61 protein-coding genes (1 of these 61 only partly in view) are annotated in these 55,545 nt (G+C 64.9%); 20 read left to right on the top strand and 41 right to left on the bottom strand.

What is annotated here, in order from left to right; genetic code table 11:
- The 7 genes from bamA to ISP20_RS00275 all read left to right on the top strand — a co-directional run.
- Positions 1-1,996, top strand: partial view of an outer membrane protein assembly factor BamA gene (gene bamA / locus ISP20_RS00305; protein WP_204634075.1) — the 3' portion only. It extends 473 nt beyond the left edge of the window; only the last 1,996 of its 2,469 coding nucleotides appear in the window; its start codon lies beyond the left edge, outside the window; the stop codon is at positions 1,994-1,996.
- Between the two features lie 185 nt (positions 1,997-2,181).
- Entirely contained in the window at positions 2,182-3,210 is a 1,029-nt protein-coding gene (gene lpxD, locus ISP20_RS00300) for a UDP-3-O-(3-hydroxymyristoyl)glucosamine N-acyltransferase (RefSeq protein ID WP_204634074.1), read from the top strand.
- A complete protein-coding gene (fabZ, locus tag ISP20_RS00295) occupies positions 3,203-3,676 on the top strand; it encodes a 3-hydroxyacyl-ACP dehydratase FabZ (protein WP_046972869.1) in 474 nt (157 codons plus the stop codon). Before lpxD ends, fabZ begins: the two co-directional genes overlap by 8 nt.
- On the top strand, positions 3,673-4,446 hold the full coding sequence (lpxA, locus tag ISP20_RS00290; RefSeq protein ID WP_204634073.1) for an acyl-ACP--UDP-N-acetylglucosamine O-acyltransferase: 774 nt from the start codon (positions 3,673-3,675) through the stop codon (positions 4,444-4,446). Before fabZ ends, lpxA begins: the two co-directional genes overlap by 4 nt.
- 61 nt (positions 4,447-4,507) lie before the next feature.
- Positions 4,508-5,719 (top strand): lipid-A-disaccharide synthase, encoded by a 1,212-nt coding sequence (lpxB, locus tag ISP20_RS00285; RefSeq protein ID WP_204634072.1) that lies wholly within the window; start codon positions 4,508-4,510, stop codon positions 5,717-5,719.
- Positions 5,712-6,350 (top strand): ribonuclease HII, encoded by a 639-nt coding sequence (locus ISP20_RS00280; protein WP_204634071.1) that lies wholly within the window; start codon positions 5,712-5,714, stop codon positions 6,348-6,350. The genes lpxB and ISP20_RS00280 overlap by 8 nt, the downstream gene beginning before the upstream one ends.
- A 335-nt stretch (positions 6,351-6,685) precedes the next feature.
- Positions 6,686-6,883 (top strand): hypothetical protein, encoded by a 198-nt coding sequence (locus ISP20_RS00275; RefSeq protein ID WP_204634070.1) that lies wholly within the window; start codon positions 6,686-6,688, stop codon positions 6,881-6,883.
- A 50-nt stretch (positions 6,884-6,933) separates the two neighbouring features.
- Here ISP20_RS00275 and ISP20_RS00270 read toward each other — a convergent pair whose 3' ends face one another.
- Entirely contained in the window at positions 6,934-8,373 is a 1,440-nt protein-coding gene (locus ISP20_RS00270; RefSeq protein ID WP_204634069.1) for an amino acid permease, read from the bottom strand.
- Positions 8,374-8,534: 161 nt separating this feature from the next.
- On the opposite strand from ISP20_RS00270, the gene ISP20_RS00265 reads away from it, so the two are divergent.
- From ISP20_RS00265 to ISP20_RS00230, 8 genes are all read left to right on the top strand, one after another.
- Positions 8,535-9,086 carry a TlpA disulfide reductase family protein gene (locus ISP20_RS00265; RefSeq protein ID WP_204634068.1) on the top strand — a complete coding sequence of 184 codons (552 nt, stop codon included), beginning with the start codon at positions 8,535-8,537 and terminating at the stop codon, positions 9,084-9,086.
- A 92-nt stretch (positions 9,087-9,178) separates the two neighbouring features.
- Positions 9,179-12,739, top strand: a complete 3,561-nt coding sequence (gene dnaE / locus ISP20_RS00260; RefSeq protein WP_204634067.1) for a DNA polymerase III subunit alpha — start codon at positions 9,179-9,181, stop codon at positions 12,737-12,739.
- Positions 12,740-12,851: 112 nt separating this feature from the next.
- Positions 12,852-13,808, top strand: coding sequence for an acetyl-CoA carboxylase carboxyltransferase subunit alpha (locus ISP20_RS00255; RefSeq protein ID WP_204634066.1), 957 nt, complete (start codon positions 12,852-12,854; stop codon positions 13,806-13,808).
- Between the two features lie 135 nt (positions 13,809-13,943).
- On the top strand, positions 13,944-14,699 hold the full coding sequence (locus ISP20_RS00250) for an NYN domain-containing protein (protein ID WP_204634065.1): 756 nt from the start codon (positions 13,944-13,946) through the stop codon (positions 14,697-14,699).
- Positions 14,692-15,981 (top strand): tRNA lysidine(34) synthetase TilS, encoded by a 1,290-nt coding sequence (gene tilS / locus ISP20_RS00245; protein WP_338030946.1) that lies wholly within the window; start codon positions 14,692-14,694, stop codon positions 15,979-15,981. Before ISP20_RS00250 ends, tilS begins: the two co-directional genes overlap by 8 nt.
- 49 nt (positions 15,982-16,030) lie before the next feature.
- Complete coding sequence (locus ISP20_RS00240; protein ID WP_204634064.1) at positions 16,031-16,282, top strand: exodeoxyribonuclease VII small subunit; 252 nt, start codon at positions 16,031-16,033, stop codon at positions 16,280-16,282.
- The gene (locus ISP20_RS00235; RefSeq protein ID WP_204634063.1) at positions 16,266-17,165 is read left to right on the top strand and encodes a polyprenyl synthetase family protein; all 900 of its coding nucleotides are present in this window, start codon (positions 16,266-16,268) and stop codon (positions 17,163-17,165) included. Before ISP20_RS00240 ends, ISP20_RS00235 begins: the two co-directional genes overlap by 17 nt.
- 75 nt (positions 17,166-17,240) lie before the next feature.
- The gene (locus ISP20_RS00230; protein ID WP_204634062.1) at positions 17,241-17,993 is read left to right on the top strand and encodes a hypothetical protein; all 753 of its coding nucleotides are present in this window, start codon (positions 17,241-17,243) and stop codon (positions 17,991-17,993) included.
- A gap of 41 nt (positions 17,994-18,034) precedes the next feature.
- On the opposite strand, the gene ISP20_RS00225 is transcribed toward ISP20_RS00230, so the two are convergent.
- Positions 18,035-18,475 (bottom strand): DUF4870 domain-containing protein, encoded by a 441-nt coding sequence (locus tag ISP20_RS00225; protein ID WP_204634061.1) that lies wholly within the window; start codon positions 18,473-18,475, stop codon positions 18,035-18,037.
- 98 nt (positions 18,476-18,573) lie between these two features.
- Positions 18,574-19,929: a metalloprotease PmbA gene (gene pmbA / locus ISP20_RS00220; RefSeq protein WP_204634060.1), complete on the bottom strand. Its 1,356-nt coding sequence runs from the start codon at positions 19,927-19,929 to the stop codon at positions 18,574-18,576.
- A 111-nt stretch (positions 19,930-20,040) separates the two neighbouring features.
- Here pmbA and ISP20_RS00215 point away from each other — a divergent pair, with 111 nt between their 5' ends.
- Both ISP20_RS00215 and yjgA read left to right on the top strand, forming a co-directional pair.
- Positions 20,041-20,286 (top strand): DUF1653 domain-containing protein, encoded by a 246-nt coding sequence (locus ISP20_RS00215; protein WP_204634059.1) that lies wholly within the window; start codon positions 20,041-20,043, stop codon positions 20,284-20,286.
- Positions 20,287-20,314: 28 nt separating this feature from the next.
- The gene (gene yjgA / locus ISP20_RS00210) at positions 20,315-20,896 is read left to right on the top strand and encodes a ribosome biogenesis factor YjgA (RefSeq protein ID WP_338030945.1); all 582 of its coding nucleotides are present in this window, start codon (positions 20,315-20,317) and stop codon (positions 20,894-20,896) included.
- Between the two features lie 287 nt (positions 20,897-21,183).
- Here yjgA and ISP20_RS00205 read toward each other — a convergent pair whose 3' ends face one another.
- Together ISP20_RS00205 and tldD are read right to left on the bottom strand one after the other, a co-directional pair.
- Positions 21,184-22,602, bottom strand: coding sequence for a YeiH family protein (locus tag ISP20_RS00205; protein WP_204634057.1), 1,419 nt, complete (start codon positions 22,600-22,602; stop codon positions 21,184-21,186).
- A gap of 160 nt (positions 22,603-22,762) precedes the next feature.
- Positions 22,763-24,202, bottom strand: coding sequence for a metalloprotease TldD (tldD, locus tag ISP20_RS00200; RefSeq protein ID WP_204634056.1), 1,440 nt, complete (start codon positions 24,200-24,202; stop codon positions 22,763-22,765).
- Between the two features lie 143 nt (positions 24,203-24,345).
- Here tldD and ISP20_RS00195 point away from each other — a divergent pair, with 143 nt between their 5' ends.
- Complete coding sequence (locus ISP20_RS00195; protein ID WP_204634055.1) at positions 24,346-25,551, top strand: sterol desaturase family protein; 1,206 nt, start codon at positions 24,346-24,348, stop codon at positions 25,549-25,551.
- Positions 25,552-25,662: 111 nt separating this feature from the next.
- Here ISP20_RS00195 and ISP20_RS00190 read toward each other — a convergent pair whose 3' ends face one another.
- Together ISP20_RS00190 and rng are read right to left on the bottom strand one after the other, a co-directional pair.
- The gene (locus ISP20_RS00190) at positions 25,663-29,568 is read right to left on the bottom strand and encodes a YhdP family protein (RefSeq protein WP_204634054.1); all 3,906 of its coding nucleotides are present in this window, start codon (positions 29,566-29,568) and stop codon (positions 25,663-25,665) included.
- Positions 29,569-29,604: 36 nt separating this feature from the next.
- Positions 29,605-31,101 carry a ribonuclease G gene (rng, locus tag ISP20_RS00185; RefSeq protein WP_204634053.1) on the bottom strand — a complete coding sequence of 499 codons (1,497 nt, stop codon included), beginning with the start codon at positions 31,099-31,101 and terminating at the stop codon, positions 29,605-29,607.
- A gap of 158 nt (positions 31,102-31,259) precedes the next feature.
- Between rng and ISP20_RS00180 the strand changes: the two genes are divergently transcribed.
- Positions 31,260-31,757 (top strand): mismatch-specific DNA-glycosylase, encoded by a 498-nt coding sequence (locus ISP20_RS00180; protein ID WP_239535125.1) that lies wholly within the window; start codon positions 31,260-31,262, stop codon positions 31,755-31,757.
- On the opposite strand, the gene ISP20_RS00175 is transcribed toward ISP20_RS00180, so the two are convergent.
- Complete coding sequence (locus tag ISP20_RS00175; protein ID WP_204634051.1) at positions 31,754-32,647, bottom strand: LysR family transcriptional regulator; 894 nt, start codon at positions 32,645-32,647, stop codon at positions 31,754-31,756. The genes ISP20_RS00180 and ISP20_RS00175 overlap by 4 nt on opposite strands.
- A gap of 91 nt (positions 32,648-32,738) precedes the next feature.
- On the opposite strand from ISP20_RS00175, the gene ISP20_RS00170 reads away from it, so the two are divergent.
- Positions 32,739-33,719: an NAD-dependent epimerase/dehydratase family protein gene (locus ISP20_RS00170; RefSeq protein ID WP_204634050.1), complete on the top strand. Its 981-nt coding sequence runs from the start codon at positions 32,739-32,741 to the stop codon at positions 33,717-33,719.
- A 15-nt stretch (positions 33,720-33,734) separates the two neighbouring features.
- Here the strand turns inward: ISP20_RS00170 and ISP20_RS00165 are convergent, their stop codons facing one another.
- The 33 genes from ISP20_RS00165 to ISP20_RS00005 all read right to left on the bottom strand — a co-directional run.
- Complete coding sequence (locus tag ISP20_RS00165) at positions 33,735-35,018, bottom strand: c-type cytochrome (protein ID WP_204634049.1); 1,284 nt, start codon at positions 35,016-35,018, stop codon at positions 33,735-33,737.
- Positions 35,015-35,773 (bottom strand): c-type cytochrome, encoded by a 759-nt coding sequence (locus ISP20_RS00160; protein ID WP_204634048.1) that lies wholly within the window; start codon positions 35,771-35,773, stop codon positions 35,015-35,017. The genes ISP20_RS00165 and ISP20_RS00160 overlap by 4 nt, the downstream gene beginning before the upstream one ends.
- Positions 35,774-36,080: 307 nt before the next feature.
- Complete coding sequence (locus ISP20_RS00155) at positions 36,081-37,715, bottom strand: MASE1 domain-containing protein (RefSeq protein ID WP_204634047.1); 1,635 nt, start codon at positions 37,713-37,715, stop codon at positions 36,081-36,083.
- 251 nt (positions 37,716-37,966) lie between these two features.
- Complete coding sequence (locus ISP20_RS00150) at positions 37,967-39,352, bottom strand: class II 3-deoxy-7-phosphoheptulonate synthase (protein ID WP_239535121.1); 1,386 nt, start codon at positions 39,350-39,352, stop codon at positions 37,967-37,969.
- Positions 39,353-39,367: 15 nt separating this feature from the next.
- Entirely contained in the window at positions 39,368-39,865 is a 498-nt protein-coding gene (locus ISP20_RS00145) for a disulfide bond formation protein B (RefSeq protein WP_204634046.1), read from the bottom strand.
- A 177-nt stretch (positions 39,866-40,042) separates the two neighbouring features.
- Positions 40,043-40,423: a 50S ribosomal protein L17 gene (gene rplQ / locus ISP20_RS00140; RefSeq protein ID WP_121881660.1), complete on the bottom strand. Its 381-nt coding sequence runs from the start codon at positions 40,421-40,423 to the stop codon at positions 40,043-40,045.
- Between the two features lie 302 nt (positions 40,424-40,725).
- Entirely contained in the window at positions 40,726-41,724 is a 999-nt protein-coding gene (locus ISP20_RS00135; RefSeq protein ID WP_026033857.1) for a DNA-directed RNA polymerase subunit alpha, read from the bottom strand.
- A gap of 16 nt (positions 41,725-41,740) precedes the next feature.
- Positions 41,741-42,367: a 30S ribosomal protein S4 gene (rpsD, locus tag ISP20_RS00130; RefSeq protein ID WP_046972894.1), complete on the bottom strand. Its 627-nt coding sequence runs from the start codon at positions 42,365-42,367 to the stop codon at positions 41,741-41,743.
- 11 nt (positions 42,368-42,378) lie between these two features.
- Positions 42,379-42,765, bottom strand: coding sequence for a 30S ribosomal protein S11 (gene rpsK, locus ISP20_RS00125; RefSeq protein ID WP_007513384.1), 387 nt, complete (start codon positions 42,763-42,765; stop codon positions 42,379-42,381).
- A gap of 12 nt (positions 42,766-42,777) precedes the next feature.
- Complete coding sequence (rpsM, locus tag ISP20_RS00120) at positions 42,778-43,134, bottom strand: 30S ribosomal protein S13 (protein ID WP_046972895.1); 357 nt, start codon at positions 43,132-43,134, stop codon at positions 42,778-42,780.
- A gap of 137 nt (positions 43,135-43,271) precedes the next feature.
- Positions 43,272-44,597: a preprotein translocase subunit SecY gene (gene secY, locus ISP20_RS00115; RefSeq protein ID WP_204634045.1), complete on the bottom strand. Its 1,326-nt coding sequence runs from the start codon at positions 44,595-44,597 to the stop codon at positions 43,272-43,274.
- 4 nt (positions 44,598-44,601) lie between these two features.
- Positions 44,602-45,039, bottom strand: coding sequence for a 50S ribosomal protein L15 (gene rplO, locus ISP20_RS00110; RefSeq protein WP_204634583.1), 438 nt, complete (start codon positions 45,037-45,039; stop codon positions 44,602-44,604).
- Positions 45,039-45,236 carry a 50S ribosomal protein L30 gene (gene rpmD / locus ISP20_RS00105; RefSeq protein ID WP_114239844.1) on the bottom strand — a complete coding sequence of 66 codons (198 nt, stop codon included), beginning with the start codon at positions 45,234-45,236 and terminating at the stop codon, positions 45,039-45,041. Before rpmD ends, rplO begins: the two co-directional genes overlap by 1 nt.
- Positions 45,229-45,738 (bottom strand): 30S ribosomal protein S5, encoded by a 510-nt coding sequence (gene rpsE, locus ISP20_RS00100; RefSeq protein ID WP_046972899.1) that lies wholly within the window; start codon positions 45,736-45,738, stop codon positions 45,229-45,231. The genes rpmD and rpsE overlap by 8 nt, the downstream gene beginning before the upstream one ends.
- Positions 45,739-45,855: 117 nt before the next feature.
- Positions 45,856-46,215, bottom strand: a complete 360-nt coding sequence (gene rplR, locus ISP20_RS00095; protein ID WP_204634044.1) for a 50S ribosomal protein L18 — start codon at positions 46,213-46,215, stop codon at positions 45,856-45,858.
- A 106-nt stretch (positions 46,216-46,321) separates the two neighbouring features.
- Positions 46,322-46,849, bottom strand: a complete 528-nt coding sequence (gene rplF, locus ISP20_RS00090; RefSeq protein ID WP_204634043.1) for a 50S ribosomal protein L6 — start codon at positions 46,847-46,849, stop codon at positions 46,322-46,324.
- Positions 46,850-46,859: 10 nt separating this feature from the next.
- The gene (rpsH, locus tag ISP20_RS00085) at positions 46,860-47,255 is read right to left on the bottom strand and encodes a 30S ribosomal protein S8 (protein ID WP_204634042.1); all 396 of its coding nucleotides are present in this window, start codon (positions 47,253-47,255) and stop codon (positions 46,860-46,862) included.
- A 220-nt stretch (positions 47,256-47,475) separates the two neighbouring features.
- Positions 47,476-47,781, bottom strand: a complete 306-nt coding sequence (gene rpsN, locus ISP20_RS00080; protein WP_204634041.1) for a 30S ribosomal protein S14 — start codon at positions 47,779-47,781, stop codon at positions 47,476-47,478.
- Between the two features lie 22 nt (positions 47,782-47,803).
- Positions 47,804-48,346 carry a 50S ribosomal protein L5 gene (rplE, locus tag ISP20_RS00075; RefSeq protein ID WP_204634040.1) on the bottom strand — a complete coding sequence of 181 codons (543 nt, stop codon included), beginning with the start codon at positions 48,344-48,346 and terminating at the stop codon, positions 47,804-47,806.
- Between the two features lie 10 nt (positions 48,347-48,356).
- Positions 48,357-48,671, bottom strand: a complete 315-nt coding sequence (gene rplX / locus ISP20_RS00070) for a 50S ribosomal protein L24 (protein ID WP_204634039.1) — start codon at positions 48,669-48,671, stop codon at positions 48,357-48,359.
- Positions 48,672-48,685: 14 nt separating this feature from the next.
- On the bottom strand, positions 48,686-49,054 hold the full coding sequence (rplN, locus tag ISP20_RS00065) for a 50S ribosomal protein L14 (RefSeq protein WP_038620422.1): 369 nt from the start codon (positions 49,052-49,054) through the stop codon (positions 48,686-48,688).
- Positions 49,055-49,068: 14 nt separating this feature from the next.
- On the bottom strand, positions 49,069-49,329 hold the full coding sequence (gene rpsQ / locus ISP20_RS00060; protein ID WP_038620426.1) for a 30S ribosomal protein S17: 261 nt from the start codon (positions 49,327-49,329) through the stop codon (positions 49,069-49,071).
- 12 nt (positions 49,330-49,341) lie between these two features.
- Complete coding sequence (rpmC, locus tag ISP20_RS00055; protein WP_046972906.1) at positions 49,342-49,527, bottom strand: 50S ribosomal protein L29; 186 nt, start codon at positions 49,525-49,527, stop codon at positions 49,342-49,344.
- Between the two features lies 1 nt (position 49,528).
- On the bottom strand, positions 49,529-49,942 hold the full coding sequence (gene rplP, locus ISP20_RS00050; protein ID WP_019464892.1) for a 50S ribosomal protein L16: 414 nt from the start codon (positions 49,940-49,942) through the stop codon (positions 49,529-49,531).
- Between the two features lie 11 nt (positions 49,943-49,953).
- Positions 49,954-50,703, bottom strand: coding sequence for a 30S ribosomal protein S3 (rpsC, locus tag ISP20_RS00045; protein ID WP_121881668.1), 750 nt, complete (start codon positions 50,701-50,703; stop codon positions 49,954-49,956).
- Positions 50,704-50,717: 14 nt separating this feature from the next.
- Complete coding sequence (gene rplV, locus ISP20_RS00040) at positions 50,718-51,053, bottom strand: 50S ribosomal protein L22 (protein ID WP_204634038.1); 336 nt, start codon at positions 51,051-51,053, stop codon at positions 50,718-50,720.
- Complete coding sequence (gene rpsS, locus ISP20_RS00035; RefSeq protein ID WP_046972909.1) at positions 51,053-51,325, bottom strand: 30S ribosomal protein S19; 273 nt, start codon at positions 51,323-51,325, stop codon at positions 51,053-51,055. Before rpsS ends, rplV begins: the two co-directional genes overlap by 1 nt.
- Positions 51,326-51,337: 12 nt before the next feature.
- Positions 51,338-52,159 carry a 50S ribosomal protein L2 gene (gene rplB, locus ISP20_RS00030; RefSeq protein ID WP_046972910.1) on the bottom strand — a complete coding sequence of 274 codons (822 nt, stop codon included), beginning with the start codon at positions 52,157-52,159 and terminating at the stop codon, positions 51,338-51,340.
- 18 nt (positions 52,160-52,177) lie between these two features.
- A complete protein-coding gene (gene rplW / locus ISP20_RS00025; protein WP_046972911.1) occupies positions 52,178-52,471 on the bottom strand; it encodes a 50S ribosomal protein L23 in 294 nt (97 codons plus the stop codon).
- Positions 52,468-53,070, bottom strand: a complete 603-nt coding sequence (gene rplD, locus ISP20_RS00020; protein ID WP_204634037.1) for a 50S ribosomal protein L4 — start codon at positions 53,068-53,070, stop codon at positions 52,468-52,470. The genes rplW and rplD overlap by 4 nt, the downstream gene beginning before the upstream one ends.
- 11 nt (positions 53,071-53,081) lie before the next feature.
- Positions 53,082-53,723, bottom strand: coding sequence for a 50S ribosomal protein L3 (gene rplC / locus ISP20_RS00015; RefSeq protein WP_046972913.1), 642 nt, complete (start codon positions 53,721-53,723; stop codon positions 53,082-53,084).
- Positions 53,724-53,743: 20 nt separating this feature from the next.
- Positions 53,744-54,055 carry a 30S ribosomal protein S10 gene (gene rpsJ / locus ISP20_RS00010; RefSeq protein WP_017461875.1) on the bottom strand — a complete coding sequence of 104 codons (312 nt, stop codon included), beginning with the start codon at positions 54,053-54,055 and terminating at the stop codon, positions 53,744-53,746.
- A 684-nt stretch (positions 54,056-54,739) separates the two neighbouring features.
- On the bottom strand, positions 54,740-55,545 hold an 806-nt coding region (locus tag ISP20_RS00005; protein ID WP_204634036.1), incomplete at its 5' end, for an elongation factor Tu.

Below are 55,545 nucleotides of genomic sequence, written 5' to 3'. Positions count from 1 at the left end.
CCGCAACCGCGTGGCCATCGACATCGAAATTCGCGAAGGCAAGGTCGCGAAGATCAAGGAAATCAACATCGTCGGCAACAAGGCGTTCACCGACAAGGAAATCCGCAAGGGTTTCGAGTCCGACACGTCCAACCTGCTGTCGTGGTATTCGAAGGACGACCAGTACTCGCGTGAAAAGCTCTCGGGCGACCTGGAGAAGCTGCAGTCCTACTACATGGACCGCGGCTACGCCGACTTCGGCGTCGACTCCACGCAGGTGGCCATCGCGCCGGACAAGCGCTCGATGTACATCGCCGCCAGCGTCAAGGAAGGCGACATCTACACCATTTCCGACGTGCACCTGCTCGGCGAGCTGATCCTCCCCGAGGATGCGCTGCATCAGCTGGTCTACGTGCACAAGGGCGACACCTTCAATCGCAAGGCGATCGAAGCGAGCACCAACGCGATCAAGAGCATCCTGGCCAGCATCGGTTACGCGTTCGCCAAGGTGACGCCGGTGCCGAAGCTGGACAAGGACAAGCGCACCGTCGACCTCACCCTGTACATCGAGCCGGGCAAGCGCGTGTACGTGCGCCGCGTGATCTTCCAGGGCAACACCCGCACGGAAGACGACGTGATGCGCCGCGAAATGCGCCAGCTGGAAGGCAGCTGGTTCTCGCAGCCGGCGATCGACCGTTCGAAGATCCGACTGCAGCGCCTGGGCTATTTCAAGACCGTCAACATCGACAAGGCATTGGTGCCGGGCACCGAAGACCAGGTCGACCTGACCGTGAAGGTGGAAGAACAGTCCGCCGGCAGCCTGATGTTCGGCGTGGGCTATTCGCAGTACTCGGGCATCATCCTGTCCGCGTCGGTGTCGCAGAACAACTTCATGGGCACCGGTGACAGCTTCACCGTGGGCGCATCGCGCAGCGATTACTCCACCAGCATCAACGCCAGCTACTTCAACCCGTACCTCACCGACAGCGGCGTGGGTATCGGTTACAACGCCGGTTACACCAAGAGCAACTACGGCGACACCAACAGCGACTTCGTGAACTACGAAAGTTCGATGAAGTCGTTCTCCAGCTTCCTGAGCTTCCCGATTTCCGAAACGGACAACATCCGCGCCGGCCTGGGCCTCAGCAGCAACAAGATCAACCTCAGCTACCAGTACCTGACCGTCGACGAAAACGGCAACACCGTGACGCAGACGGCGAACTACTCGCCGCAGGTGCTGATCGACTACCAGAACGCGCTGGGTCACCAGACCATCCACACCTGGGATGCCACGCTGGGCTGGAACCACGACACCCGCAACGGTTACTGGGCACCCACCCGCGGCGGCCTGATCTCGCTCTCGACCGACATCGCCCTGCCCGGCTCCACCGTGCAGTACGTGAAGATCATGGGCGAGGCGAACCACTACTGGCCGATCGGCAAGGGCTTCGTGTTGTACATGGACGGCCAGGTCGGCTACGGCAAGACCTACGGCCAGACCTTCGACTACGACGGCGGCACCACCTACACGGCCGGCGAGAAGATCACCTTCCCGTTCTGGGAAAACTTCTACTCCGGCGGTGTGCGCGACGTTCGCGGCTTCCAGGACAACACGCTCGGTCCCCGCGTCTGCGTGGGCACCGTGGCCGATGCCAGCGGCAAGCAGGTGCCGATCACGCCGTCGCCGAACGGTACCTGTAACGGCAGCGTGTACAGCTACGCGCAGCCGTTGGGTGGTGCGTTCAAGGTGCTGGGCACGGCCGAGCTGTACCTGCCGCTGCCGTTCCTCAAGGACATCAACACGGCCCGCGTGTCGTGGTTCGTGGACGTCGGCAACGCCTACCAGGACTACCAGAGCTTCACCGCCAAGACGCTGCGCGTCTCCACCGGTATCTCGCTGCACTGGCAGGCGCCGATCGGCCCGCTGATCATCAACTTCGCGGTGCCGCTGCGCACCCAGGCGGATGACGGTCACTACGAAGAGCGCATCCAGTTCACCTTCGGCAGCCAGTTCTGATCGGCTGACCGACGCAAGGCTGAAACCACAGAAGGCGCGGCCATGCCGCGCCTTTTTTTGTGAACCGCCTCTCGGGCGGCCACGCTTCGGGCCATCGCCGGCACGATCTCCAACCCATCTCTCGTCGAGATTTTTTGATGCCCCTGGCGGGGCGCCCTACAATGCGTCGATTGCAGGGAGCCGACATGAGCCTATTTCAGATCACCGTTTCCGAGCTGGCCGAGCGTTTTGGCCTGGTGTGCCACGGCGACGGCTCGCACGTCGTCGATGGCGTCGGCACTCTTGCCGGTGCAGGCCCCAGCCAGCTCAGCTTCCTTTCCAACAGCAAATACGCCTCGCAACTGGCCTCGACCCGCGCCGGCGTGGTGGTGATGCGCGAGGAGAACGTGGCCGAAAGCCCGGTGCTCGCCCTGGTCGCCCGCGATCCCTACGTGGCCTACGCCAAGATCGCCGCCCTGTTCGAACGCCTGCCCGCCTCGCCGCAGGGCATCCATCCCACCGCCGTGGTGGCGCCGACGGCCCGCGTCGCACCCACCGCCAGCATCGGCCCCGGGTGCGTGATCGAGGACGGCGCGGTGGTGGAAGACGGCGCCATCCTCGGCCCGCATTGCATCGTCGGTCCCGAGTGCACGGTGGGCGCGCAATGCCGGCTGGTGGCGCGGGTGACGCTGGTGATCCGCGTCACGCTGGGCCAGCGGGTATTGGTGCACCCGGGCGCGGTGATCGGCTCGGACGGCTTCGGCCTCGCCTTCGATCGCGACCACTGGATCAAGCTGCCCCAGCTGGGCGGCGTGCGCATCGGCGACGACTGCGAGATCGGCGCCAACACCACCATCGACCGCGGTGCGCTGGACGACACCGTGCTCGAGGAAGACGTGCGGCTGGACAACCAGATCCAGATCGCCCACAACGTTTACATCGGCGCCCATACCGCCCTGGCCGGCTGCGCCGCGGTGGCCGGCAGCGCCAAGATCGGCCGCTATTGCATGATTGGCGGCAATGCCGGCGTGCTGGGCCATCTGGAACTGGCCGACCGGGTTACCATTACCGCCAAGAGCCTGGTCACGCACTCCATACGCGAACCGGGGGAATACTCGTCGGGCGTGCCGCTGCAGGAAAATCGCCTGTGGCGACGCAACGCAGCTCGTTTCAAACATCTTGATGAATACGTGCGCCGGCTCTCGGCGCTGGAGAAGGACAGCAACAATGAGTGACCTGACCGTGCCTTTCCACCTGCCCGTGAACGTGGAGCAGATCCAGCAGCTGCTGCCGCACCGCTACCCGTTCCTGCTGGTCGACCGGGTGATCGAGCTGGTGCCGGACAAGAGCGCCGTGGCGATCAAGAACGTGACGATCAACGAGCCGTTCTTCCAGGGCCATTTCCCGGGTCATCCGGTGATGCCGGGCGTGCTGATCGTGGAAGCCATGGCCCAGGCCGCCGGCCTGCTCACGCAGATCTCCAGCCGCCTCAAGGGCACCACGGGCAGTCCGCTGTTCTATCTGGCCAAGGTGGACAACGCGCGCTTCAACGCGCCGGTGGTGCCGGGCGACCAGCTGCGTCTCGAAGTGGAACTGAAGCGTCTGCTGCGCAGCATGGGCCTGTTCGAGGCACGCACCATCGTCAACGGCAAGGAAGTGGCCAGCTGCGAACTGATGTGCGCCGCGAGGTCCGACAAATGATCCATGCCACCGCGCAGATCGATCCTTCCGCCGTCATCGCCAATGACGTGAGCATCGGCGCGTACAGCGTGATCGGCGCTGACGTGCATATTGGCGAAGGCACGGTGGTCGGTCCGCACGTGGTGATCGAAGGTCCCACGCGCATCGGCCGCGAGAACCAGATCAGTCAGTTCGCCTCGCTGGGTGGCGCGCCGCAGGACAAGAAGTTCAAGGGCGAGCCCACCGAGCTGATCATCGGCGACCGCAACCTGATCCGCGAGTTCGTCACCATCAACCGCGGCACCAGCGATGGCGGCGGCGCCACGCGCATCGGCAACGACAACTGGATCCTCGCCTACGTGCACATCGCGCACGATTGCCAGATCGGCAACAACACGGTGTTCTCCAACTACTCCGCGCTGGCCGGCCACGTGGAAGTGGGCGACTGGGTGGTGATGGCGGGTTTCTCCGGCGCGCACCAGTTCTGCAAGATCGGCGCGCATGCCTTCATCGGCATGGGCTGCCTGCTGGGTTCGGATGTGCCGCCGTTCGTGATGATGGCCAACGAGCAGCGCGGCCGTCCGCGCGGCATCAACAGCGAAGGGCTCAAGCGCCGCGGTTTCGATACCACGCGCATTTCGGCGATCAAGCGCGCCTACCGCACGCTTTACATGGCCGGCCTGACCCTGGCCGATGCCCGCGAACAGCTGAGCGCGCAGGCCGGCGACAGCGAAGACGTGCGCGCCATGCTGGAATTTCTGGACCGCAGCGAGCGCTCGCTGGCACGCTGATATGAGCTTTGCTCATATCAGCAAAATAGGCACGGGCCCTGGCTCTTGAGGCAGTCGCGACATGCTTGAAAACCAAGTAACCAGGCGCGCCCCCACCATCGCCATCATCGCCGGCGAAGATTCCGGCGACCAGTTGGGGGCCGACCTGGTTGCCGCGCTCCGCCGCCGTTACCCGGAGGCGTGCTTCGTCGGTATCGGCGGTGCACGCATGCAAGCCGCCGGTTTCGACTCCTGGTACGACATCAGGGAGTTGTCGCTGTTCGGCTTCGCCGAAGTCGTCTCGCATTTGCCCCGCCTGCTTAAGCTGCGCAAGGAACTGGTGGCGCGGCTCATCGCCGCGCGGCCCGATGTGGTGGTCGGCATCGATGCGCCGGACTTCAACCTCGGCGTCGAAAAACGCCTGCGCGAAGCCGGCCTGCGCACCGTGCACTACGTCAGCCCGTCGGTCTGGGCATGGCGCGAGAAGCGCACCGAGAAGATCGGACGCAGCGCGAACCGCGTGCTGTGCCTGTTCCCGATGGAACCGGCGATCTACGCACGTCACGGCGTCGATGCGCGCTTCGTCGGTCATCCGCTGGCCGACCGCTTTGCGCTGGTCTCCGACCGCATCGGCGCCCGCGATTTCCTCGGCATTCCGCTCAGCGTTCCCGTGCTCGCGGTGCTGCCCGGCAGCCGCGGTTCCGAGATCAAGCAGCTCGGCAGCGCTTTCATCGAAGCCGCGCGCAAGGTCGCCGCGCAGATGCCGGGGCTGCGCATCATCGTGCCGGCCGCGAACGAGCGCGTGCACGCCAGCCTGAAGCAGATCATCGGCAACGCCCAGGATGAAAGTGCGCCGCAGCTTCTCGACGGCCATGCGCATGAAGCGATGCTGGCCGCCGATGTGGTGATGCTCGCCTCGGGGACGGCCACGCTGGAAGCCATGCTGGCCAAGCGTCCGATGGTGGTGGGTTACCGGGTCTCGCCGGTGAGCTACCGCATCGCGCGCGCGCTGAACATGCTCAAGACGGACGTCTATTCGCTGCCCAACATCCTGGCTCGCGCCAACGGCATGGGCGACGACGTGGTGCTGGTACCCGAGCTGATGCAGGACGATTTCACCGCCGACAAATTGGCCGAAGCCACGCTCGCGCTGTTCCAGGACAGCGAGCGCCGCGGCGCCATCGTGGCTGCATTCGAGCAATTGCATCTGGCGCTGCGCGGCGACCTGCAAGGCCATGCGGGCGACCTTGCCGCCGATGCGGTTGCCGAACTGATCGAGGCACGCCATGGCTGAGGCGAACGCCAGGGCGCGTCGCGAGGCGCCAGCGCCCGATGCCGTGGTGCGCTTCATCGCCGGCGTCGACGAAGCAGGACGCGGACCGCTGGCCGGTCCGGTGGCGGTCGCCGCGGTGATCCTGGATGCGTCCAAGCCGCGCATCCGCGGCCTCGACGATTCCAAGAAGCTCACGCACGCCAAGCGCGAAGCGCTCTACGAGAAAATCGTGGACCGCGCCCTCGCCTACAGCATCGTGATGGTGATGTCCGACGAGATCGACCGCATCAACATCTTCCAGGCCACCATGACCGGTATGAGCCGCGCGCTGGCGGGACTCAATCCGTGTGCGCACGAAGCCTTGATCGACGGCAACGCACTGCCGCGCGACCTGCCCTGTGCCGGACGCGCCATCATCGGCGGCGATGCGCTGGAGCCGGCCATCAGCGCGGCATCGATCCTGGCCAAGGTCACACGCGACCGCTGGATGGTGGAACTCGATCGCGAGCATCCGGGCTACGGCTTTGCCGAACACAAAGGCTACGGCACGCCGGCTCATCTGGCTGCGCTGCAGCGGCTGGGCCCCTGCCCGCATCATCGACGCAGCTTTGCGCCGGTGAAGATCCTGGTCGATCAGGGCGTGTTGTTCTGAAGCTCACCGGCGCTGAGCCGCAACGCCGAATGCAACACCGGGGCCAATCCATCCGCCCCGGCGCATGCCCAATGACCCACGTCATCGGCGCGCAACAGCGCTAAGCTACGCTTGAAATCAAGCAGCGGCAGGCCGCCTGCCATCCCGTGTCGAGGCAACCTTTTTCGCTGCAGCTGCATCCGAAGGATTAAGGAAGCGAAGCCACCGACGCTCGCCTCACCCACGCCAACACGGCGGTGTGCTTCCATCAGGCAGGGACGCTGGCCCCACGCGATCTCCCCAGCCGCGTGGTCATCGAGGACTCCAAGCGCGCGTTCGACCGCAGGAGTTGCGTCATGAGCACTCACCGCCCCAACGAAGCCGACCTCAGTCCCAACATCTCGCCCCTGTCGCAACTCACTCCCGATGAGATGGAGGCGATCGCCGAGGCCGAATACCAGCACGTCGATTACGACCTGCAACCGCTACGGGTGCAGGGACTGGAGCACTACCTCGACCGTTACGACATGAGCGAACGATTCCACATCTGGTGAAGCCGATGGCTGGCGACGATGGAGCGCCATCGTCGCCGCACGCCGTGCGATCAGCCGCGCTGCCGCAGCACGCTGTGGCGGTAGCCGTAGCCGATGTAGATCAGCATGCCTATCGCGGTCCAGCCCGCGAGCAGCATCCAGTTGCCGGCATTCATCTGCGCCAGCAGGAACAGGCAGACGATCACGCCGAGCGAGCACACCACCGGTGCGGCCGGCACGCGGAAACCGCGCGGCAGCTCGGGCCGCGTGCGACGCAGCACCAGCACGCCGATGCACACCGTGGCGAAGGCCAGCAGCGTGCCCATGGAAAGCAGGTCGCCCAGCAGGCTCAGCGGGAACACCGCGGCCAGCAGGCCACCGATGACGCCAACCAGCACCGTCGTGCGGTGAGGCGTCTTGAAGCGCTCATGCACCGCGCCGAACGTGCGCGGCAGCAGGCCATCGCCGGCCATGGTGTAGAGGATGCGCGCCAGGCCCAGGTGCATGACCAGGATCACCGAGGTAAGGCCTGCCACCGCGCCCACCTGGGTCAACAGCTTCAGCCACGCGAGCTGCGGATGCGCCGCCAGCGCGGTGGCCACCGGCTCGGCCGTAGCCAGCTGCGGATACGGCACCAGGCCCGTCAGCACCGCCGCCACGATGATGTAGAGCACCGTGCACACAGCGAGCGAAATCAGGATGCCGGCCGGCACGTTCTGCTGCGGATTGCGCGTTTCCTGCGCCGCCGTGGCCACCGCGTCGAAACCGATATAGGCATAGAACACGCTGGTCGCCGCACGGAACACGCCGGACCAGCCGTAATGCGTACCGCCCTGGTTCTCCGGCACATACGGATGCCACAGCGAAGTGTCGATGTACTGCAGGCCGACCACCACGAACAGGATCACCACCAGCACCTTCAGCACCACCACCGCGCTGGCAAACAGCGTCGACTGTCGCGTACCCGAGTACAGCAGCGCGGTGATCGCGGCGACCACCAGCAGCGCCGGCAGATTGATCAACGCACCGGTCATCACGAAATGCCCGTCGACGAAGGCCAGCGGCGCATTCGCCAGCGCGGCCGGCACGTCAATGCCCATGCTGTGCAGCAGGCCCACGCCGTAGCCCGACCAGCCCACCGCCACCGACGACACCGCCAGCAAGTATTCGGCCACCACGTTCCAGCCGATGAACCAGGCCAGCAGCTCGCCGAGGGTCGCGTACGCATAGACATACGCGCTGCCCGACACCGGCAGCATGGCCGCGAACTCCGCGTAACTCAGCGCCGCCAACGCGGCGGCCAGGCCGGCCAGCACGAAGGAGATGGTCAGCGCCGGGCCGGCGTGCTCGGCCGCCGCCTGGCCGGTGATCACGAAAATGCCGGCGCCGATCACCGCACCCACGCCCAGCACGATCAGTTCCTTCAGCCCCAGCGTGCGGCGCATGTTGTCGCTGGCCGAGAGCGAGGCTTCGACGGGCTTGATGGTGAACAGTGAACGGAGCAATGACATCGGCGCTTCCCCGGCAACCGCCAGGCCGCCGTACAGATGGATAAAACACCGGACCATGCCAGTCCCCGGCCTTCCCCGCAACCGCCACAAGTCCGGCTCGTCCAGGGCCGCAGGCCGGCCCGATGGCTCCGCTATGCTTCGCCAGCCCAAGGGGAGAAACCATGAGACGCTCGATTCGAATGGCGCTGGCCGTGCTGGCGCTAGGCCTGGCCGGTCTGTGCCAGGCCCGCCCCGGACCGGGCGATGTGCCGCCCGACTACCTCGGGCACGCCAGGGATGGTCATGAAGTACGGGTCTCCGACCTGCACGGCAAGGTGGTGATCGTGAGCTTCTGGGCCTCCTGGTGCGGCTATTGCCGCAAAGAACTCCCGGTGCTGGCCGCGCTGCAGAAGCTCAAGGGCACTGCCGACCTGCAGGTGATCGGCGTCAATCACGACGACGACTACGACAAGTACAAGGATCTCAGCCGCCGCTGGAAGAACCTCGAGGTCATCCTCACCTACGACGCCGCCGACAACCGCATCGGCAAGCCGTACAAGATCGACGGGCTGCCCTTCATGGTGATGATCGGGCGCGACGGGCGCATCGCCCATGTCCATACCGGCTATGGCGAAGACTCGCTGGACACGATCATGACGGAAGTGGACGACCTGCTGGCCCAACCCGCGCCCGCATCGACCGACACCGCCAACGCGAGCCCGGCGTCCTCCTGATACGGCGCGGAACCGCCGCGCCGGCGGCAATGTCAATTCTTGCCCGTCCCGTGCGGCGCCGTTAGGCTGGACATCCATCTCGCGCGTGCGCCATGTCCGTCCGCTTCGCTCACCTCCACCTTCACAGCGAATACTCGCTGGTCGACTCGACCATCCGCATCAAGGGGATGGTCGAAGCCTGCGTGCGCCTGGGTATTCCCGCGGTCGCACTGACCGACGACAGCAACATGTTCGGGCTGGTGAAGTTCTACAAGGCCTGCAGCGCCGCCGGCATCAAGCCGATCGGCGGCTGCGACGTGTGGGTGAGCGCGCCCGACGATCCGCGCCCCTGGCGTCTCACCCTCATCTGCCAGGATCGCGAGGGTTATCTCAACCTGTCGCGCCTGGTGTCGCGCGCCTGGCGCGACGGCCAGCAAAGCGGCCGCGCGCTGGTCGATGCCAACTGGCTCACGCCGGACGCCACCCGCGGCCTGATCGCCCTGCTCGGGCGCGAAAGCGAAGCCGGGCGCATCGCGGTCAACCAGGGCGTGGACAACGCGGCGGCACGGCTGCGTCCGTTCGCCACGCAGATGGCCGACCGGCTCTATCTCGAACTGACCCGCACCGGCCGCGACGGCGAGGAAAACTGGAACGTGGCGGCGCTGGCGCTGGCCTCGCAGCTCGACCTGCCGGTGATCGCCAGCAACGACGTGCGCTTCCTCAAGGCGGACAACTTCGAATCGCACGAAGCGCGCGTGTGCATCAACCAGGGCCGCGTGCTCGCCGATCCCAAGCGTCCGCGCGACTACAGCGACCAGCAGTACCTCAAATCGCCCGAGGAAATGGAGGCGTTGTTCGCCGACCTTCCCGAAGCGCTGGAAAACACCGTCGAGTTGGCCAAGCGCTGCACGCTGGAGCTGGAATTCGGCACCTATTACCTGCCCGACTTCCCGGTACCGGAAGGCCACGACCTGGCCAGCTACATCCGCGCGATCTCGCGCGAGGGCCTGAGGGAGCGGCTCGAATTCGCCGGCGTTGCGCCGGGTCGCACGCGCGAGGAATACGAAGCGCGACTGGAACGCGAGCTGGACGTCATCATCAAGATGGGCTTCCCCGGCTACTTCCTGATCGTGGCGGATTTCATCAACTGGGGTAAGCAGAACGGCATTCCCGTCGGACCGGGCCGCGGTTCGGGCGCGGGTTCGCTGGTGGCGTGGGTGCTGAAGATCACCGACCTGGACCCGATCCAGTTCGACCTGCTGTTCGAGCGATTCCTCAATCCCGAACGCGTGTCGATGCCCGACTTCGACATCGACTTCTGCATGGATCGCCGCGATGAGGTGATCGACTACGTGGCGCGCAAATACGGCCGCGACCACGTCAGCCAGATCATCACCTACGGTTCGATGGCGGCGAAGGCCGTGCTGCGCGACTCCGGCCGCGTGCTCGGCATGGGCTACAACGCCGTCGACCGCATCGCCAAGCTGATTCCCGCTCGCCCGCTCGACCTCACCCTGCAGTGCGTGCTGGGTCGCTCGGAAAAGGCCAAGAAAGAACCCGATCGCATCGTCAAGGAATTCTGCGAGCTCTACGAGCAGGACGAAGAAGCGCGCACGCTGATCGACCTGGCGCTGAGCCTGGAAAGCCTCACCCGCAACGTCGGCAAGCATGCGGGTGGCGTGGTGATCGGTCCCAAGCCGCTGACCGAGTTCGCACCGCTGTACTGCGAACCGGGCGGCGCGGGCGTGGTCACGCAATACGACAAGGACGACGTGGAAGCCGTCGGCCTGGTGAAGTTCGACTTCCTTGGCCTGCGCACGCTCACCATCATCGACTGGGCGGTGAAGGCGATCAATCTGCGCCGGGAGAAAACCGGCGAAGAACTGCTGGATATTTCCGCGCTGCCGCTGGACGACGCCTACACCTACAACGAGGTGTTCAAGAAGGCGCAGACGGTAGCGATCTTCCAGTTCGAATCGGCCGGCATGCAGCGCATGCTCAAGGATGCGAAGGCCGACCGCTTCGAAGACCTCATCGCCCTGGGCGCCTTGTACCGCCCGGGCCCGATGGACCTGATCCCCAGCTTCGTGGCGCGCAAGCACGGCCGCGAAGAGGTGATCTATCCCGATCCGCGCGTCGAGCCTGTCCTGAAAGAGACCTACGGCATCATGGTCTACCAGGAGCAGGTGATGCAGATGGCGCAGATCGTGGGCGGTTACACGCTCGGCGGCGCCGACTTGCTGCGCCGCGCGATGGGCAAGAAGAAAGTCGAGGAAATGGCGAAGGAACGCGCCAAGTTCCGCGAGGGCGCGGCGAAGGACGGCGTCAGCGGCAACAAGGCCGACGAAATCTTCGACGTGATGGAGAAGTTCGCCGGCTACGGCTTCAACAAGTCGCATGCCGCCGCGTACGCGTTGGTGTCGTATCAGACCGCGTGGCTGAAGGCGCACTACCCCGCCGAATTCATGGCCGCGACGATTTCGTCGGACATGGACAACACCGACAAGGCCGTCACCTTCATCGACGAGTCGAAGGCGATCGGCCTGAAGGTATTGCCGCCGGACGTCAATGCGTCCGAGTTCATGTTCGTGGCGGTGGAACCGAAGGTGATCCGCTACGGCCTGGGCGCGATCAAAGGCGCCGGCCAGGGTGCGTGCGAAGCGATTGCCGACGAACGCAAGCGCAACGGCCCGTACAAGGACCTGCCCGATTTCTGCCGCCGGGTGGATTCGACCAAGCTCAATCGGCGCGTGCTGGAGGCCTTGATCCTCTCCGGTTCGCTGGATGCGCTGGCCGAGAATCGCGCCAGCCTGATGGCGCAGTTGCCGAACGCGATGAAAGTCGCCGAGCAGCATCTGCGCGACCGCCAGAGCGGCCAGAACGACATGTTCGGCGCCATGATGGGCAGCGTGGCTCCGGTTGTGCAGGTGGATCTGCCCACGGTGCCCGAATGGCCGCTGGAGCAGTTGCTGCAGGGCGAGCGCGACACGCTCGGCCACTATCTTTCCGGCCATCCCACCGATCCGTGGAAGGACGAACTCGCGCAGCTTTCCACCTGCCCGCTGGGCGAGATCGCCGACCGTTACCAGCCCCCAAAGCCGCGCAAGAACGACGACGGCGACAACAACCGTTTCCGCCGCGGCCCGGATACGCCGTGGACGGTGGCCGGCATGGTCACGGCCATCCGCAAGCGCGGCGATAGCGACGCGTTCGTGCGGCTGGAAGACGGCACCGGCATCATCGAAGTGAGTTTCTTCGGCGAGCTTTACCAGCAGGTCGCACCGCTGCTCACGCGCGACGAACTGCTGGTGGTGGAAGGCGGGCTGCGCATCGACGATTTCTCCGGCGGCGGCTTTGCGGTTCGCGCCCGCAGCGCCTACACCCTGGGCGACGCCTGCCGCCGATATGCTCGCTTGTTGCGTTTAAAACTGAACGGGGTGAACCCGGCTTTCATCGAGGATCTTCGCCGCACGCTGGCCGGCTACCGCGGCGGACGCGCCAGCGTGATCCTGCACGGCTATCACAACGCCACCGCCCAGGCCGACCTGGAGCTGGGCGAGGAATGGCGGGTGGACGCCATCCCCGAGCTGCTGCGGGCGATCCGCGCGGTGCCGGGAGTCGAGGCGGCAAAGCTGCGCATCGTGAAGACGGATGACCGGCCACGGGGCGACTGAGCCCCGGCCAATACAGCCACCTTCACCCTCTCCTCACCCCCATACGCCCCCGTTCCCGCGAAATTCCGCGGCCCGGTATACTTGCGCGCTTCCGTGTCATGAACTGCACCGAATGAATCCTAACTTCCTCGATTTCGAACAACCCATCGCCGAGCTGGACGCGAAGATTGAAGAGCTTCGCCATGCCAGTCACGGGCAGGCGTTCAATATCGACGAAGAAGTCGCACGCCTGCGCGAGAAGCTGAAGCTCAAGACCAACGAGATCTTCCGCAACCTCACGCCCTGGCAGGTGACCCAGCTGTCGCGCCATCCGGGCCGCCCGTACACGCTCGATTACATCAGCGTGATGTGCGACGAATTCCATGAGCTGGCCGGCGACCGTGCCTATTCCGACGACGCGGCCATCGTGGGCGGCCTGGGCCGCATCAATGGCCGCTCGGTGATGATCATCGGCCACCAGAAGGCACGCGATACCAAGGGCAAGGTGCGCCGCAACTTCGGCATGCCGCGTCCCGAGGGTTACCGCAAGGCGCTGCGCCTGATGAAGATGGCCGAGCGTTTCGGCCTGCCCCTGATCACCCTGATCGATACCCCGGGAGCCTATCCCGGCGTCGGCGCCGAAGAGCGTGGCCAGTCCGAGGCGATCGCCCGCAACCTGCTGGAAATGGCCGATCTGAAAACGCCGATCATCTGCACGGTGATCGGTGAAGGCGGTTCGGGCGGTGCACTCGCCATCGGCGTGGGCGACCGCACCATCATGCTGCAGTACTCCGTGTATTCGGTGATTTCGCCCGAAGGCTGCGCCTCCATCCTGTGGAAGAGTGCCGAGAAGGCGCGCGATGCTGCCGAGGCACTGGGTCTCACCGCGCCGCGCCTGCTCGAACTGGGCCTGGTCGACAAGGTCGTGCGTGAGCCGCTGGGCGGCGCGCATCGCAATCCGCACTCGATGGCCGTGCGCCTGAAGGCCGTGCTGCTCAACCAGCTCGACGAGCTGGAAGCGCTGCCGATCAAGGACCTGATGGACCTGCGCTACAAGCGCCTGCGCGGCTACGGCGCGTACACGGAATAAAACCGCCGCACCTCCTGTGGGAGCGCACCCTGTGCGCGACGGGGGCCTGCGGAACCGGCGCGCACAGGGTGCGCTCCCACAAAGGTGCGACCGGCGCGCTACCATCCGAGGCAACGCCGTCGGGAAATCGCGTCCATGGCCAACGAACTCGCCAACAAGCTTGCCGTCCTGATCGATGCCGACAACGCGCAGCCGACCATCGCCGAACCGTTGCTGGCCGAGGTGGCGAAATACGGCACCGCGCACGTCAAGCGCGCCTACGGCGATTGGACGTCCAATCACCTGAAGGGCTGGAAGGAACAACTGCTCACCCAGTCGATCCAGCCGATCCAGCAATTCGGCTACACCAGCGGCAAGAACGCCACCGACTCGGCGATGATCATCGATGCGATGGACTTGTTGTACTCGGGGCGTTTCGACGGTTTCTGCATCGTCTCCAGCGACAGCGACTTCACCCGGCTGGCGGCACGCATCCGCGAGTCCGGCCTGATCGTCTACGGCTTTGGCGAACGCAAGACGCCCGACCCGTTCGTGGCGGCCTGCGACAAGTTCATCTACACCGACATCCTGGTCGGCAAGCCGGATGAAGAACAGCCGCTCAAGCCGCGCACGGCGGCGCAGCTCAAGCAGGATTCCAGTCTGGTGAACCTGCTGCGCAACGCGCTGGAAGCCGCCTCCGACGACGACGGCTGGGCCGCGCTCGGCGGCGTAGGCTCCATCATCACCAAGCAACGTCCGAACTTCGACGCACGCAGCTACGGCTACAACAAGCTCAGCGAATTGATTGCCGCCACCACGCTGTTCGAACTGGACCGGCGCAGTCCCGGCGAAGGGCGTCCCAAGGTGATCTACGTGCGCACCAAGGGCAAAAAGCCGGCCACTCGTGAATAAGCTGATCGACACGCTTCGACTCGCTTTGCAGCAACAGCCGCAAGGTCACTTGTGCGTGGCCTACAGCGGCGGACCCGACTCCACCGCCTTGCTGCATGCGCTGTCGCAGATGCCGGAAGCACAGGCGCGCGAATTGCGTGCACTGCACATCGATCACGGCCTGCACGATTTGAGCGACGCGTGGGCGATCCACTGCAAGCAGCTGGCGCAGGAATGGGGCGTGTGGTGCCTGGTGCTGCGCGTCGAGGTGGATCACGCGCGTGGCTACGGACTGGAAGCGGCGGCACGCGACGCGCGCTATCGCGCCTTTGCCGCCTCGCTGCGCAAAGGCGAACGGTTGCTGCTCGCACATCACCGCGACGACCAGGCCGAAACGGTCTTGCTGAAGTTGCTGCGCGGCGCCGGACCGGAAGGTCTCGGCGGCATGCGTGTCACGCGTCGACTCGGCGAAGGCTTGCTGTGGCGTCCGCTGCTCGACACGCCGCGCGAACTGTTGCGCCAGTACGTCGAAGAACACGAACTGCCGTGCATCGACGACCCGTCGAATCAGGATGCCCGCCTCGCGCGGAATTTCCTTCGTCACGAGATCCTGCCGCGCCTCACCCAACATTGGCCGCAGGCGGTGGATTCCATCGTGCACAGCGCCAGCCTCAACCGTTCCGCCACCGAAGCGCTGGAGCGGCAATGGCGCAGTGCGCAGGCGCAGTTGCTGGACACGGCCACCGGCAGCCTGGACGCCAGCGGCTGGCTCGCGCTTTCGCCGGCGCTGCGCCATCCCCTGCTCGACGACTGGCTGCATGCGCGCGGACTCAGCGCACCCACCACCGCGCAGCGCGAGCAGATCGAACGCCAGTGCAGCGCGCGCGACGGGCAGCTGCCGTGCATCCGCTGGGCCGGCGCCGAAGTGCATGTGTGGAAGGGACGCCTGTGGGCGCTGCCGCCGCAGCCGTCGATCGATCCGCACTGGCACAGCGCCTGGCAGGGCGAACCGCTGGCCCTGCCGGACGGCGGCAGCCTGCGGCTGGACCCGCCAGGACAACTCGCCGAACCGCTCGCCATCCGACTGCGCCAGGGCGGCGAGCAGTTGCGCCCCGCGGGCGACGCCCATACCCGCGAACTGCGCGACCTGTTCCAGCAGAGCGCCATGCCACCCTGGCGCCGGGCGGCCTGCCCCCTGCTCTACGCGGGCGATGAGCTGATCGGCGTGGGCGACCGCTGGCTGACTGCACGTGGCGTAGCCTTGTTCGGGGAGATGCGTCCCCTATGGCAACCGGCCTATTGAGCCTGGTTTCGATTGATTCCGTACGTCCCCTGCGCTAGCTTTGCGGGCCATGGCCAAGTCTGCATCCGTACCCGTCCCTCCTGCCGCCGATTTCGAACACTCGCTGGACGAACTCGAGCAGTTGGTTGCGCGTATGGAAGGCGGCGAATTGAGCCTGGACGAATCCCTGTCCTCCTTCGAACGCGGCATCGGCCTCTACCGCCATTGCCAGCAGGCATTGGAGAATGCCGAGCTACGCGTACGAATGCTGCTCGATCCCGATGCCCCAGACACAGCCGAACCTTTTGAACCGGAGCTCTGAGCTCGGTGCGCAGCTCAAAACGCTGATCGCCCGCGCCGAAGAGACGCTCGTCCGTTCGCTTCCCCCCGAAGACACCGCACCGGTCGAACTGCACCGGGCCATGCGTTATGCCGTGCTCGGCGGCGGCAAGCGCTTGCGCCCCCTGCTGGTCTACGCGGCCGGCCACGCCTTCGGCGAAACCGGATCGCGCCTGGATGCCCCGGCCGTGGCGGTGGAGCTGATCCACGCCTACTCGCTGGTGCACGACGATCTTCCGGCGATGGACGACGATGCCATGCGCCGCGGCCGTCCCACCTGCCACATCGTGTTCGGCGAAGCCATGGCGATCCTGGCCGGCGATGCGCTGCAGGCGCTGGCCTTCGAACTGCTCGCCCACGACGTGGACCTCGGCGTATCGCCCGCCCGCTGCGTGGAAATGCTGCGCGTGCTGGGTCGTGCCTGCGGCGCCGACGGCATGGCCGGCGGGCAGGCACTGGATCTGGCCGCCGTGGGCCGCAAACTCTCGCTCAACGAACTCGAATTCATGCACGCCTGCAAGACGGGCGCCCTGATCCGTGCCGCCGTGCACCTGGGCGGCCTTGCTGCCGGCGCGTCCGAAGACGATCTGGCCGCGCTCGGCCGTTACGGCCACGCGGTGGGCCTGGCCTTCCAGGTACGCGACGACATCCTCGACGTGGAAGGCGAATCGGTCGTGCTCGGCAAGACCGCGGGCAAGGACGCGGCCGCCGACAAGCCGACCTTCCCCTCGATCATCGGCATGGACGCATCGCGCGAACATCTCGCCCGCCTCACCCAGGACGCGCTCGATGCGATCGCGCCCTTCGGCGAACGTGCCAGCCTGCTGGAAGAACTCGCCCGCTACGCCGCCGCGCGCCTGCGCTGACCGCCGCCGCGCGCGAGTCAACAGGCGTCACGATGGAACGTTCCAGCGTGATAGATCCCCGACCATGGCGATGCGATGTCCCTTTCCCGCTTTTTCCGCGTCTCCTGGCTCGGTGCCGCTGTCGTGTTCACCGCCAGCGCGGCATTCGCCGCCCAGACCACCGACTTCTCCGGTGCCTGGCGTCTCGACGACCGCCATAGCGACAACGCCGACGGCCTGACCAACGCCATGCGCGTGGAAGCGCGCAAGGAATTGGCCGCGCGGCAGCAGCAGTCGGCCCCCGCCTCCTCATCGTCGAGCGCCACCCCAGCCGGCGCGGGGCACGGCGGCGGCCATCGCGGTGGCGGCGGAGGCGGTGGCATGGGCGGTGGTGGCATGGGTGGCGGTGGCCACGGCGGCGGCATGGGCGGCGGCGGTCATGGCGGCCATCGTGGTGGCGGCAGCGGCGACGCCAAACCCACGGATGCCGGCGACAAGGACCCCATCGCCACGGCCACCTACCCGATGCCACCGATGCTGGCGAACGATTCGGTCCTGCTGGTGCAGCAGGACGCCAAGACCTTCCAGGTGCACCTGGGCAATGGCGACCAGCTCACCGGCAAACTGGATGGCGTGGCCCGGCAGTCGCTCAATGGCAATGCCATGGTGCGCGGGCAGATCATGGGCGGCCAGCTGGTCGTGAATATCCGCTACGCGGACGGCACGCAGCTCGACCAGACCTGGGCAATGTCGGCCGATGGCCAGCAGATGGTGGTGTCGGGCGCGTGGAAGGTACCCACGCTCGAGCAGCCGGTGGGCTTCACGCGCACTTACGTCGGGCTGCACTGAATCGAAAAGGCGGCCCGCAGGCCGCCTTTTCTTGTACCGGCCTAGCCGATCAGGCGCAGCGTGAACGGGTAGCGATAGCGCACGCCTTCATTCGCGCGAATCGCCGCGATGATGGTGAACACCAGCCAGGCCACGCCGACCACGATGCCGACGGGGATGGCGATCACCACGCCAAGGCCGAGCGTGATCAGGGTGAGCACGAACAGCGCGAAGAAGATGATGGCCACGGTGATGTTGAAGTTCAGCGCCTCTTTCCCCTGGTCGTTGACGAAGGGCATGCTGTCCTTCTTAACCAGCCAGATGATCAGCGGCCCGAGGAAACAGCCCCAGCCGAACCAGTGACCGGTCAGGATAAGCCCGGCCAGGGCGGAAAGATGGGCGAACATCGCCCATTGGCGCTCCTGGGCGCCAGGGGGATCGGACGGCGGCGCGGCGGAACCGTTCGACGGCGGCGGTACGACGGACTCGGGCGGAACGCTCATGCGTACATCTCCTAGGTCGTAAAGGCCTGATTGTTCTGTCAGCAAGAACTGACGGCCTCATCCTAGCAAGTGTCCGCCCGGTTTACTGGTGCAGGTAGTCACTCACCTGCGATGGTCATCTGCTCCAGCAGGATCGACCCCGTCAGCAGGTGCGAGCGATGGTCGACATCCGCACCGACCGCGACGATGTTGGCGTACATGTCGCGCAGGTTGGCCGCGATGGTGATCTCTTCCACCGGGTAGAGGATCTCGCCGTTTTCGACCCAGAAGCCGGCCGCGCCACGCGAATAATCGCCCGTCACGGTGGACACGCCCTGGCCCATCACCTCGGTCACCACCAGGCCGGTGCCCATGCGCTTGAGCATGGCCGCGAAATCGTCCTGGCCGGGTTCCACGATCATGTTGTGGATGCCGCCCGCGTTGCCGGTGGATGCCAGCCCCAGCTTGCGCGCCGAGTAGCTGCCCAGCACATAACGCGCCAGCACACCGTTTTCGATCAGCGCGCTGTCGCGGGTGGCCACGCCTTCCGCGTCGAATGCACCCGAACCCTGCCCGCGCATCAGGAACGGACGCTCCACGATGTTCATCCAGGAGGGCATCACCTGCTTGCCGGCGTGGTCGAGCAGGAAGCTGGCCCGGCGATAGAGCGCGCCTCCGCTCACCGCGCCGATCAGATGACCGATCAGGCCGCGTGCCACTTCCGGCGTGAACAGCACCGGGCACTGTCGGGTGGAAAGCTGGCGCGCGCCCATGCGTGCCAGCGTGCGTTGCGCGGCCTTGTCGCCGAGCGCCCGTGCGTCCATGAAATCATTGGCGGAGCGCACGCTGTCGTACCAGTAGTCGCGCTGCATGCCGTCGTCGTCGCCGGCGATCAGCGCCACCGACAGCGAATGGCGGGTGCCGCGCTCGCGCCCCAGGAAGCCATGCGAATTGGCATAAACGGCCAGGCTTTCGCCCATCTGCACGCTGGCGCCGTCGGAATTGGTGATGCCGGCATGCGCGCGGCCGGCGTCTTCGATCTGCTTGCCCAGCGCGATGGCCTGGTCGGTCTCGATGCGCCAGGGGTGCCACAGATCCAGGTCCGGGAATGCCGTGGCCATGCGCGAGGCATCGGCCAGGCCGGAGGCCGGGTCTTCCTCGGTGAAACGGGCGATGGCGCAGGCCTGCTCCAGGGTGGCCTGGATCGAATCGGCATTGAGGTCGGCCGTGCTGGCCGAACCCTTGCGCTGGCCGAAATACACGGTGAGCCCGAAACCGCGGTCGCGCGTGTGCTCCACCGTTTCCACCTCGCCCAGGCGCACGTTCACGTTCAGGCCCGTGTCGATGCTGGCGGCCACCTCGGCCTGGCTGGCTCCGGCAGCCCGGGCCCGGCGGATCACGTCCTCGGCCAGTTGGGCCAGACGGTCGAGTTCGTCGTTGCTGCGGTCCTGGGCGGTGGTGCTGAGCTGGGTCACGCGTCTTTTCCTACGGGCAAGCGGGGAACGGGTAGAATACGCGGTCCTAGCCGCGCAACTCTCCAAGATGGGGTCGCGCACCCGAAAGCAAAGTGCGTCGCGGAGAACGCCATGTCACTGACAGCCGGCATCTACCGCCACTACAAAGGCCAGCGTTATCGCGTCCTGGGCATCGCCCAGCACAGCGAAACGATGGAGCAGGTAGTGGTCTATCAGGCGCTCTACGGCGACTACGGCCTGTGGGTGCGCCCAGCCGCCATGTTCTGCGAAACCGTGGAACTGGATGGCGAGCCGATCCCCCGCTTTGCGCTGGAACAGGCCGAGCCCGACCTGCTCGATGGTGTCGCCGCTCCCTGAGTATCCGCTCCACTGTTGGAATGAACCCGTGAATCGCACCTACACCGACAACCCCGACCACGACTACGGCCCCACCCGCACGCAACAGCGTCGCGACGCGCTGGCCGTGCTGGCGTTGGCCGTCCAGTTGATCGAGCTGCCGCCGAGCAAGCTGGCCAAGCTGGACTTGCCGGAAGACGTGGAGCGTGAGATTGCCACCACGCGCCGCATCACCGCGCACATCGCGCGCAAGCGCCAGCTGGCGTTCCTGGCCAAGGTGATGCGCCGCCACGACGCCAGCGTGTTCGACGGCGTGCGGGCCGCACTCGGCGAAAACCGCGATCGCCAGCGTCAGGAAACCGCCGCGATGCACCGGCTGGAAGCCACCCGCGACCGTCTGCTGGCCGATCCCGACAACGGCATGAGCGAGCTGATCGCCCAGTACCCGAACGTCGACCGCCAGCACCTGCGCTCGCTGGTGCGCCAGGCCAAGATCGAGAAAGACGGCAACAAGCCGCCGAGGGCGTATCGCGAGATCTATCAGCTGTTGAAGGATCTGGCGGCAGGAAGCGGTGCGGACGATGCCGTGTTGGATGGCGATGACGAGGCGCGGGAAGAGAACCAGGACTGAGGCCAGCGGGAGTCGCGCACAAGTGCGCTCCCACAGAGATCGCCATACCCTTGTGGGAGCGCACTTGTGCGCGACTCAATCTGCCTCAATCATCTTGGCGCAAAACCGCCCACACGTATCCCGCGGCGAAACAAAACAATCGTGCACCTCGCACAACGCACTAGTGCCGATGCTCGCGCCATAAGCCGAACCAAACGAGGTCAAGCCCGGCACACGCCGCTCCGTCTCGCGCGGATCATCGCGGCGATGGCGGCAATGCTCGCAGCGCGCGACGGGCGCGGGAAGGTTCATCCGCCCAGGCCATTCCAGTAATCCGCGAACACGTGCACCGACAGCACGTAGCCGATGATGATGTTCACCACCACGCCCGCGGTGAACGCCAGCCACGGCCGCCAGCCGGTGCCCGCCAGCGACCGCAGCCGTGTGGTCAGGCCGATGCTGAGAAAGCAGAAGGTGAACGCCCAGGTGCGCAGCGTGCTGATCGGCGCGACCAGATCGGGCGTGACGATCTTGCGGTAATCGGCCAGCGAATAGTGGCTGGCAATCCACGTCACCAGCGCCGACGCCAACACGAAGCCGAACACGAATTTCGGAAAGCGCGCCCAGATTTCGCGTACATCCGCTTTGGCCTGCACGCCGCCCTCCGAAGTGTTCCAGCGCGTGGTGGCTATCCAGGCCAGCGCGAATGCCCAGATGCCGATCCAGATATCGCGCCCCACGACTTTCATCAGCGTGAACGCCTGCACGGCAGCATCCGGCGCACCCGCAATGGCGCCGCCCGCGTTGCGTGCGGCATCGCCGTAAGCCTGCGCCGCCGCCACACCCGCGGCATCGGCGAATTCGGAGGTGCCGATCCATGCACCCGCCACTGCCGTCGACAAACCCAGTGCCTTCGATGCGAACGGCAACACGAAGATCATCACGATGGCCCATACCACCACCAGGGTGATCGCCACCGACGTATCCTCGCGCCGCGCGCGCACGGCACCGCCGCTGGCAATCGCCGCGGACACGCCGCACACCGCGCCGCCCACGCCAAGCACCGCGGCAAAACGCCGGTCCAGCCCCAGCGCCTTGGCAACGAGGAAGATGGTGAAGAACGTGGCAAGCGAAACGATGGTCGCCTGCCCCACCGCCACCGGACCGGCCCACACCAGCAAGGTGAGCGGCAAGGTCGCGCCCAACAGCACGATGCCGACCTTGATGTAGAACTCCACCCGCAATCCCGACTGGAACCAGTCAGGCAGCTTCACCGTGTTGGATACGACCAGGCCCAGCCCCAGGGCGAGCAACGGCGCCTCGAGGTTGTAGCGCGAAGCCTCGACCCAAGCGGAAGCGGTGAAGATCAGCAGCGACACCACGAACAGGATCGCGAACGCCGATAGAAAGCGCGCCAGCGAATGCCCCAGCACCGCCAGTCCGGTGCCGAACAGCAGCGCGAACGCGGCGAACAGCGCGAGATAGTTCGGGCCGTGCGAGACGATGCCCTGCCACGCTTCCGCCAACGTCTTCCACTTGGCCGGCGCCACCGCCAGCCATTTCAGGCTGCTGCCGTTGGCGAACAAGGCCCACGCCACCACGATGACCAGCAGGCCGATCCACACCGACCACCAGTCCTCGTTGGCAAAGGCGCCCCACCGCGTCGAGCGCGCGGCGGCCGCTTTCGCACCGGCCTGACCCGGTAGCACACCCGTCGCTTCGCTCATCGCCACGCCCCTCATCGCCGCAAGATGACCGGACGTCCAGACGTCCAGGCGGCCAACGGAAAAGGCCGCAGCGGACACTGTCCGCTGCGGCCTGGGTCAAAGCGAAATGAGCTTTTGTTCTATGGATATAGCCCGGCGCGAACGGCCACGCCCAGCGACATCAGGACGCCGTGCCACCCACCGTCATCGCATCCACCTTCAGCGTCGGCTGGCCCACGCCTACCGGCACGCTCTGGCCATCCTTGCCGCAGACGCCCACGCCTTCGTCGAGGGCGAGGTCGTTGCCGATCATGGAGACGCGGGTGAGCACGTCGGGGCCGGAGCCGATCAGGGTGGCGCCCTTCACCGGACGGGTGACCTTGCCGTCTTCGATCAGGTAGGCCTCGCTGGCGGAGAACACGAACTTGCCGTTGGTGATGTCGACCTGGCCGCCGCCGAAGTTCACGGCGTACAGGCCCTTCTTCACCGAGCGGATGATTTCCTGCGGATCGTGCTGGCCGGCGAGCATGTAGGTGTTGGTCATGCGCGGCATCGGCAGCTGCGCGAACGATTCGCGGCGGCCGTTGCCGGTGGGCGCCATGCCCATCAGGCGGGCGTTGAGCTTGTCCTGCATGTAGCCCTTGAGGATGCCGTCCTCGATCAGCGTGGTGCATTCGGTGGGCGTGCCTTCGTCGTCCACGCTGAGCGAGCCGCGGCGACCGGCGAGCGTGCCGTCGTCCACTACGGTGACGCCCGGTGCGGCTACGCGCTGGCCGATGCGGCCGGCGAAGGCGGAGCTGCCCTTGCGATTGAAGTCGCCTTCCAGGCCGTGGCCGATCGCCTCGTGCAGCAACACGCCCGGCCAGCCGGGGCCGAGCACCACCGGCATGCTGCCGGCCGGCGCGTCGACCGCCTCGAGGTTGACCAGCGCGCCGCGCACGGCTTCATCGGCAAAGGCCATGGCACGGCCGTTCTCGATCAGCTCGCGATAGCCGTAGCGGCCACCGCCGCCGGCACTGCCCTGCTCGCGGCGGCCGTTCTGCTCGGCGATCACGGTCACGTTGAGGCGCACCAGCGGGCGCACGTCGGCAGCCAGCGTGCCGTCGGAAGCGGCCACCAGCACGGTGTCCATGGTGGCCGCCAGGCTCACGATCACCTGCTTGACACGCGGGTCGCGGGAGCGCGCATAGGCGTCCACTTCGCGCAGCAGGGCGATCTTGTCGGGATTGGGCAGGCTTTCGACCGGATCGATGGCCGGATACAGCTGGCGGGCGCCGTTCAGCGCCAGCGGCTTGCCGGCGCCGTTGCCGCCGTGGGCGATGGCGCGGGCGGCCTTTGAGGCCTCCAACAGCTGCGGCAGCACGATTTCGTCGGAATAGGCGAAGCCGGTCTTCTCGCCGCTGATCGCGCGCACGCCGACGCCCTGCTCGATGGAATGGCTGCCGTCCTTGACGATGCCTTCCTCCAGCACCCAGGACTCGCTGCGCGAATGCTGGAAATACAGGTCGGCGGCGTCGATGGAGGGGCCCATCAGCTGGTTGAAGACGCGGTCGAGGTCGGTGGCGGCCAGGCCGCCCGGCGACAGCAGGCGACGTTCCGCCAGCGCGATCAGGGAATCCATGAAGTCAGTGCCATGTTCAAAAAGGGGACTTTAGCAAGTTGGGGCCATCAGCCGGGCGTTTAAAGCCTCGTCCGATAGAGCCGGGCCGGGGGAACCGCTAGGATGCCGCCATCCACCGATGACGCGCATGTGAAGGAACACGTATGAGCGAGACACCCCGGCAGCCGCTGGCCCACAAAGTGATCGACCGCACCATCAAGGCGCCCATCGAGGAGGCCCGCGAGCTGCTGCACAAGGACGGCGAGCTCAAGCCGGGCCAGGGCATGGTGAGCAGCATCATCGCGCTGTCGCTGGGCTTCCTGAGCCTGCTGGCGGTGCTGGCCTTCCACTTCCCCCAATACCTGACCACGCCGGACCTGCGCCACCAGTATTCGGTCGACGTGTTGCGCCAGCTGTTGCTGGCCGCCCTGCTGGTGGCCGGCGGCATGTCGCTGGCCAACATCATCCTTGGCCGCGCGCGCCGCCTCAGCATGGTGGCGTTCGCGCTGGTGATAGCGGCGACCGCGCTGGGCGGCTCACGCGTGCCGGTGGGCGACTTTCCAGACCACACGCCTTATATCGGGTTGGACTGGTTCATCCTCGACCTGCTCGGTTCCACCCTGGTGTTCGTGGTGATCGAAAAGCTGTTTCCGCTGTACAAGGGCCAGACGCTGTTCCGCAAGGAGTGGCAGACCGACCTGAAGCACTTCGCGGTGAACCACTTCATCGTGGGCCTGGCGTTGCTGGTGGTGAACTTCCTGCTGCATCACCTGTTCGGCTGGCTGGTGCGCAGCGACTTCCAGCAATTCGTGCAGCACACGCCGTTCGTGCCGCAGCTGCTGGTGTGCATCCTGGTGGCCGACCTGGCGCAGTACTGGACGCATCGCGCGTATCACGAGGTGCCGTTCCTGTGGCGCTTCCACGCCGTGCATCATTCGGTGAAGACGATGGACTGGCTGGCCGGTTCGCGCCAGCACATGCTGGAGTTGATCGTCACCCGCGTCGCCGTGCTGGCGCCGCTGTATATCCTCGGTTTCAGCGAGGGCGTGATGAATGCGTACATCATCGTGGTCGGCTTCCAGGCCGTGTTCAACCACGCCAACGTGCACCTGCCGTGGGGGCCGCTGAAGTACTTGATCGTCACGCCGGACTTCCATCACTGGCACCACGCTTCCGACGACGAAGCAATCGACAAGAATTACGCCGCGCACTACGCGTTTCTCGACTACCTGTTCGGTACCGCGGTGAAGTCGACCAAGAAATTCCCGGAGCACTACGGCGTGGTGGGCGATTACATGCCCGATGGTTTCATCCGCCAGCAGCTGTTTCCGTTTCGCGGCAGCACCAAGCCTCAAACTCCCGAAACCTGACCAACTCTGTAGGAGCGCACCCTGAGCGCGACCGCCAGGTTTGCCGCGTGGATATCTTCAACGGTGCCGTGGTCGCGCACAGGCTGCGCTCCTACATTTTCTGAGGACAGGTCAGCGGGTGCTGCTGGCCGGCGCCGGCGAAGTCGCGCTTTCCGGCGCCACCACCGCCGGCGGCACCGGCACATCCTTCTTCTCGATCAAGGTGATGGTCGGCTTGTCCCAACTCCCGGTGATCTTGTAGCGGGCGCTGGCGAAGCGGTTGATGCCATGGCCCAGCACCCCCTGCGCCACGAAGCCCGCCGCGATGCCGATGGGTCCGCCGACAAACGCGCCGAGCACCGGCAGGCTGTTGCCGGCGTGCGGGATCGCCAGCACCTGCATGTCGTAATCCTTGGCACGCACGCCGGTGCGACCGGTGATGGAAATTTCCGCCGCGGGGCTGCGGATCTGCAGATTGTCGGTGGTCGCATTGCCATCGCCCAGCTTGAAGTCGCCGACGATCGCATCGAAGGCGAGTCCCTTGCCGAACACATCGCCGAAATCGAACGACAGGCGGCGCGGCAATTCGAGCACCGACACCAGACCGAACAGGCGCGCCACGCCCGGCGTCACTTCCGGCATGCGGCCGTCGGTGATGTTGATGCTGAGCTTGCCGTCCATATTGCCCAGGTCCATCGCCGAAGGCGCACCGGGCCAACTCGCATCGAGCTGCGCGCGCACTTTGCCGCCCGCCAGCAAACCTTCGTAACCGAAGGCACCCAGCATCTCGCCGAGATTGTCGGCGGCGAAGTCGAAACGCATGTGCGAGTGGCTGTCGGTCGCCGAGCCGTTCCAGTCGCCGACGCCGTTGATCTGCACGCCGTGCGACAAGGTACGCAACTGGTCGATGTGCATGCCGCGATCGGTCGGCCAGGTTTCCAGCCGCGCGTCGCCCAGCTTGGAATCGCCAAAGCGCAGGTCGCTCACCCATAGATGGAACGGCGGCAAGGCCGATGGCGTGATGCCGGTGGCGGCCGGATTGGGCGGCGGCGTGGCCACGCTGGCGGCCGGTTGCGCGGCGGCGCTTTGCGCCGAGGCCACGTCCGCAGTGCCCGCCGCGCCCTTCTTGGGCACGGCGACGTCCTTGGGCCAGTACAGACGCTGCAGGCGAGCGGTGACGCCGCGACGGCTGAGGTCGCCCAGCGGAACATTGAAACGTCCCGCCAGCGCGGCGCTGTCGACGTCCACCACCAAGCCGTCCGGTTGCGACGTGGCGAGCAGATGCATGTCGGCAAATGGATGGCCAAACACCATCGCCTGCTCCGCCGTCACGTCGATGCTTTCCAGACCAGGGCCGTTGGCGCTGCTGCCTGAGGCTGCGTATTGCGTCCAGCCTGTCACATCGAGCTTGGCCGGACGGCCGCGAATGCGGATGCCTTTGTCGGGCACCGCGTCGGGCGCCTTGGTGCCGAACACGAAGGTGGCGGCAAGCGACTGACTGTCGTTCTGCGGCAGCCGCATGCGTGCGCGCACCACTTGTCCCACGCTGAGCTGCACGTCGCTGCCTTGCATGGGCAGGTTCATGTCCAGGTGCAGTGGCAGCGTTCCGTCCGCGGACTTCTTCAGCGGTGCCGGGAAATCGAGCGTCATGCCATTGAGCATGGAATCCACGGTCAGCTGTTGCGTGCTCGCCGCCGATCCCGGTGTGTTGACGATGCTGAAACCCACCGTGAAATCGCTACGCCCACCGGCCACCTGGTTCAGCCAGTCGAGCTGTTTGTAGCCCTGGGTGAGCTCGGCCATGCTGAAACGGCCGGCCAGCTTTGCCGACAGCATCGTATTGGGTTGTCCGGTGGCACCGGCGATGGCCAGATCCAGTTTGGACGGCTGACCGCGGAAGCTGGTGTCGAGCGGTCCGGCATGGAAGCCGGCCTTGTCGAAGGTGGCCGGACCGGTGAGCTTGTCGAGCTTGAGATTCCATTCCGGCGCATCGAAGTCCATGTCCTTCAATTGCGCGCGGCCATCCAGGATCAGATTGCTGGCGTCGGCCACCGGCAGCGACAGATGGAAATCGAACGCGCCGGTGCCGCCCAAATGCAGCTTGGAGATGATGTCCGCGTGGTGCATGCCGATCGGGCTGTGCTGCACGAAGTCGAGCATGCTGGCACCGGTGCCGTTGCCGGCCACGTTGAGGTCGAGCACGGTCTGGCCGAATTCCGGAATCAGGGCCACCGCACGCTCAACCTTGTTGCCCAGCGATTCGCCCGCGCTCGCCTCCACCAGCATGCCGCTGTTGATGAAGTTGGCGACCGCGCTGACGTTCTGCGCATTGGGCCAATCCCTGCCGTATTTCAGCTCCAGGCCGCTGAGCTCGGCGCGCGCCTCGAAGCGTCCCTCGTTGTGGTGGAACGGCCAATCCTTCAGATCGCCACGCACCAGCACATCGGCATGATCCAGCTTGCCGCCCAGCAGTGCCTGATCGAGCCACTGCACCGCCGCCGGCGACATTGAATCCACCGGCCAGAACAGTTTGGCCGCGACCACCTCGGCATGGTTGACCCGCGCGTACAGATCGAGGAACGGACGTCCGCCCGCGTTGGGCAAGGCCACGTCGCCGCGTGCCTCGCCGCCAAAGCCCGCGCCTTCGAAATCGAACGCCTCGGTGGCGATGTGCCAGGCATCGTCGTCGTGCCAGAACGCGACGTCGCCGCCGAGCCGGGACATCGCGAACGGTTCGCGGAAGGTGTGCGGGAAGCGCAGCACGGTGGCCTGCGCCGGCAACGACAACACCATCGCCTGTGCGTCGCCGCGCAATTCGCCGTACACGCCGTCGATCCCGGGCAGCTTGCCGACCGGGTTGATGGCGACACCGGCGAAGGCGGCGTCGAGCACGTGCAGGCCCTCGGCATGATTCCAGCCCAGATGCGCCTGGGTGATCTGGCCACGCGGCTTGCCGGTGCCTACCCACTGCGCCAGCCCCGCGGAAAGCTGCGGCTTGAGCGCCAGCCACGGCACCAGCGGCGCCAGTTGCAGATTGCGGGCGGCGACATCCACGCTGGCCTGGTCCGTGCTCATGTCCTTCAGCGACGCCACCGCGATGCCGCCGTCGTCGGCCGCCCAGCGCACGGTGTAGCCGTCCTTGCCGATGGTGACTTCAGCCAGTCCGGCCAGCCCTTCCGCGCTGGCGGTGGCGCCGTCGGGATTGCCCAGCTTGAGGTCGCGCAGATGGAACCGGGTAAGGCTGCGCACCACGCGCGCATCGCGCCAATCGAGCCAGCTCTCGAACGAACCGCTGCCGCTGTCGGCCGTATAGCCGGCCATATCGATACCGCTGGACATGGCATGCAGGTCGAGATCGCTGCCGCTGATCCACACCTTGCCGTCCGCGCCGTCCTCGCTGAAATTGCCGGCGCCGCGCACTTGTCCCGGCGCTCCCTCGCGACGCAGCAAGGCGCCCACGCGGATGCGGCTGCCCTGCCGGCTCAGGCGCAGTTGATCGGCGAGCAAGGTGAAGTGCCGGTTGATGCGGTTGTCGGTGATGTCCAGCCGCGTGTCGGTGAGCGACAGGCCGACCGACAGCTGATTGAAGCCGGGCTTCTGACGCTCGTCGCCACCGGCCAGGCCAATGCCGTTGACGTGCCAGGTGCCGTCCTTGTCGCGGCTGAGGTCGAACTGCAGGCCACGCGCATGCAGGTTCACCAGATGCCGCGATGGCAGCAGCAGGCCGCCCGGATCGAGCTTGAGTTCGGCTTCGGGGATGTGCAGCGGCGTGCCGCCATCGCCCGAGCCGACGGTGACGCCGCGCATGATGAACAACGGACCGCTGGGCTGCCAGCGGCCTTCCATCGATTCGAACGTCACCGGACGGTGCAACCGGGTCGCCAGCTGCGCCTCCACCCACTGCGGGTGGTGCGCCAGCAACGGCAACAGCAGCTGGCCCAGTCCGATCAGCACGGCCAGCGAAATCACGGCCACGCCGGCGACCCAGGCCAGGGCCCGGGCGCAGAAGTGGGTTCGATGCAACCAGGGTGTGCTCACGACCGGCTCGCGACGCGAAGCGGAGGGCGGCGCGTCTTACAGAAGAACCACATCGAACTGTTCCTGCGAATAATGCTCCTCGGCCTGAAAGCGTATGCTTTTGGAGATGAACTCTTCCAATTCGGCCACCGCCACGGACTCTTCTTCCAGGATCCGTCCGACCACGCTCGGGCTGGCCATCACCAGTAGTTTTTCGGTATTGAACTGGCGCACGGCCCGGGTGATCTCGCGGAAGATCTCGTAGGTCACCGTTTCGGCGGTCTTGAGGGTGCCGCGTCCGCTGCAGGCCGGACAGGGTTCGCACAGCTGGCGCTCCAGGCTTTCGGTGGTGCGCTTGCGCGTCATTTCCACCAGGCCCAGGGCCGACATCGGATACACCGTGGTCTTGGCGTGGTCGCGCAGCAGGCCCTTTTCGAGCATGCGCAGCACCTGCCGACGGTGTTCCTCGTCCGTCATGTCGATGAAGTCGATGATGATGATGCCGCCCAGGTTGCGTAGCCGGAGCTGGCGTGCCGCGGCTTGCGCGGCTTCCAGGTTGGTCCGGTAAACGGTTTCCTCGAGATTTCGCGTACCGACGTAGCCACCGGTATTCACATCGATGGTGGTCATCGCCTCGGTCTGGTCGACGATGAGGTAGCCGCCGGACTTGAGCGGCACCTCCTTCTTCAGCGCGCGCTGGATTTCGTCTTCCACGCCGTACAGGTCGAAGATGGGGCGTTCGCCGGAGTAGTGCTCGATGCGGTCGTCCAGCTGCGGCATGAACTTGTGCACGAACTTCACGACCTTGTCGAAGGTCTCGCGCGAATCGACGCGTACTTTTTCGATGTCGTCGTTGAGCATGTCGCGCAGGCTGCGCAGCGGCAACGACAGCTCCTCGTACACGCGCTCGCCGACCTTGGCCTTGGCGATGTTCTCCTGCACCACGCGCCACACCTTGCCCAGGTAGGTAACGTCGAAGGCCAGCGATTCAGCCGTCTGCCCTTCCGCATTGGTGCGTACGATATAGCCGAGCCGGGTGCCCTCTTCGCCGATCAGCGAGCCGAGTACTTCCTTCAGGCGTTGGCGTTCGGCCTCCTCCTCGATGCGGGCCGAGATGCCCAGCGTACGCGCCTGCGGCAGCAGCACGAGGTAGCGGGAAGGGATCGACAGGTGGGTGGACAGCCGCGCGCCCTTGGTGCCGATCGGGTCCTTCACCACCTGCACCACGATTTCCTGGCCTTCGTGCACCAGTTCGCTGATCGAGGGCGTATGACCGTTGCCGGCGCCCGGGCTGACTTCTGCCCCTTCCGCGCTGGGCGGCGGCGGGGCCCGCACGATGTCGGAGGCGTGCAGGAAGGCCGCCCGTTCCAGCCCGATATCGACGAAGACCGCCTGCATGCCGGGCATCACGCGCTGCACGCGCCCCTTGTACACATTGCCCACATAGCCTCGGCGGGAGGCCCGCTCGACGTGCACCTCCTGCAACATGCCGTTTTCGACCACGCCGACGCGCGTCTCGCGTGGGGTCACGTTGATCAGGATTTCTTCGCTCACCGGTGACTCCAATGCGTGGGCGATCTTTATAGCGGCTGTACGCGCACACTGTCGATGCGTGAAACAGGCCGTGACGCATCGGCTCGCCAAGGTCGCCAACCGACACGCACATCACGGGATTTGGTGTACTGGCGAGTGTTCCATCTATGCTTGCGGGAATGCGCCCGCCGATTCTCCCCGATGTGCTCCAACCCGGCCTTGCCCTGGTGTTCTGCGGCACCGCTGCCGGCCGCCGCTCCGCTGAGCAAGGCGCCTACTACGCACATCCCGGCAACCTGTTCTGGCGCACCCTGCACACCGTGGCGCTGACGCCCCGGCTGTTCGCGCCCGCCGAATTTCCGCAGCTGCCCGCCCTCGGCATCGGCCTGACCGACCTGGCCAAGCACCACATGGGCAACGACGACGAACTGCCGCGCGATGCGTTCGACGTCGCCGCGCTGCGCGAACGCATCGAGCGCCACGCGCCACGCCTGCTGGCCTTCACCAGCAAGGCCGCCGCGCGCGCGGCGCTCGGCCGGAGCGCCGGCTACGGGCTGCAGGAAGAGCGCATCGGAGACACCCGCTTGTTCGTGCTGCCCTCGCCTTCCGGGCAGGCTCGCGGGCATTGGGATGTCGCCCACTGGCAGGCGCTGGCCGCGCTGGTGCGGGCGAGCTAGGCGCGCGCGTAGCGCTCCAGCGCCGCGGCGAGATGATCGAACAGCCGGCGGACGCGCAGGCTCGGACGCAGGTCTTCGTGCATGACCACCCAGGTTTCCAGCGCCAGCGACACTTCCGCGGGAAACAGGCGCACCAGCAGCGGATCGCGGCGCATCAGGTTGACCTGCGCGATGCCGATGCCGAAACCGGCGCGGATCGCGGCCAGGGCAGCCAGGTCGCTGTCCGTGCGCAGGGCAAACTGCTCGCGTGTATAGGGCAGCCCCTGCGGGCGCAGGCGCCTGATGAAGGGCTTTTCGGTATCGAAGCCGATCAGGGCATGCCCGCTCAGCTCGGCCAGCGTCTGCGGCTGGCCGTGGGCGTCCAGATAGCGTCGATGGGCGAACATGCCCAGTTCCACCCGGCCCACATGACGGGCGATCAAGGCCTCCTGGGTCGGCTGGTGCATGCGGATGGCGATGTCGGCGTCGCGCCGCAGCAGGTCCGCCGCGACATTGGATGGCGCCAGCTCGATCACGATGCCCGGATGGCGTTCGCGAAATTCTGTGAGGATGGACGGCAACACTTCGGCGCCGATCACCTCGCTGGCGGTCAATCGCACGGTGCCGCTGACCTCTTCCCGCCCGGCCGAGGCGGTCCGACGCAACGCGGCGGATGCCGACGCCATGGCCTGCGCGTGCGGCACCAGCTCCCGCGCCAGCTCGGTAGGCTCCAGGCCCTGCGGCGAACGGGCAAACAGGACGGCCCCGAGCGCGGATTCCAGTTCGCGCATATGCCGGCCCAGGCTGGGCTGGGTCATGCCCAAGGCCCGCGCCGCGCCGGACAGGCTGCCCTCGCGCATCACGGCGAGAAAGGATCGGTAGAGCTCCCAGGCGGGTTCGATGTCGGCCATGCATATTTGTATAGCAGATCTTCATCCCTGGGCAATTTTCATTCATCTACCCGCACTGCAAGCTGGAGTCCTTCCCAACGAGGATTTCGTCATGCAGACCCAGCGAACGGCTTTGGTGGTCGGTGCCAACGGCGGCATCGGCCAGGAAACCTGCAGCGCCCTGCTGAGGCACGGCTGGCAGGTACGCGCCCTGGTCCGCCGGGCTCCCGAGGGCGAACAGCACGGTATCGACTGGCGCATCGGCGACGCCATGCATTGCGCCGACGTGGCCGCGGCCGGCACCGGTGTGGACGTCATCGTCCATGCCGTGAATCCGCCGGGCTACCGTGGATGGGACCGGCTGGTGCTGCCGATGATCGACAACACCATCGCCGCCGCCCGCGTCCACGGTGCCCGCATCGTGCTGCCCGGCACGGTCTACAACTACGGACCGGACGCCTTCCCGCTGCTTCGCGAGGATGCGCCGCAGCACCCGCAAACGCGCAAGGGCGAGATCCGCGTGGCGATGGAGCAGCGCCTGCAGGCGGCATCCGAAGCCGGTGTGCGCGCACTCGTGCTCCGCTGCGGCGATTTCTTCGGCCCGCGCCCAGGCAACAACTGGTTTGCGCAGGGGCTGATGCAGGCCGGCAAACCGGTGAAGCGCCTGAGCTACCCCGGCGACTACGCCATCGGCCACAGCTGGGCCTACCTGCCGGACGTGGCGGAGACCTTGGCGCGGCTGTTGGATCGCGAAAAGGAGCTGGCGCGCTTCGAACGTTTTCACTTCGGCGGCTATTGGGCCGATGGCCAGGCGATGCTCGATGCCGTGCGTCGTGGCAGCGGCGACGACAGCATCAAGGCGGCACGCTTTCCCTGGTGGCTGGCGCAGCTGATGTCGCCGTTCAACGAAACCATGCGCGAGCTCTGCAAGATGCGCTACCTGTGGCGCGAGCCGGTGCAACTCGACGATCGCAAGCTCAAGGCGTTTCTCGGCGGGGACATCTACACGCCGATCGATCAGGCGGTGCGCGCATCGCTCATCGGCGCCGGCTGCATCGCCGCATCGTCCGAACACGCGCTGCTGACGGCGTAACGCACATCACGCCGATCAGTCGATCGGCGTGTGGCGATACTTGACCACGTCGCGCTCCAACACCACCGACGCCGTGTTCGTCCACGAACGGCGGATGTAGGTCACCACCGCAGCGACATCGGCGTCGCTCAGCTGCTGCGCAAACGGCGGCATCGAATAAGGACGCGGATTGCCGTGCGTGACCGGCGCAAAACCGCCCAGCAGGATCACCCGCATCGCATTGATGCCAGTCGGCTCGTTCACCGACGAATTGCCGTTAAGCGGCGGATAGACGCCTGCCACGCCGTTGCCGTCCTTGCCGTGGCAATCCGCGCAACGTTCGCCGTAGACCTTGGCGCCCTGCGCCATGATCGGGCGCGTGTCGAGCGGCGAGTTCTCCGGCGCATTCGCTGGCCGCGCCGGCAACGATTGCAAATAGACGGCGATGGCGCGCAGATCATCCTCATGCAAATGCTGCGTGCTCTGCGTCACCACGTCGGCCATCGGACCGAACGCCGTACCGCGCGCCGATTGTCCCGTCTTCAACAGATCGACGATGTCCTGCTCGCTCCAGCCGGCCAGGCCACCGTTGGCCCGCGTGCTCAGGTCGGGCGCGTACCAGTTCTGTGCGGGAATCTGGCCGCCGGCCAGCGAAGCCTTGCCCTCCTGGCCGCCGAGCGAGTCGCGCGGTGCGTGGCACTCGTTGCAATGGCCAAGGCCTTGCACCAGGTAGGCGCCGCGATTCCATTCATCGGACTTCGATGCATCGCGCTGGAACTCGCCTTCGTGGAAATACAGCGCGCGCCACGCCTTCAAACTGCTGCGCACGCTATAGGGAAACTCCAGCGACGGCTGCAGCGCCGGCGCATGCACCGGCGCCAGCGATTGCAGGTAGGCGAACATCGCCAGCGCATCGTCGCGCGACACCTTGGTGAACGAGGTGTACGAGAACACCGGGTAGAGAAACTCGCCGTGGCGTCCCTTGCCGGCATGCAACGCCTGCCAGAAATCCTCGAAGCTCCAGTCGCCCAGACCGGTCTCGCGATCGGGGGTGATATTGGGCGACGGGATATTGCCGAACGGCGTGGGCAACACACGTCCACCGGCGTAACGGACGCCGCCCTGGCTGGTATGGCATGACGCGCAGTCGCCCACGATGGCGAGGTATTCGCCTTTCGCGATAAGCGCCGGATCCTTCAATGCCGCCGCATTCACTTCGCTGGCGGAGCGCGCTACCGGTGCCTTCGCTTCGTTGTGGAACCACCACCAGCCGCCGGCAGCGAGCAATACGACGATGACGACGATCGCGATGCGCTTCATACGCCGTCTCCCTTGTTGCCGAGCACACCGCAATGCAGCGGTGGCGTGACGCTGCCGGCAGGCTGCGCGTGCATGTCGGCAGGCAACTCACGCGTGGCCAGCCACGCCGAGACAGCGGTGATGTCCGATTCGCTCAGGCGATTGGCGATCTCGGCCATGCAATCGGGCGCCACCGTGGCGCGCGTCTTCGTGCGCCACGAACCCAGCTGAGAACTGACGTAGTCGTACGGCAAACCGACCAGGCCCGGAATATCCGGTTGCACACCAGTGAGCTGGGTGCCGTGGCAGGCCTGACACGGGGGAATCTGTCGCGACGGATCGCCGTGCATCACCAGGGTTTCGCCGCGCTGGCGCGTTTCCGCGGAGATCGTGGGCACGGGCGATCGCGCGTAGGGCACCTCCTGCGCGGCGAAATACTCGGCGATCTCGCGCATGTAGTCGGGGCTCAGCGGCCGCACGGTGTATTCCATCGGGCCGTATTTGCGCAGGCCGTCCTGGAAGTCCTGCAACTGGCGTGCGAGATAGCCGGCCGGCTTGCCCGCAAGCCGGGGAAAGAAGCCGCTTTCCGGCGTGCCTTCGCCGTGCGTGCCGTGACACGCAGTGCATGCTGCAATGCGCTGCTGCAAGGTGTCGGGAATGACCGGATGCGCGGCTTCCTGCGCGCGGGCATTGCCGACCTGCGCCATCAGAACCAGCACGAGCCATGCGCCCAGAACGCGCCCGGCCTGCGACCACTTCGCTGCATGGGTTGTCATGATTCCCCGACCTACGCGTGATGGCGCTGCGATGGGTTTCGGTCGCGCCGGAACGATGGCCGATTATAGGCGCGCGTGGCGATACCGCGGCGACAGAGCCCTGGTCGATGTCACTTAGCGACATCATGCCGCACGATGTTGATGTTGATGCGGGCGGCCGGCTTCACCGTGAGCGAATACCCGCAAACGCTGCAAATCTACTGTGGGAGCGCACCCTGTGCGCGACAAACCGACGGAGCGATACACCCAGGCGTGACTGTCGCGCACAGGGTGCGCTCCCCCTGGCAAGCGTTCGGCGCGACAGCGCTCAGGCCGAAACGGCTCGTGCCGTCGGCGACATTTCCGGCGCGTCGGCGCGCAGCGCGTCGTGCAACAGCAAGGTGATGCCCAGGTGCTGTTCGTTCTCGCGCTCGTGCACTACACCGCCGTAAATCTGCGCGCGTTCGCGCACCGTGCTCATGCCCTGCCCGTTGGTGCCGAGCAGCGAAACCAACTGCCGCCATTCCGGCACCGGTTTGCCGCGCAACGCGGGCGCCGAGCGCACGGCCGTCATGCGCAACACCACCCAGCGCCTGCCATGCGAACTGCCACCGCGGATATGCACGCGGATGCGCTTCATCGGCTCGCGCGCCAGCATGTAGACCAACACCTCGCAGGCCTGCCGGTACAACATCATGTGGACATCCGGCGCCAACAGGTTGAGACCCGTGCCGGTCAACGTGCAGCGGTAAGCCGCGCCCACCAGCGAGGCGGCCTTCGACAACGGACCGCTTTCGAAGGTCGCTGCCAGCCCATGCTCGCGCCAGGCGCGCGGATGCAAGGCATCGGCCAGACGCCGCATTTCCATCTGGGTGAGGTCGAGATGCCGTGCATAGGTGTTTTCCATGCTGGCGGGCAGTACCGGCCGCAGGCGTTCCATCATGCGATGTTGGCCATCGCGCATCGACTGGCCCAGACGATCCAGCGATTCAGCCACGTGCCGCAGCCGCAGTTCCTCCTGGTAGAGGCCTTGCTGCGCCAACAGGAAGCCGCGTTGGCTCTCGCTGCCTGCCTCGCTGCCTGCACGATCGCCGACCGGCTTCGTCGCCATCCGCGCGCCCAGCAGGATCAGGCTCGATACCGCGAACGCGATGAGCGCCTCCGCCTGCATCACGGCGGGATCGCGCTCCACCGTCATGGTGAGCTCGACGGCCACGCTGGCGAGCAGGCCGCCGATCGCGGCGCCCTGCCAGCCCAGGCGCAGCGTGAGCCACGCCACCGGCAGGAACATGGCCATGCGGGCAATTCCCACCACCTCTTCGCTATGACTCGTCAACGCCAGCCAGGCCAGCATCAGCAAGGGCGGTACGACGCCTTTGAGGCAGTCGACGATGGCGATCTTCCTCATCGAGACGGCAGCGGCGCTCTGCTGGCGGGATGACCAGCCGAGCCAGGCGAAAACCGGTGGCACCAGCGTCAGCGCACCCAGGTAACTGCCGAGGAAAAATTCGAGCACGGTGTGCACGGTGAGCGGATGCGGCGTCTCGTCGGGGCGAAACGTCATCGTGGCGAACGACCCGCTGTTGACCAGGGTGCTGACGAGGGCGCCGGCAAAGATGCAGGTCATCAATGCGGTGATGTTCACGCGGCCATCGACGAACAAAGCCATGCGCCGCCGGCACCACGCGATCACTGGCGCCGTCAGCAATATCGGCGGCACCGTGACCAAACATGCCCAGAGTGTTCCAAAACGGTCGTGGTAGGTCCAACCCAGCCCGATCAGCGGGATCGTTTCGCCGATCACCATGGCCGCCCAGTAGCGGCGCGGCACCAGCAGCAGGCAAAGCACGCGCAGGCCGGCGATCAGGTTCCAGTGGGACGCCGTCACCTGCTTCAGCAACACCACGCCCACCGCATAGGCAATGACGATGGCAAGCTGTTGAAGACCTGCATGGGACGCCACGCGTTTCCACGCGTCGCTGTGTCCTTTCGTTGCCGTGACCATCGAGTCGAACCGAACCCCTGTGTTAGAAACGCGCCGGCCGGTCCGTACCTTCAAGGACCGGCATCATCGCGCCGCCAGCGTGGCTGCGATTGTCGCAGGAAACTCCCTGCGCAACGCGCTGCAATGCGGCAGCGTCGCGATTCCCCCTAAGCTGTGCAAAAAGAGCGCCAGGCGCGGGCGCCGGACGCTCTTTTTCACAACTTTTTTGATCAGCGGTTCGACGAGCCGACGGATTTGCGCACGATCAACATCGCCAGTTCCAGCGACTGCTCGTAGTTGAGGCGAGGATCGACCATGGATTTATAGGCCCGATCCAGATCCGCCTCATTGAGATCGCGGGCGCCGCCCATGCATTCGGTCACGTCTTCGCCGGTGAGTTCCAGGTGCACGCCGCCCAGGCGCGTGCCGCAGGCCGCGTGGATGTCGAAGGCCTGGTCGAGTTCACCGCGGATGTTGTCGAAGCGGCGGGTCTTGTAGCCGTTGGAGGTGGTTTCGGTATTGCCATGCATCGGATCGGCTACCCACAACACCCGCCGCCCCTCTCGTTTGACGGCCTCGAGCAGGGGCGGCAAGGCCTTGCCGATCGGCCCGTTGCCCATGCGGTGGATCAGCGTCAGGCGGCCCGGCTCGTCCTCGGGATTGAGCGCATCGATCAGCGGCAGCAGCTGATCAGGCGTCACCGACGGCCCCACCTTCACCGCGATCGGGTTGCGGATGCCGCGGAAATACTCGACATGGGCGCCATCCAGCGCCGCCGTGCGCATGCCGATCCACGGGAAATGCGTGGACAGGTTGAACCAACCCAGATGCCTGGGCACCTGGCGCGTCAGCGCCTGCTCGTAATGCAGCAGCAGCGCTTCGTGCGAGGTGAAGAAATCCACCCGCGAGAACCCGGCAATGGGGCCGGCCAGCGTCTCCATGAAGCGCAGCGAATCGCCGATGGCCGCGACCATGCGGCGGTATTCGGCCGCCAGCGGCGAATGCTCGACCCAGGCCAGATCCCAGTATTCGGGATGGTGCAGATCGGCGAAACCGCCATCGATCAAGGCGCGCACGAAATTCATCGTGAGCGCGGAATGCGCGTGCGCCTGGATCAGCCGCTGCGGATCGGCACGGCGGGCCTCGGGCGTGAATTCGGGGCTATTGACCAGATCGCCGCGAAAGCTGGGCAAGGTCACGCCATCGCGCGTCTCGTTGTCGGTCGAGCGTGGCTTGGCGTACTGCCCGGCGAAGCGGCCCACGCGCAGCACCGGCTTCTTGAGCCCGTGCACCAGCACCAGGCTCATCTGCAGCAGCACCTTGAGCCGGTTGGAGATGATCGGGCTGGTGCAGTCGGCAAAACTCTCGGCGCAATCGCCGCCCTGCAGCAGGAACCGCTGTCCCTCCTGGGCTTCGGCCAGCGCCTTCTTCAGCGACAGGACTTCCCACGAAGTCACCAGCGGCGGCAGCGCGGCGAGCCGCTGCGTGGCCGTGGCCAGCTCGGCCGCGTCTTCGTACAACGGCTGCTGCAGCGCCTGCCGGCTCTGCCAACTCTGCGGCGACCAGCCTTCGGAGTCGTGCGGCGAATGGGGAGAAACAGGCATCAGGTGCGACATAGGACATCAACCAGCTCAGGCACGCTTGCGCGTGGCGGCGTAGACCGCCGCGATCACCAACAGCAGATACCACATCAGCGTCCAGGCCGGCATCGGCAGGCCAAGCACCGGCTCCAGCTTGGCGCACTCGCCCGAACCGGTGAAGACCAGCTTTAGCACCTTGGCGAACGGGAACGTATCCATCATGTAGCCGAGATTCGGGCCGCAGGCCGGAATCTCGTCCGCCGGCAGCGTCTGCAGCCACAGATGGCGCCCTGCCGTGGCGATGCCGCCCAGCGCGCCCAGCAGCACGCCGCCCGCGTAGATCCAGCGAGCTCCGCCGCGAGGCGCATGCACCGCGCCGATCAGGAAAAACACCGCCATCACCATGAAGGCGATGCGCTGAAGGATGCACAAGGGACACGGGATCATGTTGAGCACGTGTTCGGCATACAGCGCGAAGCCCAGCAGGGCGACACAGACGACGAAACCGGCGAGATAAGTGGCGCGATACGACCAGCGGAAAGGATTCATGGGCTGACTTTGCTGCGATGCGAAAGCGGACATTACCCGCTTGCCTGGCCCGTGTCAGCCCTGCCGGATCGCTCGGGCCAGCACGGAAATAGGGGAACTTTCCGCAGGCATGTCCATAAAGCAAAAACCCCGGCAAGTTGCCCTGCCGGGGTTTTGCGAAACGCTTGTTGCGACCGATTACTCGGCAGCTTCGTCCGTCTGCGGGCGATCGACCAGCTCGACGTACGCCATCGGAGCGTTGTCGCCCGGGCGGAAGCCGCACTTGAGGATGCGCAGGTAGCCGCCGGGACGGGTCTGGTAACGCGGACCCAGTTCGACGAACAGCTTGCCGACGGCCTGCTTGTCGCGCAGACGCGCGAAAGCGAGACGACGGTTGGCAACGCCATCGGTCTTGGCGAGCGTGATGAGCGGCTCGGCGACGCGACGGAGTTCCTTCGCCTTGGGAAGGGTGGTGCGGATCAGCTCGTGCTTGATCAGCGACGCGGCCATGTTCTTGAACATGGCTTCGCGGTGGCTGCTCGTGCGGTTGAGCTTGCGACCGGATTTCTGGTGGCGCATGGCAATACTCTCTATGTCTGTTGTTATGAAAAGCCGGCGGTTAGGTCCGACTTCCCGCGGTTACCCGCTGATGAAGCCCTTGGTACTACGGGCTCTTATTGAGCAAGACGGCCAAGCTGGCCGTTTCAGGTGTCTGCAAAATCCGAGGGTAGAACACTCGTCAGAGCACCAATACCGGCGACCAAAGTAGTCACCCAAAACATCGTGCGGTCTTGATACCGCTTTAGCAGCTGGCGAGCGCACCGAAGTACGCTCGCCAGTTTGCCGTTACAGCCGGCGGTCGCGAACGACCACCAAAACACTTAACCCAGCTGCATACCGTGGGACAGACCCGGCGGCGGCCAGTTTTCAAGCTTCATACCGAGCGCGAGACCACGACCACCCAGCACGTCCTTGATTTCGGTCAGGGACTTCTTGCCGAGGTTCGGCGTCTTGAGCAGTTCGACTTCCGTCTTCTGCACCAGGTCGCCGATGTAGTAGATGCTCTCGGCCTTCAGGCAGTTAGCCGAACGCACGGTGAGCTCCAAATCGTCGATCGGGCGCAGCAGCAGCGGATCGAAACCGCCCTTCTCCGCCTTGTCGGTAGCACTCTCGCGGCGCGAGAAGTCACCGAACACCGACAGCTGGTCGTTGAGGATTTCAGCGGCCTTGCGAACCGCGTCTTCCGCACCGATGGTGCCGTTGGTTTCAATGTCGAGCACAAGCTTGTCGAGGTTGGTGCGCTGCTCAACGCGAGCGGCGTCCACTTCGTAGGCAACACGCAGAACCGGCGCGAACGACGCGTCGAGCTGCAGGCGGCCAATCGGACGAGCCTCATCATCCGGATGCTGGCGCGCGCTGGCCGGCTGGTAGCCGACGCCGCGACGCACCTTCAGGCGCATGTTGAGAGCAATGTCCTTGGTCAGGTGGCAGATCACATGCTCGGGGTTGATGATTTCCACCGAGTGGTCGACGGCGATATCGCCGGCGGTGACCACGCCCTTGCCCTTCTTGGACAAGGTCAGGGTGACTTCATCACCCGAATGCTGGCGAATCGCCACGTCCTTGAGGTTGAGCAGGACTTCAATGACGTCCTCCTGCAGGCCTTCCAGGGTGGTGTACTCGTGCAGCACGCCATCAATTTCCACCTCGACGATGGCAGAGCCAGGGATCGAGGAGAGCAGCACGCGGCGCAGCGCGTTGCCCAGGGTGTGGCCAAAACCACGCTCGAGCGGCTCGACCACCACCTTGGCGCGGTTGGCTCCGAGTTGCTCGACGCTGAGGCCGCGAGGGCGCAGCACGCTAGTTGACGAAACTGCCATGCAGGGCTCCGGTTGATTACTTCGAGTAGAGCTCGACGATCAGGCTCTCGTTGATGTCGGTCGGCAGATCGCCGCGGTCCGGCATCGACTTGAACGTACCTTCGAACTTCTTGCTGTCGACTTCGACCCACTGCGGACGCAGGTCCATGGTGTCGAACACGGTTGCCGCTTCCTGCACGCGCAGCTGGGTGCGCGCACGCTCGGTCAGTGCAACCGCATCGCCCGGACGGACCTGGTACGACGGGATGTTCACCTTCTTGCCGTTGACCAGCACAGCCTTGTGGCTGACCAGCTGACGGGCCTGGGCGCGGGTGACCGCGAAACCCATGCGGTAAACGACGTTGTCCAGACGGCTTTCGAGCAGGCGCAGCAGGTTCTCGCCGGTGTTGCCCTTGAGGGTCGACGCCTTGGAGTAGTAGTTGCTGAACTGACGCTCGAGCACGCCGTAGATGCGCTTCACCTTCTGCTTTTCACGCAGCTGGTTGGCGTAGTCGGACATGCGCATGCGCTTGTTGGCGCCATGCTGGCCGGGCTTGTTTTCCAGCTTGCACTTGGAGTCCAGCGCGCGCGCCGGGCTCTTCAGGCTGAGATCTGCACCCTCACGACGGGCGAGTTTGCAGGTAGCTCCACGATAACGGGCCATGGGTATGCTCCTTAGACTCGACGCTTCTTGGGGGGACGGCAGCCGTTGTGCGGAATCGGCGTGACGTCGATGATGTTGAGCACCTTGTAGCCCAGCGCGTTCAGCGAACGCACGGCGGACTCACGACCCGGACCCGGGCCCTTGATGCGCACTTCCACGGTCTTCACACCGTAGTCGCCAGCAGCACGGCCAGCCTTTTCGGCAGCAACCTGGGCAGCGAACGGGGTCGACTTACGCGAACCGCGGAAACCCGCGCCGCCGGCAGTCGCCCACGACAGGGCATTGCCCTGGCGATCGGTGATGGTGACGATGGTGTTGTTGAAGGAGGCCTGCACGTGGGCCACGGCATCCGTGACAACGCGCTTGATCTTCTTCTTGGTCTTGACAGGCTTAGCCATGTTCGGAATCCGTTACTTCTTGATGGCGCGACGCGGACCCTTACGGGTGCGTGCATTGGTACGCGTGCGCTGGCCGCGCACCGGCAGACCACGGCGGTGACGCAGACCGCGGTAGCAACCCAGATCCATCAGACGCTTGATGGCAATACCCACCTCGCGACGCAGATCGCCTTCAACGACGTACTTGCTGATTTCGTGGCGGATCTTCTCCACCTCGCCTTCACTCAGGGACTTGATCTGGGTGGTGGGAACCACGCCAGCGTCCGCGCAGACCTTCTTGGCCCGGCTGCGGCCGATCCCGTAAATGCTCTGCAGGCCAACCCAGACATGCTTCTGGACCGGCAAATTGACACCCGCGATGCGCGCCATGATGTACTTTCTCCGATGCGTTTCGTGCGCGGTAAACGCGCAATTCTAACCTTAAACAACCCATTAGGAAAGCCCTGCGGTACCTGGGGTACCGCCGCCCTCCGACTTAGACCAACTTCACACCACCCCAGCAGCCATCAGTTGCGGCGGAGGTTGGCCTTCTTCAGCAGGCTTTCGTACTGGTGACTGACCAGGTGCGCCTGCACCTGAGCAGTGAAATCCATCACCACAACCACGACGATGAGCAGAGAGGTGCCACCGAAGTAGAACGGGACGTGCCACGCTTTTTGCATAAACGATGGAACCAGGCAGACCAGCACCAGGTACAGCGCGCCGACACCGGTAAGACGGGTCATCACGTTGTCGATGTAGTCGGCCGTGGAGCGGCCCGGGCGGATGCCCGGAATCAAGGCGCCGGAGCGCTTGAGGTTGTCCGCCGTCTCCTGGGAGTTGAACACGATCGCCGTATAGAAGAAGGCGAAGGTGATCACCAGCACCGCGAAGATGATGTCGTACAGCGGCTCGCCCGGAATCAGCGCCTGCGTCAGCTCCGTGATCCAGCGCGACTGGTGCCCCTGGCCGAACCAGGTTGCCGCGGTGGTCGGGAACATCAGCAGACTCGAGGCAAAGATCGGCGGAATCACACCCGCCATATTGACCTTGAGCGGCAGATGCGAGGTCTGGTTCATGTAGGCGCGCTGACCACCGGAGCGGCGCGCGTAGTTCACGGTGATGCGCCGCTGGGCGCGCTCCATGAACACCACGAACGCCGTCACGCCGAGGATCACCGCCACCACCAGCAGCATCTTGATCACCGAGAGCTCGCCGTTGCTGGCCATGCTCAACGTGTGCGCCACCGCACCCGGCAGGCCGGCCACGATACCGGCGAAGATCAGCAGCGAAATGCCGTTGCCGATACCGCGCTCGGTGATCTGCTCGCCCAGCCACATCAGGAACAGCGTGCCGGCGGTAAGGCCGACGACCGATGCCAGGATGAAGCCCATGCCCGGCGTATAGACCACCGGAGCACCGCCCTGGGCGACCTGCTTCTGCAGCGCCACGGCAATGCCGAACGCCTGGAAAGCCGCCAGACCTACCGTGCCAAAGCGGGTGTAGGTGGTCATCTTGCGACGGCCAGCCTCACCTTCCTTGCGCAGCGCCTGCAGGCTCGGGATCACCGAACCCATCATCTGCACCACGATGGAGGCAGAGATGTACGGCACCACGCCAAGCGCGAACACCGAGAAACGTGCCAGCGAGCCACCCGAGAACATGTTGAACATGTTCATCAGGCCGCCGCCCTGCTCGATCAGGTTCGTCATGGCTTCCGGGTTGACGCCCGGAACCGGGATGAAGGAACCGAGACGGAAAACGATCAACGCACCAATCACGAAGAAGATGCGCTGACGCAGTTCCGTCAGCTTGCCGAGCGATCCGAGCGATGTGCCCTGGGCTGACGCCACGTGATTACTCCACGCTGCCGCCGGCAGCTTCGATCGCTGCCTTCGCGCCGGCCGTAGCCAGCACACCCGACAGCTTCACGGCGCGGCCGATTTCGCCCTTGGCGACAACCTTGACCTTCTTCGCGCGGCTGTCGATCAGACCGGCCTGGTGGAGGACGATCGTGTCGATCACGTCAGCCTTGAGCGTGGCCAGCTGATACAGGAACACTTCCTGGCTCTCGGCCTTCTTCAGCGAACGGAAACCGACCTTCGGCAGGCGGCGCTGCAGCGGCATCTGGCCGCCTTCGAAACCGTACTTGTGGGTGCCGCCCGCGCGAGCGTGCTGACCCTTGTGACCGCGACCGGCGGTCTTGCCCAGGCCCGAACCGATACCGCGGCCCAGGCGAAGGCGGGTCTTGCGGGAACCGGCGGCCGGCTTGATGTCGTTAAGACGCATGGTGATTACTCCTCAACCCGCACGAGGTAATAGACCGTGTTGATCAGGCCGCGGACCTGCGGGCTGTCCTTCAGTTCACGGACGTCGTTGAGCTTGTTCAGGCCGAGCGCCTTCACGCTCAGGCGATGACGGCTCTGCACACCGCGCAGGCCCTTGACCAGGCGCACGCGCACGGTGGCGGCGGTTTCGTTGTTCTTAGCCATTGCCCAGCACCTCTTCCAGGGTCTTGCCGCGCTTGGCAGCGATCTGCTTCGGCGAGGCAACGGCCTGCAGGCCCTTGATGGTCGCGCGGACCAGGTTGATCGGGTTGCGCGAACCGACGGCCTTGGCCAGCACGTTCTTCACGCCGACCACTTCCAGCACAGCGCGCATGGCGCCGCCGGCGATCACGCCGGTACCTTCGGAAGCGGGCTGCATGAACACGCGGGCTGCGCCGTGGTTGGCCTTGATGGCATACCACAGGGTGCCGTTGTTCAAATCGATGCTCACCATCTGGCGGCGGGCGCGCTCCATGGCCTTGGAGATGGCGACCGGCACTTCACGCGCCTTGCCATAACCAAAACCCACGCGGCCTTCGCCGTCGCCGACCACGGTCAGCGCAGTGAAGCTCATCTGGCGGCCACCCTTGACGGTCTTGGCCACGCGGTTGACGGCAATCAGCTTCTCGAGCAGGCCGTCTGAATTTTCGCGATCGGTAGAAGACATGTTTTTTTCCATGTGCCCGGCAAGCCGGGACCTTTACTTGCGGCTGAGCCGCTTGGAGTTGTGGGTACTTCTGTTGGCATCAAGTGCCGGCGAACCGGCACTCGATACCGGTCGGCCTTAGAACTTCAGGCCAGCTTCGCGGGCCGCATCGGCCAGCGCCTTGATGCGACCGTGGTAGCGGAAGCCCGAGCGATCGAACGCCACGGACTCGATACCTGCGGCCAGCGCACGCTCAGCCACGGCCTTGCCGACAGCGGCGGCAGCGGTGAGGTTCTTGGTGCCCTTGAGGCCTTCGGCAACCGACTTCTGCACGGTGGAGGCGGCAGCCACCACGTTCTGACCGTCGGCGGCGAACACCTGTGCGTACAGGTGCTGACCGGTGCGATGCACCGACAGGCGAGCCACACCGAGCTTGCGGATGTGGGAGCGAGTCGACTTGGCGCGACGCAGGCGGGATTCGTTCTTGTTCATCGTCATAGTTCCTAGAAGCGGATCGACTAATTAGCCAGTAGCAAGCAGCTCTTCGTGAATAGTGCGGCCATGGATGGCCGCTTCCACACGCAGGGACAGCGTACTAACTCACTTAAGCCTTCTTGGCTTCCTTCAGGGTGATCTTCTCGCCGGAGTAGCGCACGCCCTTGCCCTTATAGGGTTCCGGCGGACGGAAGCCACGGATCTTGGCGGCCACCTCGCCCACGCGCTGCTTGTCCGAACCCTTGATCAGGATTTCGGTCTGCGTCGGGGTTTCGATGGTGATGCCTTCGGGCGCTTCGAACACGACCGGATGCGAGAAGCCCAGGGCAATGTTCAGCGACTTGCCGGCCATCGAAGCACGGTAGCCCACGCCGACCAGCTCGAGCTTGCGCTCGTAACCGTCGGACACGCCCTTGACCATGTTGGCCAGCAGCGCGCGCAGGGTGCCACCGAACTTGTCGTCCGCGCCTTCGGCGAGAACGATGTTGGCCACGCCATTGTCGATATTGATCGAGGCGCCCGGCAGGTGATGGATCGCCAGGGTGCCCTTCGGGCCCTTGACGGAGATGCCGTCAGCGTCGGTCTTGATTTCGACGCCCTTGGGCAGGTTGATCGGTTGTTTGGCTACGCGGGACATCGTCGGCTCCTTATGCGACCTGGCCGATGACTTCGCCGCCCAGACCCTTGGCACGGGCCTGCGCGTCGGTCAGCAGACCGGCGGAAGTCGAGATGATCGAGATACCCAGGCCACCGAGGACCTTCGGCAGCTCGTCCTTACCGCGGTAGACGCGGAGACCGGAACGGCTGACACGGGCAATGGTTTCGATAGCCGGACGGCCTTCGAAATACTTGAGCTTGATCTCGAGCACCGGCTTGCCTTCCGCAGTGGAGGCCTTGGCGTCGAGGATATAGCCCTCATTCTTGAGAAGGTTGGCGATGGCCACCTTCAGCTTCGACGACGGCATGTTTACGGTCTGCTTGCCCGTGAGCTGGGCATTGCGGATGCGCGTAAACAGATCGGCGATGGGATCAGTCATGCTCATGAAAACATCCTTCAGAGTGCACCGATATCCGAAAAACCGGAAATCAATTCAATTGTGAGCCGGCACAGTGCCGACCTGCGGAACGCAGACCGACGACTATAACAGCTTTTTCCGACTTTGCGTACATCAGCGCATAAATCGCGCCAACGGCGGCAGGCTGGCGCCCGCCGCCGCATCGAACGCCAACGGGTCGCAACCCGTCAACGCCCTGTTTGGGGTCTTACCAGCTGGCCTTGCGCAGGCCAGGCACGTCGCCACGCATGGTGGCTTCGCGCAGCTTGTTGCGGCCCAAGCCGAACTTCTGATACACGGCGCGCGGACGGCCGGTCAGAGCACAGCGGGTGCGCTGGCGAGACGGGCTCGCGTCGCGCGGCAGCTTCTGCAGCTTGGTCTGGGCTTCCATCTTCTCGTCATACGAGGAGTTGGGGCTCAGCACGATCGCCTTCAGTTCGGCGCGCTTGGCGGCGTACTTCTTGACGAGCTTGGTCCGCTTGATATCGCGGTTGACCATCGAGGTCTTTGCCATGGATAGATATCTCTCGCGTGTATCAGTTGCGGAACGGGAAGCTGAAAGCTTCCAGCAGCGCCTTGGCTTCTTCGTCCGACTTGGCGGTGGTGGTGATGGAGATATCCATGCCACGCATCGCGTCGACGGCGTCGAAGTCGATTTCCGGGAAGATGATCTGCTCTTTGACGCCGAAGTTGTAGTTACCGCGGCCGTCAAAAGCGCGACCCGACACACCACGGAAGTCGCGCGTACGCGGCAGCGAGATGTTGATCAGGCGATCGAGGAATTCCCACATCTGCGCGCGGCGCAGCGTGACCTTGCAGCCGATCGGCCAACCGTCGCGGATCTTGAACGAGGCAACCGACACGCGGGCCTTGGTCTGGATCGGCTTCTGGCCGGCGATCTTGGCCATGTCGGCCACGGCGTTTTCGAGCACTTTCTTGTTGCCCGCCGCTTCGCCCACGCCCATGTTCAGCGTGATCTTGGTGATGCGGGGAACCTGCATCACGTTCTGGTAACCAAAACGCTCGGTGAGCTTCTGGATGACCTGGTCTTTGTAAAACGTTTCGAGACGCGTCGTCATGATGGATTCCTTACGCGTCCACAACTTCGCCGGAGGACTTGAACACGCGCACCTTACGCCCATCAGAGAGCGTCTTGGCGCCAACGCGTTCACCCTTGCCCGAGGCGGAGTTGAACAGCTGGACGTTGGAGATGTGGATCGAAGCCTCACGCTCGACGATGCCGCCGGCCTGGTTGGCCTGCGGATTCGGCTTGGTGTGACGCTTGACCAGGTTCACGTTGGAGACGAACACGCGGTCGCCGTCAACGCGCAGCACGTCGCCGCGCTGACCCTTGTTTTTGCCGGTGATCACGAGGACCTGATCACCCTTGCGGATACGGTTCATGGTCTAGTCTCCGCTCAGAGCACTTCGGGCGCGAGGGAGACGATCTTCATGAACTTCTCGCTGCGCAGCTCGCGAGTGACCGGCCCGAAGATACGGGTGCCAATCGGCTCGAGCTTGTTGTTGAGGAGGACCGCTGCGTTGCCGTCGAAACGGATCAGCGAGCCATCGGGACGGCGCACACCCTTGGCGGTACGAACCACCACGGCGTTGTACACCTCGCCCTTCTTCACCTTGCCGCGGGGGATGGCATCTTTCACGGTGACCTTGATAACGTCGCCGATCGCGGCGTAACGGCGCTTGGAGCCGCCGAGCACCTTGATGCACATCAGTTCGCGAGCACCGCTGTTATCGGCCGCGGATAGCGTGCTTTGCATCTGGATCATGTCTGCACCCTCCCTTAGACGTTAGCGCGCGTGATGATTTCGACCACGCGGTGATGCTTGGTCTTGGACAAGGGACGGCATTCTGCAATGCGGACCAGGTCGCCCTCGTTCGCGCCCAGGTCGTCCTGCGCGTGAAGCTTGGTCGAACGACGGATGATCTTGCCGATCAGCGGATGCTGTTCCTGGCGCTCGATCAGGACCGTCACGGTCTTGTCCATCTTGTTACTGATGACGCGGCCCTCGAGGGTGCGCGTCTGCTTTTGGTTGTCGCTCATATCAGCCGTCCCTTACTTCTTTCCGCCGAGCACGAACTTCGTGCGGGCGATGTCGCGCCGAACGCGGCGCAGCTGGTGCGGCTGATTGAGCTGGCCGGTGCCCTTCTGCATGCGCAGATTGAACTGCTCCTTGCGGAGGTCCAGCAGATGCTTGTTCAGCTCGTCGGCCGACTTGGTGGTCAAATCTTTGATGGCCATATCACATCACCGCCCGGGTCACGAATTGGGTCTGGACCGAGAGCTTGGCGGCGGCCAGGCGGAACGCCTCGCGTGCCGTCGCCTCGTCGATACCCTCGATTTCATAGAGCATGCGGCCCGGCTGGATCGGAGCGACCCAGTATTCGACGCCACCCTTACCAGCACCCATTCGAACTTCGATGGGCTTCTTGGTGATGGGCTTGTCCGGGTACACGCGGATCCACAGCTTGCCGCCGCGCTTCACAAAACGGGTGATGCAACGACGACCGGCTTCGATCTGACGAGCGGTCAGGGCGCCAAAGGTGGTTGCCTTCAGACCGAACTCGCCAAAGCTGACGAGGTTCGAGGAGAAAGCCAGACCATCGTTACGGCCCTTGAACTGCTTACGGTATTTGGTTCGCTTAGGTTGCAGCATGGCAACTCTCCTTACTTCGCCGTCCGCTCGCGACGGCCTTCACCGCCCTCGCGACGCCCTTCACGACGACCCTCACCACCCTCACGGCGCGGCTGGGACTGCTCTTCCTTCGACTCCTGGCCGGCTGCTGCAAGGTCGAAGATCTCGCCCTTGTAGATCCACACCTTGATGCCGATGACGCCGTAGGTCGTATGAGCCTCGGCGGTGCCGTAGTCGATGTCGGCGCGCAGCGTATGCAGCGGCACGCGACCTTCGCGGCTCCATTCGGAACGAGCAATCTCAGCGCCGTTCAAACGGCCAGAGACATTGATCTTGATACCCAGTGCGCCGAGGCGCATCGCGTTGCCGACCGAGCGCTTCATGGCGCGGCGGAACATGATGCGACGCTCCAGCTGCTGCGCGATCGACTCGGCAACCAGCTGTGCGTCCAGCTCAGGCTTACGGACTTCACTGACGTTGATGTGCGCCGGAACGCCCATCAGGTCACTGACTTCCTTGCGCAGCTTCTCGATATCCTCGCCCTTCTTGCCGATCACCACGCCCGGACGGGCGGTGTGAATCGTCACGCGTGCGGTCTTGGCCGGACGCTCGATGAGGATCTTGGAGATGCCGGCCTGTGCCAGCTTCTTGCGCAGCATCTCGCGGACCTTGAGGTCGGCAGCGAGGTACTGGGCGTATTCGCCCTTGTTGGCGTACCACTTCGAGTTCCAGTCCTTGGCAATGCCGAGGCGGATACCGGTGGGATGAACTTTATGACCCATCGTCTACGTCCTCTTTAGTTGCCAACGACCACAGTGATGTGGCTCGTGCGCTTCAGGATGCGGGAACCGCGACCCTTGGCGCGGGCGTACATGCGCTTCATCGCCGGACCTTCGTCCACGAAGATGCGCGAGACCTTCAGCTCGTCGACGTCAGCACCGAGATTGTTCTCGGCGTTGGCGACGGCCGACAGCAGCACCTTGCGAACGAGGGCTGCGGCCTTCTTGTTGGTGAACTGGAGCACGTCGCTGGCTCGGCCCACGGGCATGCCGCGGACCAGGTCAGCCACCAGGCGTGCCTTCTGCGCCGAAATGCGGGCGCTGCGCAGGATCGCTTTGGCTTCAGTGCTCATCACTTGCCCTTCTTGTCGCCGCCATGGCCCTTGAACGTACGGGTCGTCGCGAACTCGCCGAGCTTGTGCCCGACCATGTTCTCGTTGACCAGCACAGGGACATGCTGACGGCCGTTGTGGATGGCGATGGTCAGGCCGACCATTTCCGGCAGGATCATCGAGCGGCGCGACCAGGTCTTGATCGGACGCTTGTTATTGGCGGAAACGGCGGCTTCCACCTTCTTTACGAGGTGCAGGTCGACAAACGGACCTTTCTTTAGAGAGCGCGGCATGATCGTTTCCTATTACTTGCGACGACGCACGATGAACTGCTGGGTGCGCTTGTTCGAGCGCGTCTTGTAGCCCTTGGCCGGCGTACCCCACGGAGAAACCGGGTGACGACCGCCAGAGGTCTTGCCCTCACCACCGCCATGCGGATGGTCGACCGGGTTCATCACCACACCGCGAACGGTGGGACGAATACCCAACCAGCGCTTGGCGCCGGCCTTGCCGAGCTTCTTCAGGCTGTGCTCGCCGTTGCCCACTTCACCGATGGTGGCGCGGCAATCGACCGGCACGCGGCGCATTTCGCCGGAGCGCAGACGCAGCGTGGCGTAACCCGATTCGCGAGCAACCAGCTGGACCGAAGCGCCGGCGGAACGCGCAATCTGCGCACCCTTGCCCGGACGCATCTCGATGCAGTGGATGGTCGAACCCACCGGGATGGCGCGCAGCGGCAGGCTGTTGCCGGCCTTGATCGGCGCATCGCTGCCCGACACCAGGCGATCGCCTGCCTGCACGCCCTTGGGCGCGATGATGTAACGACGCTCGCCGTCGGCATAGCACAGCAGTGCGATATGCGCGGTGCGGTTCGGATCGTATTCAATGCGCTCGACCTTGGCGGCAATGCCTTCCTTGTCGCGCTTGAAGTCGATGATGCGGTAACGCTGCTTGTGACCGCCGCCCTGGTGGCGAACGGTGATGCGACCGTAGTTATTGCGACCGCCGTTCTTGGTCTTCGCCTCGGTCAACGCCGCGTACGGCGCGCCCTTGTGAAGGCCCTCGGTGCGAACGCTGACTGCGTCGCGACGACCGGGGGAGGTCGGCTTGTGAGTGATCAGTGCCATCTCAATTCAACTCCTGGCTCAGGCTTTGGCCGACACGTCGATGGTCTGGCCATCGGCGAGGCGGACATAGGCCTTACGCTTGCCCTGGCGATTGCCAGTGCGGAAACGGAAGGACTTGACCTTGCCCTTGGCATTGACGAGGTTCACCTGCTCGACCTTGACGTCGAACATCTGTTCCACCGCTGCGCGGACATCGGCCTTGGTTGCTTCGGGAGCAACCACGAATACGTACTGGTTCTTCTCGGCCAGGCGCGCAGCCTTTTCCGAGATGTGCGGCGCACGCAGCGTATTCAGAATGCGTTCGTTGCTCATGCCAGCCACTCCTCGATCTTCTTCACCGCATCGACGGTCATGACGATGTGGTCCGAACCGACCAGGCTGACCGGGTTCAGAGCCAGCACGTCCACGACGTGGATGTACGGGATGTTGCGCGCGGCCAGGAAGGTGGCTTCGTTGGCGTCTTCCGATACCAGCAGCACGCGACCCGAGACCTGCAGTTCAGCCAGCTTGGCAACCATCGCCTTGGTCTTGGGGGTGTCGATGCCGAAGCTCTCGACCACCTTCAGACGGTCCTGACGGATCAGCTCGGCAAGGATCGAACGGATGGCAACGCGGTACGACTTGCGGTTGACCTTCTGCTCGTAGCTGCGCGGCTTGGCAGCGAACGTGCGGCCACCACCGACAAAGATCGGTGCACGGTAGTCACCGTGACGGGCGCCGCCGCCCTTCTGCTTCTTGAACTTCTTGGTGGTGCCGGACATCTCGCCGCGCGACAGCTGCGACTGGGTACCGGCACGGCCGCCCGCCTGATAGGCGATGACGACCTGGTGGATCAGGGCCTGCTTGAGCTCACCGCCGAACACTTCGTCCGACACGTTGAGCGGCTTGGCGCCAATAACATTGAGTTCCATGGCGTCTCTCCTCAGCCCTTGGTCGTCGGACGGATGACGACGTCGCCGCCGGTAGCACCCGGCACCGCGCCCTTCACCGCGATCAGATGACGCTCGGCGTCGACCTTGACCACTTCGAGGCCCTGCTGCGTGCGGTTGACCGCACCCATGTGGCCCGACATCTTCTTGCCCGGGAACACGCGACCCGGGGTCTGACGCTGACCGATAGAACCCGGCGCACGATGCGACAGCGAGTTACCGTGAGTCGCGTCACCCATGGTGAAGTTCCAACGCTTGATGGTGCCCTGGAAGCCCTTGCCCTTCGACACGCCGGCAACGTCAACGATCTGACCTGCCTGAAACACGTCGTCGGCCTTGATCTCGGCGCCCACGCTGTACTTGCCGAGATCGTCGGCAGACACGCGGAACTCCCACAGACCACGACCCGGCTCAACCTTGGCCTTCGCGTAGTGACCCTTCAGCGGCTGCGTCAGCAGGCTGGCACGCTTGACGCCGGCTGCGACCTGCACAGCGCTGTAACCATCGTTTTCTTCCGTCTTCAGCTGCGTGACGCGATTCGGGGTGGCCTCAATGAGGGTCACCGGAATCGAACGGCCATCTTCAGTGAAGAGTCGGCTCATGCCGCACTTGCGGCCAACTAGTCCGATACTCATCTTCGTATCCTGTCTCTCGCTCAACCAAGCTTGATCTGAACGTCCACGCCAGCGGCGAGGTCCAGCTTCATGAGCGCGTCCACGGTTTTGTCGTTGGGGTCGACGATGTCAAGCACGCGCTTGTGGGTACGGGTTTCGTACTGGTCGCGGGCATCTTTGTCGACGTGCGGCGACACCAGAATGGTGTAACGCTCGATCTTGGTCGGGAGCGGAATCGGACCGAGTACCGTTGCGCCAGTGCGCTTGGCAGTCTCGACGATCTCGCTGGCCGAGCGATCGATCAGACGGTGATCGTACGCCTTGAGCCGAATGCGAATCTTTTGGTTCGCCATAAACCGTGTCCTGTTATCGAAAGAACAATTCTTGTGATTCGAGTGAGCTTCTCGCCCACCCGCACAACCCTTTACTACCAACAACCAGTCGCTTCTCGGGCGGCTGATGCCACACCTCAAATCGACCTTAAAAGACTAGGCAGGCCCAAAATGGGCCCGCCTAGACGGAAAAGTATAAAACGCGCGAAATGGCCAGGTCAACAAAGCGTCATGCTTCGTCGTCCGAGCCCTCTCTTGCGTATTGGCCATCCAGGCCAGCGAACTCGAAGCACTTCCTGTGCCTCATTTCGCTGTAAGGTCGTCCGAACCGAGGTTCGGCGACAGGCAAGACGGCGACTATAGCTGACTCTTGCGCGGAAGAAAAGGGCTAAGCGGTTCTTTTTGCGCGATTCCTTGCTTTTTTCTTCAGTGGCCGGCCCTGCGGCCCCTTCGCTCGTCATTCTGGCGTAGGCCGCGACCTTGCTCGTCATCCCGGCGCAGGCCGGGATCCAGTAGCTGTGCATGCGGATTTCGCGAACACAGAAAAAGAGCGCTCAATTCAGCTCGACAACCGGATTTCGCCGCTACTGGATTCCGGCCTGCGCCGGATTGACGATCTAAAGCACGTGTCGCGCGCAGCCCATAAAAAAAGCCGGCCTTGAGGCCGGCTTTTTCAGGTTGCCGCCCGAGAGCGGCATCCGAGTCTTACTTGATGACCTTGGCCACCACGCCGGCGCCGACGGTGCGGCCGCCTTCGCGGATGGCGAAACGCAGGCCTTCGTCCATCGCGATCGGGTGGATCAGGGACACCACCATCTTCACGTTGTCGCCCGGCATCACCATTTCCACGCCTTCCGGCAGCTGGCAGGCGCCCGTCACGTCGGTCGTGCGGAAGTAGAACTGCGGGCGGTAGCCCTTGAAGAACGGGGTATGACGGCCACCTTCGTCCTTCGACAGCACATAGACTTCGGCTTCGAAATCGGTGTGCGGGGTGATCGTGCCCGGCTTGGCCAGCACCTGGCCACGCTCGACGTCGTCACGCTTGAGACCACGCAGCAGCAGACCGGCGTTGTCGCCTGCCTGACCCTGGTCCAGCAGCTTGCGGAACATTTCCACGCCCGTGACGGTGGTCTTCTGGGTCGGACGGATGCCGACCACTTCGACTTCGTCACCGACCTTGATGATGCCGCGCTCGATACGACCGGTCACCACGGTGCCGCGGCCCGAGATCGAGAACACGTCTTCCACCGGCATCAGGAACGGCTTGTCGATCGCACGCACCGGCTCCGGGATGTAGCTGTCCAGCGCGTCGACGAGGGCGATGATCGCCGGCACGCCGATTTCCGACTGGTCGCCTTCCAGCGCCTTCAGGGCCGAACCCTTGATGATCGGGGTGTCGTCGCCCGGGAAGTCGTACTTGGAGAGCAGTTCACGCACTTCCATTTCGACCAGCTCGAGCAGCTCGGCGTCGTCCACCATGTCGGCCTTGTTCAGGAACACGACGATGTACG

Origin of the sequence: Dyella kyungheensis (assembly GCF_016905005.1) — a bacterium.
Taxonomy (GTDB): Bacteria; Pseudomonadota; Gammaproteobacteria; order Xanthomonadales; family Rhodanobacteraceae; genus Dyella; species Dyella kyungheensis.
This window is presented reverse-complemented; position numbering and strand designations above follow the sequence as displayed.

What these genes read in the sequence shown, in the direction of transcription:
- lpxD (WP_204634074.1), top strand. Translation starts at nt 2,182, where the DNA reads ATGAGCCTATTTCAGATCACCGTTTCCGAGCTGGCCGAGCGTTTTGGC.
- fabZ (WP_046972869.1), top strand. Translation starts at nt 3,203, where the DNA reads ATGAGTGACCTGACCGTGCCTTTCCACCTGCCCGTGAACGTGGAGCAG.
- lpxA (WP_204634073.1), top strand. Translation starts at nt 3,673, where the DNA reads ATGATCCATGCCACCGCGCAGATCGATCCTTCCGCCGTCATCGCCAAT.
- lpxB (WP_204634072.1), top strand. Translation starts at nt 4,508, where the DNA reads ATGCTTGAAAACCAAGTAACCAGGCGCGCCCCCACCATCGCCATCATC.
- ISP20_RS00280 (WP_204634071.1), top strand. Translation starts at nt 5,712, where the DNA reads ATGGCTGAGGCGAACGCCAGGGCGCGTCGCGAGGCGCCAGCGCCCGAT.
- ISP20_RS00275 (WP_204634070.1), top strand. Translation starts at nt 6,686, where the DNA reads ATGAGCACTCACCGCCCCAACGAAGCCGACCTCAGTCCCAACATCTCG.
- ISP20_RS00270 (WP_204634069.1), bottom strand. Translation starts at nt 8,373, where the DNA reads ATGTCATTGCTCCGTTCACTGTTCACCATCAAGCCCGTCGAAGCCTCG.
- ISP20_RS00265 (WP_204634068.1), top strand. Translation starts at nt 8,535, where the DNA reads ATGAGACGCTCGATTCGAATGGCGCTGGCCGTGCTGGCGCTAGGCCTG.
- dnaE (WP_204634067.1), top strand. Translation starts at nt 9,179, where the DNA reads ATGTCCGTCCGCTTCGCTCACCTCCACCTTCACAGCGAATACTCGCTG.
- ISP20_RS00255 (WP_204634066.1), top strand. Translation starts at nt 12,852, where the DNA reads ATGAATCCTAACTTCCTCGATTTCGAACAACCCATCGCCGAGCTGGAC.
- ISP20_RS00250 (WP_204634065.1), top strand. Translation starts at nt 13,944, where the DNA reads ATGGCCAACGAACTCGCCAACAAGCTTGCCGTCCTGATCGATGCCGAC.
- ISP20_RS00240 (WP_204634064.1), top strand. Translation starts at nt 16,031, where the DNA reads ATGGCCAAGTCTGCATCCGTACCCGTCCCTCCTGCCGCCGATTTCGAA.
- ISP20_RS00230 (WP_204634062.1), top strand. Translation starts at nt 17,241, where the DNA reads ATGTCCCTTTCCCGCTTTTTCCGCGTCTCCTGGCTCGGTGCCGCTGTC.
- ISP20_RS00225 (WP_204634061.1), bottom strand. Translation starts at nt 18,475, where the DNA reads ATGAGCGTTCCGCCCGAGTCCGTCGTACCGCCGCCGTCGAACGGTTCC.
- ISP20_RS00215 (WP_204634059.1), top strand. Translation starts at nt 20,041, where the DNA reads ATGTCACTGACAGCCGGCATCTACCGCCACTACAAAGGCCAGCGTTAT.
- ISP20_RS00205 (WP_204634057.1), bottom strand. Translation starts at nt 22,602, where the DNA reads ATGAGCGAAGCGACGGGTGTGCTACCGGGTCAGGCCGGTGCGAAAGCG.
- tldD (WP_204634056.1), bottom strand. Translation starts at nt 24,202, where the DNA reads ATGGATTCCCTGATCGCGCTGGCGGAACGTCGCCTGCTGTCGCCGGGC.
- ISP20_RS00195 (WP_204634055.1), top strand. Translation starts at nt 24,346, where the DNA reads ATGAGCGAGACACCCCGGCAGCCGCTGGCCCACAAAGTGATCGACCGC.
- ISP20_RS00180 (WP_239535125.1), top strand. Translation starts at nt 31,260, where the DNA reads ATGCGCCCGCCGATTCTCCCCGATGTGCTCCAACCCGGCCTTGCCCTG.
- ISP20_RS00175 (WP_204634051.1), bottom strand. Translation starts at nt 32,647, where the DNA reads ATGGCCGACATCGAACCCGCCTGGGAGCTCTACCGATCCTTTCTCGCC.
- ISP20_RS00170 (WP_204634050.1), top strand. Translation starts at nt 32,739, where the DNA reads ATGCAGACCCAGCGAACGGCTTTGGTGGTCGGTGCCAACGGCGGCATC.
- ISP20_RS00165 (WP_204634049.1), bottom strand. Translation starts at nt 35,018, where the DNA reads ATGAAGCGCATCGCGATCGTCGTCATCGTCGTATTGCTCGCTGCCGGC.
- ISP20_RS00160 (WP_204634048.1), bottom strand. Translation starts at nt 35,773, where the DNA reads ATGACAACCCATGCAGCGAAGTGGTCGCAGGCCGGGCGCGTTCTGGGC.
- ISP20_RS00150 (WP_239535121.1), bottom strand. Translation starts at nt 39,352, where the DNA reads ATGTCGCACCTGATGCCTGTTTCTCCCCATTCGCCGCACGACTCCGAA.
- ISP20_RS00145 (WP_204634046.1), bottom strand. Translation starts at nt 39,865, where the DNA reads ATGAATCCTTTCCGCTGGTCGTATCGCGCCACTTATCTCGCCGGTTTC.
- rplQ (WP_121881660.1), bottom strand. Translation starts at nt 40,423, where the DNA reads ATGCGCCACCAGAAATCCGGTCGCAAGCTCAACCGCACGAGCAGCCAC.
- ISP20_RS00135 (WP_026033857.1), bottom strand. Translation starts at nt 41,724, where the DNA reads ATGGCAGTTTCGTCAACTAGCGTGCTGCGCCCTCGCGGCCTCAGCGTC.
- rpsD (WP_046972894.1), bottom strand. Translation starts at nt 42,367, where the DNA reads ATGGCCCGTTATCGTGGAGCTACCTGCAAACTCGCCCGTCGTGAGGGT.
- rpsK (WP_007513384.1), bottom strand. Translation starts at nt 42,765, where the DNA reads ATGGCTAAGCCTGTCAAGACCAAGAAGAAGATCAAGCGCGTTGTCACG.
- rpsM (WP_046972895.1), bottom strand. Translation starts at nt 43,134, where the DNA reads ATGGCGCGCATCGCGGGTGTCAATTTGCCGGTCCAGAAGCATGTCTGG.
- rpmD (WP_114239844.1), bottom strand. Translation starts at nt 45,236, where the DNA reads ATGGCTAAGAACAACGAAACCGCCGCCACCGTGCGCGTGCGCCTGGTC.
- rpsE (WP_046972899.1), bottom strand. Translation starts at nt 45,738, where the DNA reads ATGTCTTCTACCGATCGCGAAAATTCAGACGGCCTGCTCGAGAAGCTG.
- rplR (WP_204634044.1), bottom strand. Translation starts at nt 46,215, where the DNA reads ATGACGATGAACAAGAACGAATCCCGCCTGCGTCGCGCCAAGTCGACT.
- rplF (WP_204634043.1), bottom strand. Translation starts at nt 46,849, where the DNA reads ATGTCCCGCGTAGCCAAACAACCGATCAACCTGCCCAAGGGCGTCGAA.
- rpsH (WP_204634042.1), bottom strand. Translation starts at nt 47,255, where the DNA reads ATGAGCATGACTGATCCCATCGCCGATCTGTTTACGCGCATCCGCAAT.
- rpsN (WP_204634041.1), bottom strand. Translation starts at nt 47,781, where the DNA reads ATGGCAAAGACCTCGATGGTCAACCGCGATATCAAGCGGACCAAGCTC.
- rplE (WP_204634040.1), bottom strand. Translation starts at nt 48,346, where the DNA reads ATGACGACGCGTCTCGAAACGTTTTACAAAGACCAGGTCATCCAGAAG.
- rplX (WP_204634039.1), bottom strand. Translation starts at nt 48,671, where the DNA reads ATGAACCGTATCCGCAAGGGTGATCAGGTCCTCGTGATCACCGGCAAA.
- rplN (WP_038620422.1), bottom strand. Translation starts at nt 49,054, where the DNA reads ATGATCCAGATGCAAAGCACGCTATCCGCGGCCGATAACAGCGGTGCT.
- rpsQ (WP_038620426.1), bottom strand. Translation starts at nt 49,329, where the DNA reads ATGAGCGACAACCAAAAGCAGACGCGCACCCTCGAGGGCCGCGTCATC.
- rpmC (WP_046972906.1), bottom strand. Translation starts at nt 49,527, where the DNA reads ATGGCCATCAAAGATTTGACCACCAAGTCGGCCGACGAGCTGAACAAG.
- rplP (WP_019464892.1), bottom strand. Translation starts at nt 49,942, where the DNA reads ATGCTGCAACCTAAGCGAACCAAATACCGTAAGCAGTTCAAGGGCCGT.
- rpsC (WP_121881668.1), bottom strand. Translation starts at nt 50,703, where the DNA reads ATGGGTCATAAAGTTCATCCCACCGGTATCCGCCTCGGCATTGCCAAG.
- rplV (WP_204634038.1), bottom strand. Translation starts at nt 51,053, where the DNA reads ATGAGCACTGAAGCCAAAGCGATCCTGCGCAGCGCCCGCATTTCGGCG.
- rpsS (WP_046972909.1), bottom strand. Translation starts at nt 51,325, where the DNA reads ATGCCGCGCTCTCTAAAGAAAGGTCCGTTTGTCGACCTGCACCTCGTA.
- rplB (WP_046972910.1), bottom strand. Translation starts at nt 52,159, where the DNA reads ATGGCACTGATCACTCACAAGCCGACCTCCCCCGGTCGTCGCGACGCA.
- rplW (WP_046972911.1), bottom strand. Translation starts at nt 52,471, where the DNA reads ATGAGCAACGAACGCATTCTGAATACGCTGCGTGCGCCGCACATCTCG.
- rplD (WP_204634037.1), bottom strand. Translation starts at nt 53,070, where the DNA reads ATGGAACTCAATGTTATTGGCGCCAAGCCGCTCAACGTGTCGGACGAA.
- rplC (WP_046972913.1), bottom strand. Translation starts at nt 53,723, where the DNA reads ATGAGTATCGGACTAGTTGGCCGCAAGTGCGGCATGAGCCGACTCTTC.
- rpsJ (WP_017461875.1), bottom strand. Translation starts at nt 54,055, where the DNA reads ATGGCGAACCAAAAGATTCGCATTCGGCTCAAGGCGTACGATCACCGT.